The 57,671-nt window shown below is 45.5% G+C and carries 42 protein-coding genes and 2 tRNA genes (2 of these 44 cut by a window edge); 21 read left to right on the top strand and 23 right to left on the bottom strand.

Going from position 1 to position 57,671, the window contains the following annotated elements; genetic code table 11:
- A protein-coding gene (locus ESB13_RS04635) for a winged helix-turn-helix transcriptional regulator (protein ID WP_129001853.1) crosses the window boundary here: on the bottom strand, positions 1 to 347 show its 5' portion. 28 nt of this gene lie to the left of the window's left edge; 347 of the gene's 375 nt are visible here — the first part of the coding sequence; it begins with the start codon at positions 345 to 347; its stop codon lies beyond the left edge, outside the window.
- Between the two features lie 133 nt (positions 348 to 480).
- On the opposite strand from ESB13_RS04635, the gene ESB13_RS04640 reads away from it, so the two are divergent.
- Positions 481 to 1,263 carry an SDR family oxidoreductase gene (locus ESB13_RS04640; RefSeq protein ID WP_129001854.1) on the top strand — a complete coding sequence of 261 codons (783 nt, stop codon included), beginning with the start codon at positions 481 to 483 and terminating at the stop codon, positions 1,261 to 1,263.
- 333 nt (positions 1,264 to 1,596) lie between these two features.
- On the opposite strand, the gene ESB13_RS04645 is transcribed toward ESB13_RS04640, so the two are convergent.
- From ESB13_RS04645 to ESB13_RS04660, 4 genes are all read right to left on the bottom strand, one after another.
- Entirely contained in the window at positions 1,597 to 2,262 is a 666-nt protein-coding gene (locus ESB13_RS04645) for a hypothetical protein (protein WP_129001855.1), read from the bottom strand.
- Positions 2,263 to 2,587: 325 nt separating this feature from the next.
- The gene (locus ESB13_RS04650; protein ID WP_129001856.1) at positions 2,588 to 4,033 is read right to left on the bottom strand and encodes a family 43 glycosylhydrolase; all 1,446 of its coding nucleotides are present in this window, start codon (positions 4,031 to 4,033) and stop codon (positions 2,588 to 2,590) included.
- An 8-nt stretch (positions 4,034 to 4,041) separates the two neighbouring features.
- Positions 4,042 to 4,812 carry an acetylxylan esterase gene (locus ESB13_RS04655; RefSeq protein ID WP_129001857.1) on the bottom strand — a complete coding sequence of 257 codons (771 nt, stop codon included), beginning with the start codon at positions 4,810 to 4,812 and terminating at the stop codon, positions 4,042 to 4,044.
- A 489-nt stretch (positions 4,813 to 5,301) separates the two neighbouring features.
- A tRNA-Ser gene (locus ESB13_RS04660) sits at positions 5,302 to 5,386 on the bottom strand.
- 185 nt (positions 5,387 to 5,571) lie between these two features.
- Between ESB13_RS04660 and ESB13_RS04665 the strand changes: the two genes are divergently transcribed.
- Positions 5,572 to 7,392, top strand: a complete 1,821-nt coding sequence (locus tag ESB13_RS04665) for an ABC transporter ATP-binding protein (RefSeq protein ID WP_129001858.1) — start codon at positions 5,572 to 5,574, stop codon at positions 7,390 to 7,392.
- A 128-nt stretch (positions 7,393 to 7,520) separates the two neighbouring features.
- The gene (locus tag ESB13_RS04670) at positions 7,521 to 7,949 is read left to right on the top strand and encodes a DUF3276 family protein (protein ID WP_129001859.1); all 429 of its coding nucleotides are present in this window, start codon (positions 7,521 to 7,523) and stop codon (positions 7,947 to 7,949) included.
- A 79-nt stretch (positions 7,950 to 8,028) separates the two neighbouring features.
- Here ESB13_RS04670 and pgi read toward each other — a convergent pair whose 3' ends face one another.
- On the bottom strand, positions 8,029 to 9,681 hold the full coding sequence (pgi, locus tag ESB13_RS04675) for a glucose-6-phosphate isomerase (RefSeq protein WP_129001860.1): 1,653 nt from the start codon (positions 9,679 to 9,681) through the stop codon (positions 8,029 to 8,031).
- A 346-nt stretch (positions 9,682 to 10,027) separates the two neighbouring features.
- Between pgi and ESB13_RS04680 the strand changes: the two genes are divergently transcribed.
- The 4 genes from ESB13_RS04680 to ESB13_RS04695 all read left to right on the top strand — a co-directional run bounded on the left by ESB13_RS04680 (position 10,028) and on the right by ESB13_RS04695 (position 13,217).
- Positions 10,028 to 10,885, top strand: coding sequence for a sigma-70 family RNA polymerase sigma factor (locus tag ESB13_RS04680; protein ID WP_076380665.1), 858 nt, complete (start codon positions 10,028 to 10,030; stop codon positions 10,883 to 10,885).
- A gap of 101 nt (positions 10,886 to 10,986) precedes the next feature.
- Positions 10,987 to 11,940, top strand: coding sequence for a thioredoxin-disulfide reductase (gene trxB, locus ESB13_RS04685; RefSeq protein WP_129001861.1), 954 nt, complete (start codon positions 10,987 to 10,989; stop codon positions 11,938 to 11,940).
- Between the two features lie 100 nt (positions 11,941 to 12,040).
- Positions 12,041 to 12,403, top strand: coding sequence for a dihydroneopterin aldolase (folB, locus tag ESB13_RS04690; protein WP_129001862.1), 363 nt, complete (start codon positions 12,041 to 12,043; stop codon positions 12,401 to 12,403).
- 43 nt (positions 12,404 to 12,446) lie between these two features.
- Positions 12,447 to 13,217 (top strand): hypothetical protein, encoded by a 771-nt coding sequence (locus ESB13_RS04695; protein ID WP_129001863.1) that lies wholly within the window; start codon positions 12,447 to 12,449, stop codon positions 13,215 to 13,217.
- A 248-nt stretch (positions 13,218 to 13,465) separates the two neighbouring features.
- On the opposite strand, the gene ESB13_RS04700 is transcribed toward ESB13_RS04695, so the two are convergent.
- Together ESB13_RS04700 and ESB13_RS04705 are read right to left on the bottom strand one after the other, a co-directional pair.
- Entirely contained in the window at positions 13,466 to 16,135 is a 2,670-nt protein-coding gene (locus ESB13_RS04700; protein ID WP_129001864.1) for an outer membrane beta-barrel family protein, read from the bottom strand.
- Positions 16,136 to 16,457: 322 nt separating this feature from the next.
- Positions 16,458 to 16,531, bottom strand: a tRNA-His gene (locus ESB13_RS04705).
- 177 nt (positions 16,532 to 16,708) lie between these two features.
- On the opposite strand from ESB13_RS04705, the gene ESB13_RS04710 reads away from it, so the two are divergent.
- From ESB13_RS04710 to ESB13_RS04725, 4 genes are all read left to right on the top strand, one after another.
- Positions 16,709 to 18,862, top strand: coding sequence for a carboxy terminal-processing peptidase (locus tag ESB13_RS04710; protein ID WP_129001865.1), 2,154 nt, complete (start codon positions 16,709 to 16,711; stop codon positions 18,860 to 18,862).
- Between the two features lie 81 nt (positions 18,863 to 18,943).
- A complete protein-coding gene (locus ESB13_RS04715) occupies positions 18,944 to 19,462 on the top strand; it encodes a UpxY family transcription antiterminator (RefSeq protein ID WP_129001866.1) in 519 nt (172 codons plus the stop codon).
- 423 nt (positions 19,463 to 19,885) lie between these two features.
- Positions 19,886 to 22,486 (top strand): ATP-dependent chaperone ClpB, encoded by a 2,601-nt coding sequence (clpB, locus tag ESB13_RS04720; RefSeq protein ID WP_129001867.1) that lies wholly within the window; start codon positions 19,886 to 19,888, stop codon positions 22,484 to 22,486.
- Between the two features lie 21 nt (positions 22,487 to 22,507).
- On the top strand, positions 22,508 to 22,909 hold the full coding sequence (locus ESB13_RS04725) for a hypothetical protein (RefSeq protein ID WP_129001868.1): 402 nt from the start codon (positions 22,508 to 22,510) through the stop codon (positions 22,907 to 22,909).
- A gap of 129 nt (positions 22,910 to 23,038) precedes the next feature.
- On the opposite strand, the gene ESB13_RS04730 is transcribed toward ESB13_RS04725, so the two are convergent.
- Positions 23,039 to 24,232, bottom strand: coding sequence for a hypothetical protein (locus tag ESB13_RS04730; RefSeq protein ID WP_129001869.1), 1,194 nt, complete (start codon positions 24,230 to 24,232; stop codon positions 23,039 to 23,041).
- A 180-nt stretch (positions 24,233 to 24,412) separates the two neighbouring features.
- Here ESB13_RS04730 and ESB13_RS04735 point away from each other — a divergent pair, with 180 nt between their 5' ends.
- Both ESB13_RS04735 and ESB13_RS04740 read left to right on the top strand, forming a co-directional pair.
- On the top strand, positions 24,413 to 25,309 hold the full coding sequence (locus ESB13_RS04735) for a DUF4349 domain-containing protein (RefSeq protein WP_129001870.1): 897 nt from the start codon (positions 24,413 to 24,415) through the stop codon (positions 25,307 to 25,309).
- Positions 25,310 to 25,350: 41 nt separating this feature from the next.
- Positions 25,351 to 26,043 carry an SIR2 family NAD-dependent protein deacylase gene (locus ESB13_RS04740; protein ID WP_129001871.1) on the top strand — a complete coding sequence of 231 codons (693 nt, stop codon included), beginning with the start codon at positions 25,351 to 25,353 and terminating at the stop codon, positions 26,041 to 26,043.
- An 11-nt stretch (positions 26,044 to 26,054) separates the two neighbouring features.
- On the opposite strand, the gene ESB13_RS04745 is transcribed toward ESB13_RS04740, so the two are convergent.
- The gene (locus tag ESB13_RS04745) at positions 26,055 to 28,013 is read right to left on the bottom strand and encodes a RodZ family helix-turn-helix domain-containing protein (RefSeq protein WP_129001872.1); all 1,959 of its coding nucleotides are present in this window, start codon (positions 28,011 to 28,013) and stop codon (positions 26,055 to 26,057) included.
- A gap of 202 nt (positions 28,014 to 28,215) precedes the next feature.
- Here ESB13_RS04745 and gyrA point away from each other — a divergent pair, with 202 nt between their 5' ends.
- A complete protein-coding gene (gyrA, locus tag ESB13_RS04750; RefSeq protein WP_129001873.1) occupies positions 28,216 to 30,822 on the top strand; it encodes a DNA gyrase subunit A in 2,607 nt (868 codons plus the stop codon).
- A 25-nt stretch (positions 30,823 to 30,847) separates the two neighbouring features.
- Positions 30,848 to 32,137: a hypothetical protein gene (locus ESB13_RS04755; RefSeq protein ID WP_129001874.1), complete on the top strand. Its 1,290-nt coding sequence runs from the start codon at positions 30,848 to 30,850 to the stop codon at positions 32,135 to 32,137.
- A 61-nt stretch (positions 32,138 to 32,198) separates the two neighbouring features.
- Here the strand turns inward: ESB13_RS04755 and ESB13_RS04760 are convergent, their stop codons facing one another.
- The gene (locus tag ESB13_RS04760) at positions 32,199 to 32,876 is read right to left on the bottom strand and encodes an alpha/beta fold hydrolase (RefSeq protein WP_129001875.1); all 678 of its coding nucleotides are present in this window, start codon (positions 32,874 to 32,876) and stop codon (positions 32,199 to 32,201) included.
- 265 nt (positions 32,877 to 33,141) lie between these two features.
- Complete coding sequence (locus ESB13_RS04765) at positions 33,142 to 34,020, bottom strand: diacylglycerol/lipid kinase family protein (protein ID WP_129001876.1); 879 nt, start codon at positions 34,018 to 34,020, stop codon at positions 33,142 to 33,144.
- A gap of 114 nt (positions 34,021 to 34,134) precedes the next feature.
- Between ESB13_RS04765 and ESB13_RS04770 the strand changes: the two genes are divergently transcribed.
- Positions 34,135 to 35,145, top strand: a complete 1,011-nt coding sequence (locus ESB13_RS04770; protein ID WP_164974094.1) for an App1 family protein — start codon at positions 34,135 to 34,137, stop codon at positions 35,143 to 35,145.
- Positions 35,146 to 35,327: 182 nt separating this feature from the next.
- Here the strand turns inward: ESB13_RS04770 and ESB13_RS04775 are convergent, their stop codons facing one another.
- Positions 35,328 to 35,828 carry a DinB family protein gene (locus ESB13_RS04775; protein WP_129001878.1) on the bottom strand — a complete coding sequence of 167 codons (501 nt, stop codon included), beginning with the start codon at positions 35,826 to 35,828 and terminating at the stop codon, positions 35,328 to 35,330.
- Between the two features lie 78 nt (positions 35,829 to 35,906).
- On the opposite strand from ESB13_RS04775, the gene ESB13_RS04780 reads away from it, so the two are divergent.
- Genes ESB13_RS04780 through ESB13_RS04800 form a run of 5 tightly spaced genes read left to right on the top strand, consistent with a single transcriptional unit; the run spans position 35,907 to position 42,136 of the window.
- On the top strand, positions 35,907 to 37,361 hold the full coding sequence (locus ESB13_RS04780; RefSeq protein WP_129001879.1) for a mercuric reductase: 1,455 nt from the start codon (positions 35,907 to 35,909) through the stop codon (positions 37,359 to 37,361).
- On the top strand, positions 37,358 to 38,326 hold the full coding sequence (locus tag ESB13_RS04785) for an ABC transporter ATP-binding protein (RefSeq protein WP_129001880.1): 969 nt from the start codon (positions 37,358 to 37,360) through the stop codon (positions 38,324 to 38,326). Before ESB13_RS04780 ends, ESB13_RS04785 begins: the two co-directional genes overlap by 4 nt.
- A 59-nt stretch (positions 38,327 to 38,385) precedes the next feature.
- On the top strand, positions 38,386 to 39,966 hold the full coding sequence (locus ESB13_RS04790) for an ABC transporter permease/substrate-binding protein (RefSeq protein WP_129001881.1): 1,581 nt from the start codon (positions 38,386 to 38,388) through the stop codon (positions 39,964 to 39,966).
- A 9-nt stretch (positions 39,967 to 39,975) separates the two neighbouring features.
- Positions 39,976 to 41,127: an ergothioneine biosynthesis protein EgtB gene (gene egtB, locus ESB13_RS04795; protein ID WP_129001882.1), complete on the top strand. Its 1,152-nt coding sequence runs from the start codon at positions 39,976 to 39,978 to the stop codon at positions 41,125 to 41,127.
- A 16-nt stretch (positions 41,128 to 41,143) separates the two neighbouring features.
- On the top strand, positions 41,144 to 42,136 hold the full coding sequence (locus ESB13_RS04800; RefSeq protein ID WP_129001883.1) for an L-histidine N(alpha)-methyltransferase: 993 nt from the start codon (positions 41,144 to 41,146) through the stop codon (positions 42,134 to 42,136).
- A 1-nt stretch (position 42,137) separates the two neighbouring features.
- On the opposite strand, the gene eutC is transcribed toward ESB13_RS04800, so the two are convergent.
- From eutC to ESB13_RS04850, 10 genes are all read right to left on the bottom strand, one after another.
- Positions 42,138 to 42,917, bottom strand: coding sequence for an ethanolamine ammonia-lyase subunit EutC (gene eutC / locus ESB13_RS04805; protein WP_129001884.1), 780 nt, complete (start codon positions 42,915 to 42,917; stop codon positions 42,138 to 42,140).
- Between the two features lies 1 nt (position 42,918).
- Positions 42,919 to 44,301 (bottom strand): ethanolamine ammonia-lyase subunit EutB, encoded by a 1,383-nt coding sequence (locus ESB13_RS04810; protein ID WP_129001885.1) that lies wholly within the window; start codon positions 44,299 to 44,301, stop codon positions 42,919 to 42,921.
- A complete protein-coding gene (eat, locus tag ESB13_RS04815; RefSeq protein ID WP_246022438.1) occupies positions 44,298 to 45,581 on the bottom strand; it encodes an ethanolamine permease in 1,284 nt (427 codons plus the stop codon). Before eat ends, ESB13_RS04810 begins: the two co-directional genes overlap by 4 nt.
- A gap of 421 nt (positions 45,582 to 46,002) precedes the next feature.
- Entirely contained in the window at positions 46,003 to 46,332 is a 330-nt protein-coding gene (locus ESB13_RS04820; protein ID WP_220399548.1) for a transposase, read from the bottom strand.
- 345 nt (positions 46,333 to 46,677) lie between these two features.
- Positions 46,678 to 47,436, bottom strand: a complete 759-nt coding sequence (locus tag ESB13_RS04825; protein ID WP_129001887.1) for a hypothetical protein — start codon at positions 47,434 to 47,436, stop codon at positions 46,678 to 46,680.
- 1 nt (position 47,437) lies between these two features.
- A complete protein-coding gene (locus tag ESB13_RS04830; protein WP_129001888.1) occupies positions 47,438 to 49,255 on the bottom strand; it encodes an RHS repeat domain-containing protein in 1,818 nt (605 codons plus the stop codon).
- 363 nt (positions 49,256 to 49,618) lie between these two features.
- Positions 49,619 to 50,992: a VapE domain-containing protein gene (locus ESB13_RS04835; RefSeq protein WP_129001889.1), complete on the bottom strand. Its 1,374-nt coding sequence runs from the start codon at positions 50,990 to 50,992 to the stop codon at positions 49,619 to 49,621.
- A gap of 188 nt (positions 50,993 to 51,180) precedes the next feature.
- Positions 51,181 to 51,681 (bottom strand): hypothetical protein, encoded by a 501-nt coding sequence (locus ESB13_RS04840; RefSeq protein WP_129001890.1) that lies wholly within the window; start codon positions 51,679 to 51,681, stop codon positions 51,181 to 51,183.
- A 118-nt stretch (positions 51,682 to 51,799) separates the two neighbouring features.
- On the bottom strand, positions 51,800 to 52,189 hold the full coding sequence (locus ESB13_RS04845; protein ID WP_129001891.1) for a hypothetical protein: 390 nt from the start codon (positions 52,187 to 52,189) through the stop codon (positions 51,800 to 51,802).
- Positions 52,186 to 57,671: the 3' portion of a scabin-related ADP-ribosyltransferase gene (locus tag ESB13_RS04850; protein WP_129001892.1), read on the bottom strand. It continues 3,430 nt past the right edge of the window; only the last 5,486 of its 8,916 coding nucleotides appear in the window; its start codon lies beyond the right edge, outside the window — the gene reads right to left on this strand; the stop codon is at positions 52,186 to 52,188. Before ESB13_RS04850 ends, ESB13_RS04845 begins: the two co-directional genes overlap by 4 nt.

A 57,671-nucleotide genomic window follows, 5' to 3' on the forward strand; every position in this document is an offset into this window, starting at 1 on the left:
CTATTTAGAATAAGATCACGTAATCTGCTCTCGTTTTCATCGCCCCATTTACCTAAAGCCCCGATGATAGGAATTATTGTTTTTCCAAAAGGTGTCAATGAATATTCCACTTTTGGAGGAACCTCTGCGAAAATTTTCTTTTTAATCAAATCGTGAGCTTCGAGTTCATTTAACTGTACATTCAGAACCCTTCGTGAAGCATCCGGGATCTTTCTTTGTAATTCACTCGGACGTTTATGCCCTTCATTGATAAACCAAAGTAACCGGATCTTCCACTTGCCATACAAAACCTCGCCTATCAGGTCAAGGCCGCAATTCAGATTCAAAGGAATTTTTCTTTCACGCATCGCGTAAAATTAGCCTAATGTTCTTACAATACAGTATGGGATAAATTTATCCCTATGCAATTCCATTACCCGTAATTGTTTTAGCAGCTCATACGTCTGAAGTTTGCAGTATCAATTTAAAAAAGAAAACAGTATGAGTTACAACAATGAGTTAAATGGAAAAATTGCCCTGGTAACAGGAGGTACAAAAGGAGCAGGAAGAGCAATTGCAGAAAGGCTGCTACAAGCTGGCGCAACTGTTATTATTACCGCAAGAAACGCACCTGAAAGTTTAGCCCGGAACCAGTATTTTATTTCAGCAGATCTAAGTACAGAATCGGGAACACAAAAAGTAGTGGATCAAGTCTTGTCTAAGCACAAAAAACTCGACATACTCGTAAACAACCTGGGAGCTTCGGAAACGCCGGGCGGTGGCTTTGCAGTTTTAACCGATAAGCACTGGGAGAACACCCTGCAAACAAATTTGTTGGCGCCAGTAAGATTAGACCGTGGATTTTTACCGCAAATGCTTGAGCAGAAAAGCGGGGTGATCATTCACATTGCTTCTATTCAGGGGCGCCTTCCCTTATATGATGCTACGCTTCCATATGCAGCAGCTAAGGCTGGCCTGATCAATTACAGCAAAGGTTTATCGAAAGAGGTGACCTCCAAAGGAGTGCGGGTACTCACAGTTTCTCCGGGATGGATCAGGACAGAAAATGTCAAATATTTTTTAGAACGGATCGCCCTGAGTTCAAATACTTCTATCGAGGAAGCTCAACAAAGCGTTATAGATGCCTTGGGTGGAATACCTTTCGGAAGACCGGCAGAGCCCGAAGAAGTAGCGGAACTGGTTGGGTTCCTGGTTTCTCCGAGAGCCAACTATTTAACGGGGACAGAATTCGTCATCGATGGCGGCACTCTTCCAACAATTTAATAACTTATATAATAACAAATCATCAATTTACCAAAAGTAATAGCCGAATTAGTAACAGCACAAAGCCAATTCGACAGCCTGGCTTATGCAAACTGTTTTTCTTAAACAGCTGTTGTGTTTGACGAAGAAAAAACGCATACTGGCAGGAAGGCTATTCAGGAGTGGATCAACAAAAAAAGGGACAAATCATCGCTAAGATGTTTTGTCCCTTTCAGCGGGCTGCAAAGGACATTTTTTGAACCTTTTCGCCTTTCTGCCAATTGATAAGAAGGGGGCCTGGCAGAGTGCATGCAGACCTTATAGTGAGCTAAAAAATATAGTGCTTACAAAATACTAATCTTCCTTTGTCAATTTAATAGCGGTAAAATAAGCTAACGTTCCGGGACCAACCCAGAGACCAATGCTGCCACGGTGACTTTTGCCCTGCTTCAGATCATTTACTATCAAAGCAGGTTGCTGCGCATCATTTAAATAAAGTTTTGCAGTATCATTTCTAACTTCGATTTTTACCTTAATCCATTCAGCAGCAACCATATCAGCATAAGATTCATATTTCCCTGGAGATTCTTTTCTAAATTTTTCCCAGGGATAACCGGGTACAGAGATGTATTGAGTAGAATGATTCCTTCTTATCTGATCATCGGCACGTCCATTGGTAGGACGAATGTAAAACACTTCCATTTTAGAAACATCAGGAGATACGCGGAAAGCAATCCCCACAAACCCACGTGCATCTTCACTTGCATTGCCCGAAGGTTGGCCAGAGATCATTCCCTCTATGGTTCCATTATGAAAATCTATTTCTTTTAGTATGGCAAGCGTCTTTTCACTACTGCTTAACCCCTGTACCTTGAGCCCGCTTCTACCTTTGTAATGCGACTGTTCAACTGTAACCTCTGACAGATTGACGGAACCAGTATCCAATACCACTTTTTGCGCTGTAGAATATACAATGGTTAACCAACCTAGAATAAGCGTGAACACAATTCTTTTTAACATGCCCGTCGTTTAATTATTTGAGCCCCTAAGATAATAAAATGTCTAAAAGTTATGTTTGGTCTCCGGAACTATCACTTTGAATGAGGTAAGACTTTCCGGGGGTGCGTTTTTGTAGGATCCTCACTTTTAAACAAACTAAAGGGGCGATTTTATGCACGTCCACAACTTTTGTACCGACCCCGTCCCATGTACGATAGAACCCAATAAAAAAGCCCACATTGCTGTGAGCTTTCACCGGAGAACAGGTTACAACTTTCGACCTTTTTTGCTGCCGACTTCTTTGCCGGCATTCAGTCTGGAAGTTTAGCACAAAATCGTTGTCGAATTACTGCATCCTGAGATCCCATTTACAGTTATCACTCTTCATATCAAACTTAGCTAATGTCGGCGTACTGTCCCCAAGGGATACCAGTGCTAACTGCTCTTTCGAGTTGGGAACTGCTTTAGGCATGATACGGTATGTTCCATCGGTCAATTGATCTATCATCCATAATTGCTCAGGCCCGCCGGTAAATTCAGGCACTGTTATCACTTCTGCGTCTGCAGTAGCCGCTAATGCTCTGCCTGTTCCTGCTATCGTTATTCTATAATAAGGTCCCCCGAGGTAGCCGCCCGCGCCGGGAACGGCTGTAATGGCCCATTTCTGATGCGGGCGGAACATATAATCGCCTATTGTTACACCAATGTCCCCGGTTGGCCAATTCTTTATTACGTCCGCCAACTCCTGTGAGGCAATAGGTTTTACCGGCTCATCGTTGTTGCGGTTAAAGCCGCGTGCTACGTCTGCCATCCGGGTAAAATCAACGTCTATTTGTAAGGCATATCCCCGTCTTTCAGATGCTATTTCATAGGTTCCTTCTTTAACGTTATCGCCCGCAACCGGCCATCCGTTTTTCCACAGTAAGGGGCGGATGCCAAGCACACTTCGGCCACCCTGGTCCAGGTCGGCTTCATAATGGCAGGACATTTTTTCAGTTCCGTCTCCCAAAACCGTACGCCCGAAATGACCAGGGCCGATAAGTCTGTCGCCGGCCGCCACAACCAGTTTACCACCCCCCTTTAACATCTCCCTGCCGATGTTATCAACATAAGGGCCAGTCACTTTTTTGGAGCGCCCGACAACAATATTATACGTAGAGTTCGGCCCGTCACAGCAAGTACCATGTGTGCCTAACAGGTAGTACCATCCTTCGCGGTAGATCAGGTCTGTAGCTTCACAATCAATGGCGATATTCAAGACTTTATTGCCCTCTACCCGCTTACCTGTTTTGGGATCAAGTTCCACCAGGCGGATGTATCCAAAATAGGTACCGTAAGTTAACCATAGCTTTCCGGTGGCCGGGTCGAGAAGAAGGCTGGGGTCGATCGCATCATTATCTTCGATGCCATCGGATGAAGCAACTACTATAGGGTCCGAATATTTGAAATCGGGCGACTTCGGGTCAAGCGTTTTATTCCACATGGTCAATATCTTTCCATTATGCCCCCCGAACAGCCCGCCGCCGGTTGCACCATAAACAACAAGATAGCGGTCGCCAATTTTTAATATATCGGGTGCAGCCCCGCCGCCCGGTCGAACCGCGCCACCGTTCCATGTCCAGCCATCATCAGATATCAGCCCGCCACCGCCCGTACCAAAGGTGTAATATTTTCCATCCGATTGTGCGATGGTAGAAGGGTCATGTATAAATGGTTTGCCAATTTGTGCAACGGCTGCCCCGCCGGCATATATCGAAAGCGCAGCTATAACGCTTACTATTTTGATCTTCATACTTAATATTAATTTGTAATGATGGTAAGGTCCTTTACCGGCGCTCCATTCTCATCCAGGAAGCGAACGCAAAAGTCACTTAGTCCAGGGCCGTTGATCACCGCCCCGCGTAGTATATTTTTTCCCTTGTGAAGTGTCAGGCGCGCAGAAACGCCATCATCCATTACCATGCGCCTGTCGCCGTCAAGTATCACTGCCTGTTTTCCGTTTAGCCACCACATCGACCCTCCGTTGGATCCTGCCGCTAACCGCACATTTTTCATTTCGCGCGGGCTGTTCACTATGGTTACCACCCAAAACAATACCGAGTAGGTCTGCTTGTGAAGACCATAGGCGAAACGGAATAATTTCATATTGAAAGTCGGGCTTTCCAGGGCGTGCCATGCCAGTTCCTGCTCGCCCACCTTTACCTTTTCGCCATCTTTAGGGATAACGGTGAACTGGTCCGGGAAATAACTGGTGTCAAACGCCTTCTTCAGGTAGTTAACCGTAAATACAATATTGCTTCGTATCGACTTACTGATCGGCTCCAGTAACAACCAACGCTGGATAAAGCCGTCAGCATCGGGTGTTTTTTTTGCCGTCGTTGCCGGTTTAAAGAATGGCGCGATACTACGTATGCTATCGAGTTCTGTGATAGAATCTTTTCTCAGGCCACGCGGAGGCCCTGCAGGAGGGGCAAGAGGGACAGGAGGGGCAGTTTGCGCGTGTGCGCCGGATACCAACAAGATGATCATGCCGGTCGCCGTCAACCATATTTTAGGTTTAAATCTTATCATATGACAAACAGATTATAATTACTGTCTAAAATACAATTATTATTACAGATCCTTAAAAAAAGGAAACTGCTCTATAAACCTCCCGATACCAGGGAAAAAAAGTGCTTTCTTATTTTTTGCCACATCATAACCGGTGACATATAATTTACTTACATAGTATCCCACGGCCATTATGCAAATCCATAGCAATACGGGAAAGTGTATCCTTATCGTAAAATAGCTGTAAGTAAATACCTTGCTTCGTGGCAGGAATACCCAAAGAAATGAGGTGATACCATCACCGGTTATCTTCGCTGCATCCAGCAGATTATAGCCGGCAAAGAGACAGGAAAAGGTTTGAAAACATGTATAGAAGATTTGTGGTGAGTAAGCAATTAGTCTGTCAAAAAATACAAACTGAAGAGATTCCCCTAATTGCGCTTATCCTCAAGGCAGCTCGAGAGAAATAAAAAAGGGACAATCATCTTTTTGATAATTTGTCCCTCTTAGCGGAGAGAGAGGGATTCGAACCCCCGGACCTGTAACAGTCAACGGTTTTCAAGACCGCCGCATTCGACCGCTCTGCCATCTCTCCGGGTGCAAAATAAGGGCAGCGGAATTTAATCTCCAAAATTATTTCAAACTTTATTTCAATAATATTCAATTGGTTATAACACAAGCATTTCTAAATGCAGCCGGAGGCCGCGTCCTTATTGGATTTCAGGAAACTTAACGGAATCAATTTTCTTAACCCTAATTTTGCCCCAAACTCATTGGATCTTGAAGCATCTGGCAGCAGTCTATAAATATTTCTGGAAATATCGCTTTCGTTTTATCGCAGGTATCCTGCTTACAGCTACCTCTAACTACTTCGCGGTCATGACGCCCGAGATCACAGGCTACATCGTTGGCAAGCTCCAGCAAAGTCTCCCCGGCGCCAAACCAACCAGCTTCCGCAATGAGTACGATGCTCTCGTAACCTACTTCATCAAATGGGTCGATACTATGAGTTTCTCCCAGTTGGTAACCATATGTAGTCTTACCATCCTGTTGCTGGCCGTGCTCAGAGGCCTTTTCATGTTCTTTATGCGCCAAACCATCATCGTCATGAGCCGCCATATTGAATTCGACCAGAAAAACGAAGTCTACCAGCATTACCAGCGCCTCGATACCGGCTTCTACAAAACCCATAGCACCGGCGACCTCATGAACCGCATGGCCGAAGACGTCAGCCGCGTACGTATGTTCACCGGCCCCGCTATCATGTACCTCATCAACCTGCTGTCGCTTATCTCGCTGTCGGTTATCAATATGTTCCGTAAAGATGTGCACCTGTCGCTTATTGTGCTGGCGCCACTGCCGTTACTGGCGCTTACCATCTATATTGTGAACAACGTCATCCACAAGAAAAGCGAGAAAGTACAAGCCTCTCTTTCCAACCTCACCACCAACGCCCAGGAGGCCTACTCCGGCATCAGGGTCATCAAATCCTTCGTACAGGAAAACGCCATGATGCGCTTCTTTACTCAAAACAGTGAAGAATACCGCAAAAACGCAGTAGGACTAGCCAAGGTAGAAGCCATCTATTTCCCCAGCATGACGCTGATGGTAGGCTTAAGCACCCTCATCACTATTCTTATAGGCGGACAAATGGCCCTCGAAGATCCTTCCAAAGTAGGCCTCATCGTCGAATTTGTCATCTATATCAACATGCTCACCTTCCCGGTAAGTGCTATCGGTTCCGTGGCAAGTATGGTGCAGCGTGCCGCCGCTTCTCAAAAACGGCTGAACGAATTCCTGCAAACCGAACCCGTTATAAAAGACAAAAACAACGCTGTCCCCGCCAACCTTTCAGGCGACATTGTTTTCGATAACGTCTCATTCACCTACGCCAATACCGGCATCAAAGCCATAGAAAACTTCTCTCTTACTATAAAAGAAGGACAGAAGATCCTCATCATCGGCAAAACAGGCAGTGGAAAATCAACACTCGCTCAACTGCTCTTAAGATTCTACGACCCCGAAAAAGGCGCCGTAACAATAGGAGGTACACCCGTATCAAACTTTAAAGTCCGCGAACTGCGCGAACAGATCGCTTATGTTCCCCAGGATGTATTCCTGTTCAGCGATACCGTAGGTAATAATATCAGCTTCGGCCTGCCGCAAGTGGCCACAAAAGAAAACATGCAGCACGCCGCCCGCCTCGCCAGCGTAGACAACGAGATCAAAGGCCTCGAAAAAGGATACGAAACAATGGTAGGGGAGAGGGGTGTTACACTCAGCGGCGGACAAAAGCAAAGGGTCTCTATTGCCAGGGCGTTGATCAAAGACTCCCGCATGTTGTTGCTCGACGACTGCCTGAGCGCCGTTGACGCCAAAACAGAACATACCATCATTCAAAATCTTTATCAATACCTGGATAAGAAAACAGCTATCATCATTACACACCGCATCTTCAGTCACCTCAATTTCGACCAGGTGGTAGTAATGGAAAACGGGAGAATGCTGGAACAGGGAACGCATGAACAATTAATGTCATTGGATGGTTATTATGCCGAACTATATCGTCTTCAGGTCAGCAACGAGCAATCCGGCGAATAATGTCCCCGTATCAGTCCTATTTACCCCAAACTTTCATAGTTTCTTTACCAAAATTTTGGCAGTTTCAAAACAATGCTATATTTGTATAACTTATAAATGGAATTGTTAACCAAAACCTTTATTCTACTGTGGCGTACGAAAATAATGACAAGAAGCTTGAAAGCGTTTATAGTAAACGTATCCGTGCCGGCAAAAGAAGAACCTACTTCTTCGACGTTAGAGCAACTCGCGGTAACGATTACTACCTGACAATCACCGAAAGCAGGAAGCGTTTCAACGATGATGGGTATGACAGGCATAAGATTTTCCTGTATAAAGAGGACTTCAACAAGTTCATTAAAGCATTGGGTGAGGCGGTTGACTACGTGAAAACAGACCTCATGCCCGATTTCGACTTCGACGCCTACAATCACGAATACACAGAAACAGAAGAAGGTGCTGAAATCGTTGAAATGTCTGCCGGCAGCAACGATACCGAAGATGCAGCTCCCATAGTTGCTATTGCTACTCCCACCAGCCAGGTTGCTGCCGCTGATGAAGTAGTCGACAAATGGTAATCCATAAGTCTCTTCTCTTTTCCAAAAATAAAAAAGGCTCCGCGGTAATCCGGGAGCCTTTTTACTTATCAGTACTTTATTACTTCATTTGCTTATAAGCATTGATCAAACCATTGGTCGACGAATCATGGCTGGTCACAGCATCCGCATTCGTCAGCTCAGGCAGGATCTTATTCGCCAGCTGCTTGCCCAACTCAACACCCCACTGGTCAAAGCTGAAGATATTCCATAATATACCCTGCACAAATATCTTATGCTCATATAAAGCAATAAGACTTCCGAGTGTTTCCGGAGTTACCTGCTTCACCAGGATAGAGTTCGTGGGCCTGTTACCTTCAAAAACCTTGAATGGAACCAGTTTTTTGATCTCCTCATCGGTTTTGCCCGATTGCGCTAGCTCAGCTTTTGCCTCTTTCTCTGTTTTACCATTCATAAGCGCTTCCGTCTGCGCAAAGAAATTGCTCAGCAGCTTGGGATGATGATCCCCGATCGCATTATGACTAATAGCAGGGGCAATGAAATCGCAAGGAATCAATAAGGTCCCCTGGTGTATCAGCTGATAGAATGCATGTTGTCCGTTAGTACCAGGTTCGCCCCAGATCACAGGCCCCGTACCATAATGTACCTGGTTACCGTTCCTGTCCGTGCTTTTGCCGTTGCTTTCCATATTTCCCTGCTGGAAATAAGCCGCAAAACGGTGCATATACTGGTCGTAAGGTAAGATAGCCTCCGTTTGGGCGCCGCGGAAACTGGTGTACCACAAGCCAATTACAGCCATGATCACCGGTATATTCTTGTCGAATGCCGCCGTTTTAAAATGCTCATCAACAGCATAGGCGCCTTTAAGCAACAACTCAAAGTTGGAATAACCAATGGTAAGGGCAATAGACAAACCAATAGCGCTCCACAAAGAATAACGGCCACCTACCCAATCCCAGAATTCAAACATGTTCTTGGGATCGATACCAAACTTCACCACCTCTTTTTCATTCGTACTTAAAGCCGCAAAATGCTTGGCAACATGCGCCTCATCCCTGGCAGCAGCCAGGAACCATTCGCGGGCAGTATGTGCATTGGTCATCGTTTCCTGGGTAGTGAACGTTTTTGACGCCACCAGGAACAAGGTCTCCTCCGGTTTTACTTTTTTAAGCGTTTCCGCAATATGGGTGCCGTCTACGTTACTTACGAAGAAAGTTTGTATGTCTTTAACGGTATAAGGCTTTAATGCTTCCGTTACCATCACTGGTCCCAGATCACTGCCGCCGATGCCAATATTTACGATATACCTGATCTTTTTGCCGGTATACCCCTTCCATTTGCCGCTATGAACCTGTGTGCAAAAATCTTTCATCTGTGCCAGCACACGCTGTACTTCAGGCATCACATCTTTGCCATCGGTAACAACAGGCTGCCCCGAAAAATTGCGCAGCGCCGTATGTAATACCGCCCTGTTTTCTGTTTCGTTGATCTTTTCGCCTGAAAACATCTGCTCAATAGCCTCCTTTAACTTGCATTCCTCTGCCAGCTGAAGGAGCAGATGCATCGTCTTGGGCGTGATGATGTTTTTGGAATAATCGAATAAAATGTCCCCGAACTTGATGGAAAACTTCTGGAAACGATCCGCGTCCTGTGCAAAAAGGTCGCGCAGGTGAGCTCGCTGCATCTCATCTTCATGATGCCTTCTGAGCAGCAGCCAGGCCTGGGTGTTCGTAGGATTTACTTTTGGAAGCATGTGTATCAAAGTTTATAGATGATTAGACACTGTTTTTCAAGGAATTGGACTCCCGTTACCCCCTCGGTAACGCAGATAGCGAAGATAATGTGCAAACTCATTCACTTAGCCGTGATTTTTCCCTAACATCAGGGAAAAATCAGCTAATAATGCGTTAATATCTTCATTTTCAGCCAATTTTTTGTCAAAATGATGCGTTTTTTCAACAAAAGCTGGTATATTCCGTTGTTCTAACGTACCTTTGCAGGCGTTTTATTCATTTTTCAGAATAGTTTAACGTTATCTGCAGACTTACGAACAACAACCTTAAGTCCAATAAACGTTTTATAAACAAGAATTATCCATTATGAGGCAGCTTAAAATTGCCACCCAGATCACCAACCGTGACTCGCAAGCCGTAGAGAAGTATCTGCAGGAGATCTCAAAAATACCGATGATCACACCTGAAGAAGAAACAACTCTCGCCCAGCGTATCAAGATGGGCGATCAGCGGGCTTTAGACAAGTTGGTGCAGGCTAACCTAAGATTTGTGGTATCTGTAGCAAAACAGTATCAGCACCAGGGTCTTTCATTGAGTGACCTTATTAACGAGGGTAACCTCGGCTTAATTAAAGCGGCGCAACGCTTCGACGAAACCAAAGGTTTCAAATTCATTTCATACGCCGTATGGTGGATCCGCCAGTCCATTTTACAGGCGTTGGCAGAGCAGGGTAGATTAGTCCGCCTGCCTCAAAACAAAATTGGCACCTATAACAAAGCCAACAAGGCTTACATGGCTTTTGAACAGGAACACGAAAGAGAACCTTCAACAGAAGAACTCGCCGAAATCCTGGAAATGAGTGAAACAGAGATCAACAACATTTTCCAAAGCAACACACGTCACACCTCTCTCGATGCTCCGGTTCACGAAGCAGAAGACGTCGCCATGGGCGACCTCCTCGAAGGTAGCGACGATACCGATGACGACGTGATGAAAGACTCCCTCCGCGAAGAAATCCGCAGGGTTCTTAAATCGCTCAGCCCCCGTGAAGCGGAAATAGTCAATGCCTACTTCGGCCTCGATGGCGAAAACGGCGTTACGATCGAGCAAATTGGTCAGAAATACGATCTCACCAAAGAACGTATCCGCCAAATCAAGGAAAGGGCCATCAAACGTTTGCAAAAAGCACGTTATAGCAATGCTTTAAAGGCTTATCTCGGCTAATAACCAGTAAGTTCTTAACAAGCTCTTGAAAAATATACCCTTTGCAGTACTTGCAAAGGGTATATTTTTGTCCTGTAATTAAATTAACTTAATACACGATAATGGAACAAGGAACGGTAGAAAGAGTACACTGCTTAATCATTGGTTCAGGCCCCGCAGGTTATACTGCGGCTATCTACGCAGCCCGCGCCAACATGAAACCGGTTTTATATCAGGGCATCCAGCCCGGTGGTCAGTTAACCATCACCACCGAAGTCGAAAACTACCCCGGCTACCCCGAGGGCATCCAGGGCCCCGAAATGATGGTCAACTTCGAAAAACAAGCCGTACGCATGGGGGCCGATATCCGCTATGGCCTCGCTACCAAAGTTGATTTCTCAGGCCCCGTACATAAAGTATGGATCGACGACGAAAAACTCATCGAAGCAGATGCAGTGATCATTGCCACAGGAGCTTCAGCCAAATGGCTGGGCATCGAAAGCGAACAACGCCTCAACGGCTACGGCGTAAGCGCCTGTGCCGTATGCGACGGCTTCTTCTTTAAAGGTAAAGAAGTAGCGATCGTTGGCGCCGGCGACACCGCCTGCGAAGAAGCGATCTACCTCTCTAAATTAGCCAGCAACGTTCATATGATCGTTCGTAAAGGCGAAGACGGTATGAAAGCCTCCAAAGTAATGCAGGATCGCGTGAAAGCTACTGCCAACATCAAAGTTTACTACCACTCCGAAACAGTAGAAGTAGTAGGCGAAAAGAAAGTAGAAGCGGTTACTATCCGCAATAACCAGGATAATACAACCCAGACTGTCCCCGTCAGCGCCTTCTTCGTTGCCATAGGCCACCAGCCTAACAGCGATATCTTCAAAGGATGGCTTACCATGGACGATGCAGGTTACCTGATCACTGTACCCGGTACCTCTAAAACAAACGTGCCAGGTGTATTCGCCTCCGGCGATGTACAGGACAAGATCTACCGCCAGGCCGTAACCGCCTCCGGCAGCGGCTGTATGGCAGCGCTCGACGCAGAACGTTACCTCAGCGAACACGGAATAGTATAATCAGATGATAAATTGTAAAGGGTAGAACGGTAGAGTTGCTGATGTAAAGCTCGCCTTCTGCCCTTTATTTTTTGATAACAATAACAGCCACCTGCCCGCTATGCTTACAATACACCTCAACAAACTTCGCTTCTTCGCCTACCACGGCCTCTATGAAGAGGAAACGGTGGCAGGAGAGGAGTTTGAGCTGGATGTACACCTTCAGTATATCCCGGCAACACTGCCCATACATCATGTAAAGGAAACAGTAGATTACACCGGCGTCTACAAACTCATTAAAGAAAGAATGGCCAGGCCCGAATTGTTCCTCGAAACCCTGGCCTACCATATCGCAGAAGATATCTTCACCAACTTCCCCGCAGTGCTTTCTGTCGACATCACCGTCACTAAACTCAGACCTCCCGTTGTTAATTTTACCGGAAATATCTCCGTTCAATACGTAGTGAATCGCTCTGCTGTTTAAATTGCTGCAGACATCTGCTTTACTCAACTTATTCAACAGTACTATGATCAATCGGAAAAAATGGTTCCTGCTGTTCTCAGCTTGTCTTTGCATGAGCATATCCCAGTTAAAGGCACAGGACAAAAACACCTTACTCCAGGAAGCACAAAACCTCGAACGACAATTCAAAGACGGCGAAGCACTTGAGAAATACAAAACACTCGCCAATGCCGACACCACAAACATTCCCGTTCTGCTGAAAGCAGCAGAGCTAAGCTGCGCCGTAGGTGGCAGGATAGCCGATAAAAATGCCCGCAAACCTTATTATGACCAGGCGGCCGGCTTTGCAGCAAAAGCCATAGCAGCAGCCCCTCAGAATCCACAGGCAAACTATGTGATGGCGCTGGTAGCAGGGAGGATGACCGAAGTGGAAACAGAAAATAAAAAGATCATTGCCTACGTAAAGCAGATCAAAGAATATGGCGACAAGGCGATAAGTCTTAATCCTTCTTTTGGAAAAGCATATTATCTCGTAGGAAAATGGCACTCCGAAATGGTGAACCTGGCCTGGTTCAAAAAAGCCGCCATCAAAACCATCTATGGTGGCATGCCGGCAGCCAGTATAGATTCCGCCATTACCTACATGGAAAAATGCAGAACACTGGAACCGTATTATGTCTTAAACTACCTCGACCTGGCAAAAGCCTATAAAGCGGAGGACAAACCCGCCAAAGCCATCGAAGTTTTAAATAAACTGGTAAAACTGCCCACACGTACCGCCGATGATAATGCGTTTAAAGCGGAAGGCAAAAAAATGCTTGAAAGTATGCAGTAAGCAGGTTGGCCGGTAATGTCACCCAACCCTCTATTTAAAACGTAAATCGCTCCGGAGATAGCTTGACACTTTCCCCGGAGCGATACATTATAAAATAAAAATATAAAATAATTATTTAATCCAACATCAGGTGCTAAAAACTTTAGACAAAGCATCCTTAAAGCTTCTTTAAAGCATCCTAAGAGCTTCCTAAAGGCTCCCCAAAAACACCCCAAAAAGGCATCATCACCTCCCGATTTCTAAAAAAATTAGTTTCCCATCATATCCATACCGCCACCCTGGTCCGCTTTATTGTTCTTGCGCTTGAAAAGGCTGGCGTCAAACTTACCAAAACGGTAGCTGAAGTTCAGTTTCACCACCTGCGGATCACGACGACGCTGGCTGTCCTGGATCATAAATGCCGATTCAGAATGCACTTTGTATAATTCGGTTCTGAATATATCGTTCACACTCAGCGTTACAGACGCACTGTTGCCACCCTTCCAGGTCCAGTCTTTCTTCACAGCCATATCAAAACTGTAACGGGGTTTAATATAACCTTGTGCCGTACCGGCATTGATCTCACCAAAACCAGGACCACCTCCTCTGTTACCGCCACGACGCCCGCCACCATCCGCGTTGGGAGGCAATACTGTTTTAGCCTGGTAGTTGCCGGAAAACTGTATCGAATAGCCCTTAGGCAGTTTAAAGTTGTTGTTCATCTTCGCGAACCAGCTGAACTGTTCATTGCTGGTCCCCGCATCCTTAAGATTGCCGGTATTGATCTTGGCATTATAAAGGTTCAGGTTAAGCGACAGGTCCCAGATCTTCAGCACGGTATTCCGGTTGGTTAACTCCAGGCCGTAAGTACTGCTGTTGCTGGCATTCGCATAAGTATTGTAAACCGCGCTGTCACCCGTCTGCAGATTGATATCCTGGTACTGGTAACGCGTAATGAGATTGGAGGCATACCTGAAATAAGCCGATGCCAGGAAGTTGGCCCCTTTGGCATACGCATTATTATAGTTGAACTCCAGCACATCTGTAAACTCAGGCTTCAATCCCGCATTACCTACATTCAGGTTCTGTGGGTCATTATAATCAACAATAGGTGTTAACTGGAAGAAAGAAGGCCTGTTTACCTTACGGGTATAGTTTAACTGCAGATCCTGTGCATTGCTGAGCTTGTAAGTAACGAAAGCAGTAGGGAAGAGGTTGACCGGAAAGTCTACTTTGAAAGAAGTATCCCTGTCTAATAACTTACCGGTATAGTTCGAGCTCTCCGCCCTTATACCCAATTGATAGTTCCAGCGTGTGCCCAGTTTAAAACTATAGGTCAGGTAAGCGGCATATACCTGGTCATTAAAAGTATAACGGTTACTTGCCAACGCATTGAACACATAATCCCCCGCCGTTGTATCGAAACGATACTGCTGGTTGTTGCTGCCAAAATTTCGGATGGCGGCTCTTACCCCAGCCTCCAGTTTGCTGTTTTCTGTAATAGGGTTCTCGTAATCCGCCTGAACCGTCCAGAAACGGTTATAACCATCTCCATAGGTGTTCTGAAGCGCAGGTTGTTTCACCTGTGTCGAAGAACCCGGGAAATAAGTATAAGTATTAAGAACGGCATTGTTGCCGTTTGTGCTGGAGTTATAGTTCACATCGGCAGTGATGTTATGGCCATCCTTCTCAAAGTTGTGCCGGAAACCAAGCTGCCCGCCAAAATTATTGAAGTTGAAACTGCTAACTGAAGTGATCTGGTTGTAGTTGCTTAACACTCCGGCAAAAGAAGAATCTATACGTTGCGGCTGATCGTTATCGAAACGGCCATTGGCAATGCTGAAGTTGGCGCTTAGTGTATTACGGTTATCTATAAAGTAATCAAGCCCCGGCCTTATAAAATAAAATCTGCCTTTGCTCACACCATTGATCTCCTGGTGAATGAAAGCGCCGTCGGAACTGAGGTTCTGGCGATCGGTGAACGAAGTTGATTTCGACTTACGTCCCCCGTACATGCCCGCCAGGGTAAAGTTGATCTTGCCTTCCCGGTAGTTTAAATCACCACCGCCGTTAAGCCTGCCACGCGAGTCTATACCGGCACGTATACCACCATTATAACCCGCCTTCTTATTCTTCTTTAATATAATATTTAAGATCCCGCCGCCGCCGCTCGACGCGTCATACTTGGCCGATGGGTTGGTGATCAGCTCCACTTTTTCGATGATATCGGCAGGTATCTGATCTAATGTTAAGGTAGTAGGCCTGCCGTCTACAAACAGCTGCGGAGAAGCATTTCTCAATGTCACGTTCCCATCGATATCCACGTTCACCGATGGTATCTGCTTCATTACTTCTGTAGCAGTTTGCCCCGTACTCACAATGTTTTTATCTACATTGAAGATCTTACGGTCAACGCCCATCTCAAAAAACTGCTTGGCAGTAGAGGTTACAGTTACATTGGCAAGGTTGGTTTCACTGGGCTCCAGCTTAATATTACCCAGGTCTTTATCTACCATGCTCAGCATCTGCTGCATGCGTTGCGAAGGATCGCCGCCGCCATCTCCTTCAGCAGGACGCTTTAAGTTAAAACTTATAGGATTGGAATAATCTGTATAGTTGATTGCTGTAACACGCAAGGTGAACTTACCAAACACTGGTAAGTTTTCGAGGCTGAAATCACCGTTGCCCTGCGTTAATACCGTTGCCAACGCCACATCTTTGGCTTTACGGGTAACTGTATCAAACCGGCTGCCCAGCAACTGAACGGTCGCACCATCTATCCCTTTATTGGTCTTACTGTCAACAACCTTCCCGTAAAAATGGCCCATGTTCATCTGCTGACCACTACCGGGGCGTCCTCCCATACCAGCCGGACGTTGCGCGGCTATTGAACCAGATATAAATGCCGTAACAAGCAAGCACCAAACTCTTATTTTCATCTGATGGATTTTATTAAAACAGGAACCCCTTCATGAGATACCCACTTTTATTATTCTTAATTGATCATTTATCATTACAACGATAGCGCAAAGGACCTGAAGGTTTTTATACCCACATTATTTATTCGGCCGCCCCATAAAGAATTTAGGCAATTGAAAGATCCCTCGGAAACAATAATAGAACCTTATACCAAACAACAGGAATGATTCTCCACAAACGGCAATAAACCATCATTAAAATAAAGAAACGCTTTGTGCAAACGGCGATATACCTAAAACAAAAAACCTTGTAAGAAACAAATCTTACAAGGTTTGATCGGAGGGAGGATGATGGGTCTCGAACCCACGGCCTTCAGTGCCACAAACTGACGCTCTAACCAACTGAGCTACAACCTCCGTCTTGCGGGTTGCAAAAATAGAAAAAACATTTAACTCACCAAAAAAAGCAGAAAAAATCTTCGGAAATATTTGAAGTAATCCGCTGCAAACCTTTGTTAATCCGCATAATTTGAATGGCTTGCAACCTTTTTTCTCCTATTTTTGAGATGCATGACCCGTAAAATTTTAAGAACCATGATGAGCAGAAAAGTGCTTCCCCTGTTAGTGATAATTTTGTGTGGCGTTGGATTGTGGGCTTTTAAATACAGAGGAGAGGAGAATGATACCGCTTTGGCAAGACAACAGAAGTTGCTGGCAACGGTAGGTTTTATCCTCGAACAAAAGCACTATAGTCCAAAAGAGATCAATGACGCGTTCTCAAAAGACATCTTCAAAAAATACCTCGAGAATCTTGACCCGGAAAAAGACATCTTCCTGTCGTCCGACATAGATGCGCTGCGCAAGTTCGACACTACCATCGACGATGAGATCCATGGTGCCCCTATCGCTTTCTTCCCGGCTGTTAGCGTCATTTACAACAAACGCTTTAACGAAGCCACCGATATCTATAAAGCCGTTCTCGCAAAACCTTTCTCTTTCGATACCGATGAAAAGGTTCAGCTCGAAGCCGATTCACTCGACTTCCCCCTAAATGACGCCGCCCGCAAGGAAACATGGCGCAAAAGACTGAAGTTCCTGACACTCGAACGCTTTGTCGACCTCCAGGATCAACGCGCAAAGAGTAAGGCCGCAGATTCCATCCACAGCAAAACTGATGCACAGCTGGAATCAGAAGCACGTGATAAAGTGCTTAAGATGATGGACCGCAACTTCAATAGAATTAAAAACAGAATGAAGGAGGAAGACCAGTTCAACCTCTTCGTTAATACCATCACCGGTCATATGGATCCTCATACCAACTATATGCCTCCCATTGAAAAACGTGCGTTCGATGAAGAAATGAGCAATCGTTTTTACGGCATAGGCGCTCAGTTGCGTATGGAAGACAATGGCATTAAGATCATGAGCCTCGTCACCGGCAGCCCTGCCTGGAAAAGCGGCCAGATCAATGTTAACGACATCATTGTCAAAGTAGCGCAAGGCGCTGAGGAACCTATCGATATCACAGGTTACGACATCGATGATGCCGTAAAACTCATCAGGGGTAACAAAGGCACTGAAGTGCGCCTTACGTTGAAACGTACCGACGGAACCATTAAAGTGGTTTCCCTGGTTCGTGACGAAATAGTGCAGGACGAAGCATTCGCCCGCAGCGTTATCGTTAACAACGGTAACAAAAAGATAGGCTACATCTACCTGCCCGAATTCTATGCCGACTTTGAACGCCCTAACGGCTCCCGTTGCGCTGCCGATGTTGCTGCCGAGGTCCTGAAATTAAAAGCAGAACATATCGATGGTATCATCCTCGACCTGCGTACAAATGGTGGCGGCTCCCTTTACGAGGTCGTTCAAATGGTAGGCCTGTTCATTAAAGGCGGCCCTGTTGTTCAGGTAAAAGACCGTGACGGCAAACCATCTGTACTTAGCGACGATGATAGCAACCACAACCTGTACGATGGTCCGCTGGCTGTTATGGTAAATGAATTGAGCGCATCAGCCTCCGAGATCTTCGCAGCTGCAATACAGGACTATAACCGTGGCATCATCGTAGGCAGCTCGTCTACTTTCGGTAAAGGCACGGTGCAAAAAAGCCTGCCCCTCGGTAAACCTATCGACATGTTCAGCGGCAGAACGGAATACGGTGCGCTGAAACTTACATTCGAGAAATTCTACCGCGTTAACGGCGGTTCCACACAGCTAAAAGGTGTAACACCCGATATTGTAATTCCAGATGCATACGAATACATCAAGTTCCGCGAAAAAGACAATAACTCCGCACTGGAATGGGATCAGATCGCTAAACTGAATTACAATACCTGGGAAGACTCAACAGGTAACGCATACGTGAAAGAACGTGCAGAAGAACGTATTAAAAACAACAAAGCATTTAACTCCATCCGCACCAATACCGAATGGCAGAATAAAAACGTAGCCAGGGAATACAGCCTTAATATTAAAGCTTTCCGCGAAAACCAGAAACGTATCCGCGAAGTAAGCAAAGCTGTTGATACCGTTATGAAACTGCCTAAAGACAACGAATTGAAAGTTCAGGTGCTGGCAGTCGACAAAGAGAAATTTTATAACAACGCTGATAAAGCAAAAGGCGAACGTTACCAGGACTGGCTTAAACGTGTTAAATCGGATATTTATATAGATGAAACCGCGCGCATCGTAGCTGATATGGTCCATGCATCAAATCAGAAGAAAATATTGTCAGCACAAAAATAAAAACCGCATTTTTGCGCCCCTGTTGATCCCAACGCCCCCTTCAACAGGAGGATAATATTGAGGGACTTTTTAACAAATACCATGAGTACTACGGTAAATGAGAAAAAGTGGTTTGCGCTATATACCAAGCCACGTTGGGAGAAAAAGATATTTTCTGTTCTGGAGCGCAAGGGTATAGAAACCTGGTGCCCCTTACAGCGAATTCAAAGGCAATGGAGCGACCGTAAAAAAATCGTTGAAGAGCCTTTGTTCAAGTCCTATGTATTTGTGCGTATCAGCGACCAGGAAAGGTTAAGTGTACTTCAGACAGACGGAGTGCTGAACTTTGTATATTATCTCAGCAAGCCTGCGGTTATAAGAGAAGAGGAAATAGAAATGATCAAATCATACCTCCTTCAGCGGGACGCTATCATTTCTATCGAGTCAGCCGAAGCGTTCGACAAAGACACACGCATCAAGATCAAACAAGGCCTGTTTATGGATCAGGTCGGCACTATTACTCGTCCCGCCGGTAAGAAAAAGGTCTATGTAAGCCTTGAAAGCCTGGGCCAGGTCATGATCGTAGAATTTCCTATTGACTACCTCGAACTTATCGATTGAAGTAACAGATAAAGTAATTTCTCTATAAACAGAGGCTGTATCAAAGTCCGATACAGCCTCGTTTTATTCGTATCCCTCCTGATGGAGCCTGGTATCCATTTAAGCGATTATCGACGCTATTTTTATTTATGAGCCATTCTCTGTTTTATCATTTGCGCCCGTGCCAGACGTAAACCGTAGGGTGCAGGTCCCGGACATACCGAACGCCGCTCAGCAAATGTTTTCTTCCATTTCCCAACCTACCTTTCACCCGCCCGCCATGCTGCATTCAATACTGCTATTTTGCCTGTAATAAACACAACCTCCTGCCTTTCAGGCAGTAATGCAAACCTATACCTGACATATTTACTTAAATAAAACCTTGGATTGGGTTTTGCGGTTATTTTATTCATTAAACAAGATCATTAAACCTATAAATACATTATGAATCTGAATAATTATACAATCAAGGCCCAGGAGAGCATCCAGGCTGCTCAGCAGGCTGCCTTCAACAATAGTAACCCGGTGATTGAAACCAATCACCTGTTGAAGGTATTGCTGGAAGATGAGGATAGCCCGGTTGAATATTTGTTGAAGAAAAACAATGTCAATATACAGTACGCCGAAAGCAAACTGAATGAAAGTATTGGCAAACTGCCCAGAACCACAGGCGGCGACCCTGCACAGAATATCAGCCGCGACCTCAATAATGCACTACTGCGCGCTAACGCATCGCTGAAACAATTCGGAGATGAGTTTGTAAGTGTAGAACATCTGCTGCTCGGTTTACTGCACAATAACGATGAAACAGCTAAGCTGCTGAAAGATGGCGGCCTCACAGAAAAAGGCCTTGTTGCCGCAATTAAAGACCTGCGGAAAGGCGCTACCGTAAACTCGCAAACAGCATCCGGACAATACAACACATTACAGAAATATGCCCGCAACCTCAATGAAATGGCGGCTGGCGGTAAACTCGACCCAGTTATCGGCCGCGATGAAGAGATCAGGAGAACCCTGCATATCCTGTCGCGCCGCAGCAAGAACAACCCTATTTTGGTAGGGGAGCCCGGTGTAGGTAAAACAGCTATCGCCGAAGGACTTGCCATGCGTATCGTAAACGGTGACGTACCGGAGAACCTCAAATCAAAAGTCATTTTTGCGCTCGATATGGGTCAGCTTATCGCCGGCGCCAAATACAAAGGGGAATTCGAAGAACGTCTGAAAGGCGTGATCAAAGAAGTCGCGGAAAGCGATGGGGAAATTATACTCTTCATCGATGAAATTCATACGCTGGTGGGCGCAGGGGGAGGAGAAGGCGCCATGGACGCTGCCAACATCCTGAAACCCGCCCTGGCAAGAGGCGAACTCAGAGCCATAGGCGCCACCACGCTGAACGAATACCAGAAATACTTCGAAAAAGATAAAGCACTGGAACGCCGTTTCCAGAAGGTACTGGTCGACGAGCCTTCTGTAGAAGATGCAGTCAGTATCCTCAGAGGTATTAAAGACCGGTACGAAACACACCACCATGTGCGTATCAAAGACGAAGCGATCATTGCAGCAGTAGAACTGTCTCACAGGTATATCACCGACCGTTTCCTTCCCGATAAAGCCATTGACCTGATCGACGAAAGCGCGGCTAAACTAAGGCTGGAAATGAACAGCATGCCCGAAGAGCTCGATGAACTCGAAAGGAAGATCCGCCAGCTGGAAATTGAACGCGAAGCCATCAAAAGGGAAAATGATGAAGACAAACTGAAAGAACTCAGTACGGAGATCTCCAACCTTATGGTGGAACGCGACACCTTCAAAGCCAAATGGCAGGAAGAGAAAGATCTTGTCGAAAAAGTACAGAATGCAAAAGCCGCTATCGAAAATCTTAAATTCGAAGCCGAACAGGCCGAACGTAATGGCGACTTCGGCAAGGTGGCAGAGATCCGCTATGGCAAGATTAAAGAACAGGAACAGGTAGTAGCCGATATATCCTCCGAGCTCGCCACCATCAATGCCAGCAAACGACTCATGAAAGAAGAGGTTGACGCGGAAGATATAGCCGATGCCATTGCAAAAGCTACCGGGATACCCGTTAGCAAAATGCTGCAAAGCGAAAGGGAAAAGCTGCTTCACCTTGAAGAAGAATTGCACAAAAGGGTGATAGGGCAGAATGAAGCCATAGAAGCCGTATCGGATGCTATCCGGAGAAGCCGTGCAGGCCTTCATGATCCCCGCAAACCCATCGGTTCCTTCATCTTCCTTGGTACCACCGGTGTTGGTAAAACAGAACTTGCCAAAGCACTGGCCGAATACCTGTTCGATGATGAGAACATGATCACGCGGATCGACATGAGCGAATACCAGGAAAAACATACCGTAAGCCGCCTTGTTGGCGCGCCTCCCGGTTATGTTGGCTACGACGAAGGCGGACAATTAACCGAAGCCGTACGCCGCAAACCTTATAGCGTGGTGCTGCTCGATGAGATCGAAAAAGCACACCCCGATGTATTCAACGTATTACTGCAGGTACTTGACGATGGCCGGCTTACCGATAACAAAGGCCGTGTGGTGAACTTCAAGAACACCATCATTATCATGACCAGTAACATGGGTAGCAGCATTATCCAGGAGGCATTCGAAGATATCGACACCAGGGATATAGATGAAGTACTGGACAAAACAAAAGAAGAGGTAATGGTATTACTTCGCCAAACGATCCGCCCCGAATTCCTGAACAGGATCGATGAGGTGATCTTATTCCACCCGCTCCTGAAAAAAGAGATCAAAGGTATCATCAATATCCAGCTGAATAACCTCAAGAAACTGGTAGCGAAAAATGGGATCGAACTGTCGTATAGCGACTACCTGTTAGACTACCTCTCCGAAAACGGTTATGATGTTCAGTTTGGCGCGAGACCGTTAAAACGGCTTATTCAAAAAGAGATCATCAACCCGCTGAGTAAGAAGATCCTGGCAGGCGATATTGATAAAAACCACCCGGTGCTGGTCGACGTGTTCGATAAAGTGTTAGTGTTCAGGAATGATATATAAGCTGTACTTTTGCGATACTATATGAAGTATTCACAATTGATAGGGTTTATAGCAGCACTCGCAGTAATAGGAACTTGTTTTATGCCCTGGGCTTATATAGCCAGCCTGCAAACGGAGATCACCGGCTTTAAAACCATGGGCACCAACTTTGGCCGCCCCGGTTTACTGAACACTGTTTTTGCAGGTATCGCAGCAATACTCTTTTTGATCCCAAGAATATGGTCCAAGCGGGTAAATGTGATTATAGGCGCCATAGGCTTAGCCTGGTCTATACGCAATTACCTGCTTGTTGGAACCTGCGCTATGGGTGAATGCCCTGAAAAAAGGCCCGGTCTTCACCTGCTTCTTTTTCTTAGCATAGGCGTTCTGTTAATGACTTTCCTGCCACGTATTCCCGTAAAGAACGACAATAAGCCGTCTTAAGTTCATCGTCATACCGCCCTTGGCTATTCAACGCTGTTTCGTTCGCTTCCGGTATAGATCGCTGTTTCGTTCGCTTCCGGCTAGATCACCGGAACATCGCCTGTTTCGTTCGTTTCACACATACAGCGTTTATACAAAGTAAGCCATACTGCCGCCAACCCAGGTTTCATTGCTGTTAAAGCCAACGCCTATCATTTTACCTTTACTTAATCTTGCCAGGTTGTGTACGGCAACGGGTCTGGCCCAGCCATCCTTCCAGAAATAAAACAAACGCACCTCCACTTTAGCAGGCGTATCCGGGGTATAGATCACCGGGGCATAAGCTACCTTCTTTTGCAGGATCCAGTTATGAGGATCTTCTATCTGTGCAATAGCCTCGCGGGTAACATCTATCATCACGCCTTTGCCGGCAAAGGAAAAGAGAGGTTTCACTACATAAGCACTTAAATCGTCCGGCAATGTCTGCACTTCATGAAGGAACTGCGTTTCCGGAACATACCGGTGCCTGATGAATGGCAGCGTGTATTTACTGATACGGTAAAACCAGTCAGGATGCGTTACCCATTCTACCGCTTCAGCTTCCTGTAAAAACCTTAACCTAATCCGGATCTCTTCGGGTTGCTGCATCAGCTCATCAAAGATCAGGCGGTTGAAGATCCTGCGTACACGCACTTTATGCCCATCTCGCCGGTAATACAAATAACGCCCCTCTTTCTCCAGTTCTGTTATACAAACCGGCTTTATACCCAGGTAGTCTTCCGTTAAATAAAAATCGATCCTGGTCTTCTGTTCATGTGGCTTCAACTCAAGCAGGATCACTTCCGCTCTATCTGCCTCACCTATGATGATCTCCTTTAGCAGGCTGGTATAACTTCCGGCGGTAAAACCATTCAGGTAAGAAGAGGCACTGTCAGGTATCTGGTAAACCCGCCGGGCGGTTTCCGACATATGACGCTGAAACGCAAACAGGGTAGGAAAGCCCTGCATTTCTACCAGCTGCGGTTCCGGTAAGCCGTCTGCACCCTCACATACACCAAAATCAAACACCATAAAATGCGGCTTTCCTGTATCACCTGGTATCCGGAAGGCATGCGGTATTGCCGGTGCCGTTTGCGCTATAAATTCCGGCTGAAGAATATAGTCTGCAATATGCTCACAGGCATTCAGCATCTTATCACGGAATAAGCTGTCGATAAACACCGGCGTTTCCGCTACTCTGAACGATATGGCTCCGGGATGTACTGCATCCAGTTCAGCCAAATACCTCCGGTATAACGCTTCAGAAAACTGCCCGTTGAATCTGTTCCTGTATGCTGCTACCATTTGCTGTTTGTTGGGCGATGAAATTAGCTAATTATTTATGGTAAAAACAGCTAACCTGCCCATCATCATTGTTTTAATTTTCTTTAACAGCTATTGCCGGTTACAATTCAACGATTGCAGCTATTAATACTTGCAGGCCTGCATCTAAAAATTCCTTCATCAAGTATCAAAACCAAAATTATGAAACCATCCTTCCGGGGCATGGCATGTATCATCGCCATGTCTTTGCTTTCCTGCGGCAAAAATTCGGGTCATGAAAATAAAGAAGTAAGCGACATTGTAGAAACTACCACGCCGGTACAAAACGATCTGCAAACGCAAGCGGCAGATACCTCCACTATCTTACAGGCCGGAATGCCCGCTAATGCCGACTGGGACAAAAAGATCATTAAAACAGCTGACATCACATTACAACTAACCGACTACGCTTCTTTCAATAATAATATTCATAAAAATATCAGGGCATATGGCGCTTATATCGCTTCGGAGAAACAGGTGCATTCTGAATTCGAACTTAAAAACATCATTACAGTAAAGGTTCCGGTCGACCAGTTTGAGCAACTGGCAAACAGCTTCTCCGATTCATCTGTAAAAATCATTGAAAAGAATATTTCCACGCAGGATGTATCGTCTGAGATCGTTGATATTAAAGCAAGAATGGAGGCTAAAAAACAGGTAAGGGAACGCTACCTGGAGCTGCTGAAACAAGCAAAGAATATGAAGGATATTCTTACGGTACAGCAGGAAATAAACGCGATACAGGAAGATATTGAATCTGCCGGCGGGAGAGCCGGCTATCTGTCGCATCAGGCAGCCTACAGCACTATCAATCTTACCTATTACCAGCTACTCAAAGGACCTTGTGAAGTGAGTGAACCTGGCTTCTTTAGCCGCCTGGGCGAAGCTTTTATCAAAAGCCTTAATAGTTTGGAAGATTTTATAGTTTTCCTGTTTTATCTCTGGCCGTTATGGATTGCTTTATTGATTGGCTACCAGTTCTTCCGTAAAAGAAGACGTATAGCGGTCTCCAAACAAAATAAAACTGTTCAGCACAGTAGTGCTGCCGGATCGATTTAAGATCGTAGCTTTAAGGTATCTGCAAAGAACAATCGAGAATAATGGAGAAGAAAAAACTGGTTGTGCTTACCGGCGCTGGTATCAGCGCCGAAAGCGGCCTTAGAACGTTCCGCGACAGCGATGGTTTATGGGAAGGATACGATATTGAAGATGTAGCGACACCGCGGGCCTGGAAGCGCAATCCCCAGCTCGTACTGGAGTTCTATAATTACAGGAGGAGAGAAGTTGCGCAGGCGCAACCAAATGCTGCGCATATAGGTCTGGCAGACCTGCAGGATCAATTCGATGTTCAGATCATCACGCAGAATATTGATGACCTTCATGAAAGGGGCGGGAGCCGCAAAGTACTTCATCTTCACGGCGAGATCTTTAAAATGCGAAGTGAACGAAAGGATTATCCTACATATCCTGTTACCGGAGACATCCGGCTCGGAGATAAATGTCCGCAAGGAACACAACTCCGGCCTTTCATCGTTTGGTTTGAAGAGCCGGTTCCTATGATAGAAGAAGCTGTAAGATTAACACGACAAGCCGATATCTTTGTTGTGATAGGAACATCGTTGGCCGTGTATCCTGCAGCAGGTTTACTGCATGAAACACCTCCGGGAATTCCCTTGTTTATCGTTGATAAAAACATTCCGCACACCGGAAACCCTGATATAACGGCTATAGAAGCGCCGGCAACACAGGGTATCACGCTGTTGAAACAATACCTGGCAGCCTTGCAGAAGTAATCGTTTCCCGGTTACTCCGCAATCAGATAAACGCCGTTTTTTTCTATACTAAGCAGGGAAACCTTATAGTCTATTCGCTGTGCATTCTTTACAGCAGGCGCCATTAATGCAACTGCATCATTGGCGGAAAGGTGATTCACATAAAGCGTTTCTCCTTTTTTAAACTTGCCGTTACCATCATAGTATTGCAGATCCAGCACTACCAGGTCTACCGGTATATCTGTTATGTTTTTAACATGCAGTTTCATTTCCTTGCCGTTAGCCACCTGGCGTAATTCTTCCTGTACGGAAACATAATCGGTGATCTGTTTTTTTGATAAGCTCACTGCCGGTGAAGTCTTCGCCGCCTGTGGTATGGCCTGCTGAGGTTGTCCTTCAGAACGTGTACTGCCATTGGCAGCCACCTGCGAAGTCTTTGCCTGGCCATCTTTTCCGGTAGTTTTATCTGCGGAGGGCTGAGCTGCTGTTTGCCCGGCAGCCTGCTGTATGGTTTTACCTGGTGTTCCGGCGGCTACTTCCGTAGCTCCCTGTACTTTTAACCCGGCTATAGTTGTGTGCTGTCCGGCTCCGGCCTGGGGTATTGCAACGCCTTTGCCGCCAGCAACCTGATTTTGATTGGTTACCGGTTTAGCACCAGCAATTGAATTGACTGCCGGCCTGGCCGCTGCCGGTACATTGGGCTGCGATGCGCCGGCCGGAGCACCGTTTTTTGGCACCGGATTTCCTGCTGATACAACCTGGTGCGATCCGGGCGTTGCTGCAGCAGCATTAGCTGCTGCCTGATCAGCCGTATTTTGTTCTGAAGTATTTCCTGTTGGTACACCGGTAGTTTGCGCCTCTTCAACATTATGCGCATTGGCATCAACGGCTTCAGCAGGCGCAGGAGCTGTTTCCTCAGCACGGCCTGCATCATCTGCCATCACCGATTGCAAACTCGCGGCCTGTGGCTGTTGCCCCTGACTTTGCGCGTTGTCAGCTACAGCAGCCTGAACCTTGGGCTGTTTATCTCTCGTCCATCCGCTGCCTATCCACATGCCAATGCATAACACAGGCACCAGTAATAACAACAGGCCGGTACGGGAGGTCAGCGCCGGCCGTTTTCTTTGGAGAACGGTTTCATTATAACGTTGTTTAATATCTTCCAGCGATTCCGAATACTTGATATGGGATTCAGCTTTTTCTTCTTTTAAGCCGGTGGCGGGTCCCGTAGTTACCCTTACAAACGTATCATCAGGCTTTGTTTCATTTACATGGCGCTGCGGCATTGTTTCAGACGTGCCGGCAGCAGGATGCCCCGCTTTGCTGTCCCACGGTTTGTTGAATGAAGTTCTATCATCCTTTTGGGATGAGATCTTATCATCGCTGGCAGGCACCGCGCCTGCATCGCGTACAGGTAAATTGCCTGGAATCGAAGTACTGGTTTCTGCATGAACAGGGGAGGCTTGGGCCTCTTCAACCTTGCGCCAGTCGGCACGAACCCTTATACGCGGTTTAGGTGTATGTAAATGCGAATCGCCCCGGGCGGCATCGTTGCTTGCAGCGTTACCGGCAGTACTATCCTGTGCAATGCCGCTTATCGAAGACCGTGCTGCCTCCTTTTGTGCAAAACCCTTTATTGGAGAGAGCGCCTCACTTTTTTGTGTAATGCCGCTCATCGAAGAGGATACTTCACTATTTAAAGAGGATACTTCATTATTTTCTGAAGTGCCTTTCATCGAAGACGAGGCTTCATTTTCTTTGGCTGATGCGCTTTGATATTTGGACGCAGGCGGTTTCCAGAGGATAGTAGCCAGGTCCTCCGCTTCAGGCGCATATGGCTTCAATTCTGCTATTTCGCAGGGGTAACGCCAGGCGGCGCTTTTACCATCAACCCATACCAGGTCGTAGGCTTTTAAACCCATGGCTATCAGTTCCTCAGCACTGTAAGGTCCCGTTTCCTTGTTGTTTCGGAGCAAACGATATGGTTTCATAAAATGCAGCTTTGTCTATATAATGCGATAGTCATGCCTTTTATTGTGAAAGATTCGTTAACGGCCGCATAAAAACCGGCATTATTTGTGGATAAATGCGCCTTCAAAGCCCTGATGGCCACGGTAAAAAACTTATCTTCGCCATTCGTCCATATGGGCTTTTTTTCAGATTAAACCATATTTTTCAGGAACAAAACAGTTAATGGAAGAAAATCTTTTGCCACAGGAAACGAGCGACAATGACCGTATCATCCAGGTAAATATTGAGGAGCAGATGAAAACTGCGTATATCGACTATTCAATGTCGGTTATCGTAGGCAGGGCCTTACCGGATGTACGTGATGGCTTTAAACCGGTTCACCGCCGCGTTTTATTCGCCATGAATGAATTAGGCAATAACAGCAATAAACCTTACAAAAAATCCGCACGTATCGTGGGTGAGGTAATGGGTAAGTATCACCCGCACGGTGATAGCGCCATTTACGACACCCTGGTAAGAATGGCCCAGGAATGGAGCTTACGCTATACGCTTGTTGACGGTCAGGGTAACTTTGGCAACCAGGACGGCGACGATGCGGCGGCCATGCGTTATACAGAGGCCCGTTTACAGAAACTGGCCGAAAGCATGCTCCAGGATATTGAAAAAGAAACTGTTGACTTCCAGCCCAACTTTGACGACTCTCTTGAAGAACCCAGCGTTCTCCCCACACGTATCCCGCAGTTGCTCGTAAACGGCAGTAGCGGTATCGCCGTAGGTATGGCCACCAATATGATGCCCCATAATCTTAGCGAAGTGGTAGATGGCTGTATAGCTTATATCGACAACAGGGATATTACCATTGACGACCTCATGCAGTATGTGAAAGCCCCCGATTTCCCAACGGGTGGTATTATCTTCGGCATGGAAGGTATCAAACAGGGTTTCCATACCGGTCGCGGCAGGGTAGTATTACGTGGCAAATGCACCGTAGAAACCAAAAACAGCGGCAGGGAACAAATCATCATCAACGAAGTACCTTACCAGGTAAACAGGGATGCACTTACCAACCGCATCGGTCAACTGGTCAATGACAAAGTGATTGAAGGCATCGCACATGTGAACAACGAAAGTAACATGCGCGAAGGCACCCGTATTGTGGTTACCCTGAAAAGGGAAGCCGTATCACAAGTGGTGATCAACCAACTGTTCAAATACACTGAACTGCAGACAAGCTACGGTATCAACAACGTAGCTATCGTAAAAGGCCGTCCCAGGATCCTTAACCTGAAAGATCTTATCTCCGAATTTATCGAGTTCAGAATGGAAGTCGTTATCCGACGTGCCAAATATGAACTGCGTAAAGCAAGGGAAAGAGCACATATTTTACAGGGTTACCTGATTGCACTTGATCACCTGGATGAGGTGATCAGCCTGATCCGGAACTCTTCGACACCTGAAGCCGCGAAAGACGGTCTGATCAATGCAGGCTGGGGGATCGATGAAATTCAGGCCAAAGCCATCCTGGAATTACGTCTCCAGCGCCTTACCGGTATGGAGAGAGACAAGATCAAGGAAGAATTTGATCAGCTCATGATATTGATCAATCGTCTTGAAGAATTGCTTGGTAATGAAGGTTTAAGGTACGATCTCATCAAGACAGAATTACTGGAAGTAAAAGAGAAATTCGGTGACAAACGTAAAACCGAGATCCAGTACATGGCCGATGAAATGAGCATCGAAGACCTTATTGAACAGGAAGATGTGGTGATCACCATTTCTCACCTGGGTTATATAAAACGTACTTCTGCAACAGAATACCGTCAGCAACGCCGTGGTGGCCGTGGCGCTATTGGCAGCAAAACCAGGCAGGAAGACTTCGTAGAACACCTGTTTGTAGCATCTACGCACGACACCATGATGTTCTTTACTGAAAAAGGACGTTGTTACTGGCTTAAAGTATATGAGATCCCTGAGGGTGAAAAGCAAGCCAAAGGCCGCGCTATTCAGAACCTGATCCAGCTGCCACAGGACGATAAGGTGAGAACCATTATCGACGTGAAAAAGCTAAGCGATAAAGAATTCGTTGAAAGCCATTATATTATCCTTTGTACCAAAAAGGGTATCATCAAAAAGACCTTGCTCGAAGAATTCAGCAGGCCACGTGCTAATGGTGTAAACGCTATTACCATCGTGGAAGGAGACGAGCTTCTTGAAGCGAAAATGACCGATGGCAACAGCGAGATCATGCTGGCTATTAAGAGCGGCCGTGCCATCCGTTTCCCCGAAGAAAAAGTACGCGCTACAGGTCGTGGCGCCATAGGTGTAACAGGTATCGAATTGGAAGAGGAAAAAGACGAAGTGATTGGCATGATATGTGTCAACAGGGAGGATACTACAAAAACAGTGCTTGTAGTAAGTGAAAAAGGCTTCGGAAAACGGACACCTGTAGATGAATACCGCATCACCAACCGCGGTGGTAAAGGCGTAAAAACGATCAATGTTACCGAAAAAACAGGTCAACTGGTCGGTATCATGGATGTTCAGGAGAAAGAAGACCTTATTATTACTTGTAAATCTGGTATTACCTTACGTACAGCCGTTTCCAGTATCAAGGAATCAGGTCGTGCCACACAGGGCGTTACGCTTATCAAGTTAGACAACAGCGACGAGATAGCAGCTATTTCTAAAATAGAAGAAAAAGAAGAGGTAGAAGAAGAAACAGCGGAAATGGCAGAAGGTGACGAAACAGCAACAGGCGAAGAAAATGCAGGTCCTGATGCCGCCGGAGATACAACAGACACAACAGAGGAACCAACAGAAAACAACTAACCAATATTTTAAAATCTATTTGACGATGAAAAAGCTACTAATAGCAGCATCACTTCTCGTAGCAAGTCAGGCAGTAAACGCTCAGAAGCTCGACGGCGTAAATAAATTCTTCCTGCTGAATAAATATGACGAAGCAAAAACGGAAATCGACAAAGTTTGGGCTGATCCCAAAGCAGAAGAGAATCCCAAGGCTTTACTTTTAAAAACAAAAGTATACGCTGAGTTATATCTCGATTCTGCTATGAAGGTGAAATACCCCGACGCAGGTAAGGTTGCATACGAAACCTTCGTAAAATATATAGCGAAAGATACCGCCCTTAAAGAACTGAAGGAGGATAACGGTATGCGCGCCGTGAGCATCATTTACTCCAACAACTTTAACGAAGGCCGTAAAGCTTTCAGCGATAGCAAATGGAACGATGCACTTGGCCATTTTACTATAGCAGAGGAAATGGGTGACCTGATCTCCAAAAAGAACCTGGGTAATAACAAGCAAAACATCGACACATTTACCGTGGTTTATGCCGGTTATGCCGCTCAGAATGCTAAAAACACCGAGCGTGCGCTGTATTACTACAAAAAGTTCGCTGCTGAAAAGATCGGTGGAAAGGACTTCGTAGAAATCTACCGTTTTATCCTGAACGACGCGCTCGAGCATAAAAAAGAAGAGGATTTCAAAAAATACCTGGCCCTGGCGAAAGAATTATATCCTTCAGAAGCAACGCTTTGGAGCGCATATGAAATGGAATACCTGACCAAAAATGCGAGCGTTAAAGAAATGCTGGAGAAATATAAAAAAGAAGATGCTGCAGGTAGCTTAACCGGCAAGCAATACGCCAGCTATGGTGAAATGTTCGCAAACGCTTCTAAAGAAGAGTTCGACAGCACTGAACTGTTCAATGTTAAGTCATCTGCTTCTGAAGCTTTTGCAAAAGCATTCAAAACAGAACAAAACGGCGTTTATGCATTCAACGCGGGCGTAATCCTGTATCAGCAGTTCAACCTCCTGGAAGATAAATTCTATGCTTTACGTGGTGCTGATGCCGGTTTAAAAGCAAAACGCGACGAAGTTGAAAAACAGGAAAAAGCACTGGCTGATTCTGCTATCGGTCACATGGAAGCGGCCTACACACTGCTTAAAGCAAAAACTGATCGCGACAAAGTAGAAACATCCTGCTTATCCAAGAGCGTAGACTTCCTGGCCAACCTTTACCAATGGAAAAGGGACAAAGCCCGTGGTAAAAACGTTCAGGATTATGACAAGTTTGATGCGAAATTCAAACAATACGACGCAGAACACGGTCAGTACAAATAAATTAAACCTGGCTACATTCAGGCTGAAAAGCCGCTCCATATTTCCGGAGCGGCTTTTTTATTTACTTTATAAGGTAAGCTATCAACGAAGGATTTACCTGTTCCATTGGATGAGGAGTGTTGGGCAACACCGCCAGGCGTGCATCAGGCAGCTTTTTATAAGTGGCAATCGTTTCATCGAATGTCACCATCTTGTCTCTGTCGCCTTGCATCAGGAGGCATGGAAGCTTTATATTTTGGAAATCGGCAGGTGTCAGGAGATTATCCCGTCCCATATTCAACAGCATATCTGCCGTATTATGCAATACTTGCTTCCAGTCGTTAGGGGCATGCATAGTCTTTAATGCAGCGGCAAATGCAGGTACTTTTTCGGCAATGACGGCAGGATCCAACATTTTAACTTCTCTGGCGGCAGAAGTTTCATTCCAATGGAACTTTGTGCCAAGCGTAACGATCCGGCTTAGTAATTCCGGATGTCGGCTAGCAAGATACATAGCCACATAACCACCCATGCTATATCCAAAAACCATAGGCTGTACCAGGTTGTGATCCTGTATATAATTCCTTGCGGCATCTGCAAAAAGAGGTATTGAAAAAGATTCAGCAGGCAGGGCTTCGCCACCATGACCAGGAAAATCCAGCAGGTGCACATCGTAGCGTTCAGATAATTCGCCGGCAATCGCTTTTAGCTGGCAGGAGGCACCTATAGCTCCATGCAGCATTAGTAAAGATGTTTTCATGTATGAATATAGCAGTTATTCGTAGCAGGTACCTAAAAACTATTCGTCGGGGTAATGGATTTCGTAAACATGTTTTCCTTGAACGAATGGACAGACAAGAAGGGAGGATGAAATCCTTATATAATACTTAACATAATATTAATTATGAGTAACATTATTATATTTATAAACAGCCCTGTGGAAACGAGATCAATCATCTGGAGACAAATATTCCATATCCAGTAACGGATATACAACTGGAATAGTGAAAGGTCTAATTTTAAAATTAACCGAGTTGACTAACAATCTGTAGCGCAGCTGGGTAAATGGCTGCTTTTACATGGTCTGCTGTTCCCAGATATTCGCCATCGACCTGAAACGGACTGGCCGGGCGCGCCTTCATATCCAGCTGGCGGCATCTGATAATTTCTATGTTATAGCGGTTAAACGGTTTCCGTGTAACCATCATTTTAAACAGCTCGGCAATTGCCAGGCGTCTTATAATTACCAGCTCCATCCAGCCGTCGTTGATACGGCCATCGGGATTAATGACGGCTCCGGTACCGTAGCGTGTGGCGTTTGCAATTACGGCCATGATAGCATGCCGCCTTAAGTGAACTCCGTCCGTAATTAAGTGCAAATTCAAGCGTGGATATTTTCTGTCGAGCAGTAAACGCCAGAATGCCCGCAGATAGCCTAACATACCCCTTTGCGGAATTTGTTCAAAATGGCGTAACAGGGACGCATTCAGGCCCATATCGCTCAGGTGAATACACCATTCTTCATTGATCTTAATGAGATCGATGGCATGTGATTTTCCTTTGACTGCGATTTCGAGTGCTGTGGTCTCGTCCTGCGGAATGTTCAGTTCTGCCGCCATGCCGTTGGCAGAGCCGCCGGGAATAATTCCCATCGATATGTGTGAATCGATCAATAATCCGGCAACGAGTTTCAATGTTCCGTCGCCGCCAATGGCAATCACCCTGTCGGGCGCACATTCCTTTATTTTTACAGCCAGCAACTGGTGGCAGTTTGGTACATTTTCCTGAATATGAAAGTAATGTGAATCACCCATCCGATTGCTTATCAGCCAGTTATCGACAATTGACTGCCAGTCTTTCTGACGACGGCCAGCTTTTGAATTGATTACGAATAATAATCTCATAGAGGTGATTAATAATCTGATGGATGCGTTTTGCGAATGCGGTATGGTTTTAGACCGAACATCGTACCAGAATTACCCTTAACCGCCTCTGGCGATCAAGATCACTTCATAATTATGCGTAAAATTTTATTGAACTGGCTGGGAGTAATGGATGGAACTTATGTGAAAGTGTACCGAGGTTTTGGTCATGCACACCGGATGCAGATCTACGGGCATGTTCTTTCAACACATACCATCCGGAAGCCGTACAGGAAAAGCAGTATCTTACGTAATATCAGGATGTTATTGGGGCTTTTTTTTGTGAAACCAGTAGCAAGACGGCAGGTACAGCTAAAATGGGGCAAACAGCTTGTTACCACTACCACTGAAACAGATGGTTTTTTCCGGCTTGAATGGTCTTCAGAAAGCAGCGTACCTGCCGGAGAGCATAAGGTTCTTATAACATGCGCCTGTGAAAAAGCCGGTTTTATTCAAAATGAAGGGATCGTAGTTGTACCACATATTACCCAGTTGGCGATGATCTCGGACATTGACGACACCTTCCTGGTCTCTTATTCGGCTACCAGGCTCCGCCGCCTTATCACTTTGTTCCGGCACAATGCACGTACACGCAAGGCTTTTGCCGATGTAGCGACGCATTACCAGCTCCTTCGTTTTGCGCAAACACATGATAACAATCCCAACCCGTTTTTCTATGTCTCCAGCAGCGAGTGGAACTTATATGATTACCTGGAGGAATTTCTGAACGCGCGGCAGATACCTACAGGAATACTGCTGCTAAACCAGCTCAAAAGCTGGCGGCAATTGTTAAAAACCGGGAAAACCCATCACCAGGGTAAGTTTGCGCGTATCGTTCGTATTATGGAAGCCTTTCCTGAACAAACATTCATCCTTCTTGGAGACAATTCACAGCAGGATCCTGCCATTTATGCATCTGTTGCAGTGCATTTTCCCGGCCGCATTCACGCCGTTTATATCCGTCTTGTAGTTGACAAAAATGAAGCACTAACCCGAGCCATCCTGCAGCCTGTCATCGATGCCGGAACCCCCTGTTGTTTATTCAGAGAAAGCAAAACCGCAATACTTCACTCTGAAGATATTGGCTTGATTTCCAATGTAGAATGACCCATTAAGTACAATATAGTTTCAGGCAAACTATTATAATCGCAATTCCAAATGCCACGTATTACAACACCTGAACTAACATTAATCCCGATGGCCGTCAGCAAGGGCTGGACGGAACTGGTGATCATATGATGTCTGGCGGCCGGCACAATACAAACTAAAAACTAAGCACTATCCAGGATTTAATCCCAGGCGCCGAGCATTCTACGCAGTAAAATGATTTCACCGGTATGATACGAGGTGTGATCAACGATAAGAATGGCTTCACGGAGTAAATTCTGGCCGTCGCCGTGTGAAAACGGAGTGTACAGATCTGCGTCGGGAGACTCCAGCAGGGCTATAAATGCTTTGGTGTCGGAGGCGATATCATTGAGTGTGCGTTTCCATGCGGTTTCGTCGGATGGAGCGGTTTCTGTTGGCCAATATTCATCGGGCCAGGCGGGAGATTTATGGGCCGGATCGCGGGAGAATTCAAGGATATCCCATTGTGTAATGCGGATATGTTCGACAAGTTGCCAGATGCTATAGGGTAAACCTTCGGGCACCACTCCTCTTAGTGCTGCAGGCAATTTATCGACTGCCTGCTCAAAAGTTACGTGTGCGTGTCCGCCTTTCAACATTTCTTTAAGAACAGAAACCAGATTTTTTTGTTGAAGCTGTGAGGTATCCGTATGCTTTGTCATAATGTTGCTTTTTACCTGTAGACAGGTAAAAATGATGCCGGACTAACAAGTATGTAACCTGAATCACACATTCATCTTATGCAAAAGTTTGACGCCCTGGTCATCGGAGCCGGACAAGCAGGTATTCCATTGGCCAAAAGACTTGCAAAAGCCGGATTATCGACAGCTATCATAGAAAAAAGGGTCGTTGGCGGCACCTGTATCAATGATGGCTGCACACCAACAAAGTTAATGGTAGGCCATGCCGCTGTGGCACATATAGTACGGAACAGCAGTACCTGGGGAATTTCTGTTGCAAGCCCTCCTACCGTAGATTTCAAGACCATACACGAACATAAACAGCAGATTGTCAATTCATTCAGAGGGTCTGCGCAACGAGGAATTGAAGAAACGGAACACTTGGTTCTAATTGAAGGAGAAGCCTCTTTTACCGGGGACAAAATACTTGAGATACGGTTAAAAGATGGCAATACGGAACAATATACCGCACCATTGATCTTTATAAATGCCGGCTGCAGTATGGCTATTCCACCCATCCCGGGACTGGATCAGGTAACCTATTACACATCGACCTCACTGCTTGACCTGGAAAGTTTACCGGAAACACTGGTGATCATTGGAGGGAGCTATATAGCGCTTGAACTGGGACAGTTGTATCACCGGCTTGGCAGCAAGGTTACTGTTATTGAACAGGCGCCAAATCTGCTTCCAAAAGAAGATAATGATGTGTCGGCCTGTATCAAAGATTTTCTTGAGAAAGAAGGAATCCAGGTGTTTACCAATGCCCGGGTAGACCTGGTTGAGCAGGAAAAGAGCAGCATCCGGGTCAGGTTTACGGAGCAGGCACAAGGGGGTGATGCGAAGAAGAACAACAGTTTTGCCGATACAACTTCCGGAAGTGCGCAAACGGAAGTCACTGGTTCTCATTTACTCATTGCAACGGGCAGGAAACCGCAGTCGGTGGCTTTACAACTGGAAAAAGCAGGTGTAGAAGTTGATAAAAATAATTATATAAAAGTAGATAAATACCTGCAAACCAATGTAAAAGGAATTTATGCTTTGGGAGATATCAAAGGGGGGCCTGCTTTTACACATGTGGCGTATAACGACTATGTAGTTATTCTTAAGAATATAATTGAAAAGCAGGACTGGTCGATCGAAGGCCGGCTGATCCCCTATTGTATGTTCACGGATCCGCAATTAGGCAGGGTTGGCTTATCTGAAAAGCAGGCAAAGGAGCAAGGGATACCTTTTGTGACCTATACCCTTTCTATGGAGCGTGTGGCCCGGGCGCTGGAGACGGGACATACTACCGGAATGATGAAGGCAATAGTACACCGTGACACGGATAAGATACTAGGTGCGGCCATTATTGGAGAACAAGGCGGAGAAGTGATGACAGTTTTGCAAATGGCGATCCAGGCGGGGCTGACCTGTGATGCTATCCGCTGGGGCATGTTTGCGCATCCGCTTTATGCAGAATCATTGAATAACCTGTTTATGGAACAAGGCAAACCTTCTACATCGTCATGATCCAATTATCCGGCGTTACCAAACATTATGGAGACCACAAAGCGGTTGATGCGCTCTCTGTTCTAATAAGGGAGTCGGAAACCTTTGTATTGCTTGGCACCAGCGGATGTGGCAAAACAACCACCCTCCGGATGATCAACAGGCTCATTACGGCCGATGAAGGCAGTATTGAAATCAACGGGGCACCTATTGACAGTACCCCGCCGGAGCAATTGCGCAGGACCATCGGTTATGTGATGCAACAAAACGGACTTTTCCCTCATTATACCGTTGTTGAGAATATTGCGGTGGTGCCAACACTGCTGGGATGGCCTAAAGACCAGATTCGCAAGCGGGCCTTGTCGTTAATGGAACAGTTACACCTGCCGGCAAACAGCTTTGCCCACAGGTATCCGCACCAGCTGAGTGGGGGGCAGCAGCAGCGCGTTGGCGTTGCCAGGGCGCTTGCGGGGAACGCTCCTATCCTGCTGATGGATGAGCCTTTTGGAGCCCTCGATCCGGTTACCCGTTCACTTATACGAAAAGAATTCATGGAGTTGGAGGAGATCAGCAAGAAGACCATTGTACTGGTAACACATGACATACCGGAGGCGTTTGAGATGGCGGACAGGATATGCCTGATGAATAAAGGACGGGCCGAACAAACCGGCACGCCTTCGGAATTGCTGTTTTCGCCTGCCAGCGCTTTTGTACGTTCTTTTTTTGATGCAGACCGCGAGCTGCTGGAGCTGAACATTGTTACGATGAGAGATCTGTGGCCGCATTTAGGGGAACCCGTATCATCTTCAGATCTACCTGACTCCATCCGGCAATTTCCTGCGGCCACCAGCTGCTGGCAGATACTAAACTGGCTTACGGGCGAACAGGCTGCCGCCAGCGTTAGTTACCAGCATGATATAAAAATGGTTAGCCGTGCGAACCTGTTACAGGCGCTTGGCGATTATAAAACCTCACAATATGGTTAATGATGTTGCTTAAAGCTTCGCGATATCATTTAAATACGAAGACTGTATAATAACTGCTAATGGAAACCAAACAAACCTTTATCGACTTTCTGCGGGAGCAATCCGGAAAAATACTGGAGCAGACCCTTGTACACCTGGGTTTGACCTTTTCGGCATTACTCCTGGCATTGGTGATAGGATTAAGTCTTGGTATCCTTATCAGCTTTCAGCGGCGGCTTGCAGCGTTGGTACTGGGGATAGCAGGCATTCTGCAAACGATACCCAGTATTGCACTTCTGGGCTTTATGATCCCATTATTAGGCATTGGCGCTCAACCGGCTATTGCAGCGCTTTTATTATATGCCTTGCTGCCTATTATCCGCAACACCTATACCGGGATCACCCAGATAGACCCGGCGATAACAGAGGCGGCGCTGGCATTGGGTATGAATCCGCGGCAGGTGCTGATGAAGGTGCAGCTTCCGCTGGCGATGCCGGTGATACTTGCCGGGATCCGCATTGCAGCGGTGATTACCGTGGGAGTGGCTACGCTGGCAGCCTATATAGCCGCCGGCGGATTAGGGGAATTTATTTTTGGGGGTATTGCGCTGAATAATACCCATATGATACTGGCAGGCGCCATTCCGGCGGCTGTACTCGCCTTGTTGTGCGACGGGTTGCTATCGCTGATCCAGAAGTTAAGTGCACGGCGGCTGCGTCATATGAGCTGGCTGTTACCCTGCTGTCTTATCGTATTGTCTTCTGCATTATTAGCGCCGGCAACCTTTGACCGGAAAATGCTGGCTGGGTTTACCCCGGAATTTATGGGAAGGCAAGATGGCTTCCTGGGTTTACAAAAGGTTTACGGATTAACACTGCGTACTGTTGTCATTAACGACATGATCATGTATAAGGCTATTGCCGGGAAAAAACTGGATCTCATTTCAGGCAGTACTACAGATGGAAGGGTAAAGGCTTATGACCTGCTGGCGCTTGAAGATGATAAACATATTTTTCCTCCCTATTATGCAGCTCCCCTGGTTCATCATAAAACGCTGGAAAAATACCCGCAACTGACACCGGTTTTAAATATGCTGGCAGGCAGGATCGATGATTCTACCATGACGGCACTTAATTACCAGGTAGATTATTTAAAGCAGTCACCTGAGCAGGTTGCACTGGATTTCCTTAAACAAAACAACCTGTACCGGCCTCCCTCTCCTTCAAAAACAGGTGACAACATTATTATAGGCAGCAAACTATTTGGTGATGGTTATATTCTCGCTGCCATGTATAAAATACTGGTTGAAGGATATACTTCGCTGAATGTTACTACCAAAACAGGACTAGGCGGCACCCAGATCTGTTTTGAAGCATTGGCGAACGGGCAAATAGATCTTTATCCTGAGTACACCGGTACTGGCTTGATGGTGATCTTAAAGACCCCGAAAGCTGTTACCGATACCCTGCTGACGAATCCCGGCAAGGTATATGCATATGTAAAAGAAGCATTTCATAAACAATATGGATTAGACTGGATGCTACCGATTGGTTTCAATAACACGTATGCAGTAATGATGCGTCGTTCACAAGCCGATTCCCTGGGTATTCATAGCTTATCCGCATTAAAAAGCTGGCTTAATAAGAATCCTACTTTATAAAACACCTTTATGGAACTATTACAGGAGTACAAAAAAATAAGGACGCGTACCAAAGAAATCTGCCATCCCCTTAAAACAGAAGACTATGTAGTTCAGCCCATTGCTGATGTTAGTCCCCCTAAATGGCATCTGGGTCATACCACCTGGTTCTTCGAAACATTTCTGCTTCAGCCCAATCGGCCTGACTACGAAGTGTTTGACACGGATTATAATTTTGTTTTCAACAGTTATTATGAATCGGTAGGCAAGCGGGTAATACGCACACATCGTGGCAACCTCAGCCGTCCCTCAGTTGAAGACATTTATAAGTACCGGGACTATGTGGATGCTGCTATGGAAACATTTCTTGCACAGCCGTTGTCACTGGAATTGCAGCAACTGGTGATGTTGGGGCTTAATCATGAAGAACAGCACCAGGAACTGTTGTATACTGATATCAAATATATTCTTGGCCATAATCCCTTGTTGCCTGCTTATGGCTCCTCTCCTTTTACGGCTGCTACTGCCGCCAATAACCAGCCAGCGTCGATACCTATCAAGGCGGGTATTTATGAAATAGGTCATGAGGGAGACGGTTTCTGTTTCGATAATGAATGCAGCCGTCATAAAGTTTATTTAAACGACTATACCATAGAATCTGCCCCGGAGACCAATGCGGGTTTTCTTTCCTTTATCGAAAGCGGCGGTTACCGTGATTTTCGTTACTGGCATGCGGAGGGATGGGATTGGGTTCAGCAGCATCATGTAGGCGCTCCTCTTTACTGGCACCTGGTAGACGGGCAATGGTTTTATTATACCTGGGAGGGGCTAAAGCCGCTGGACCTGGCTACTCCTGTAGCGCATATCAGTTATTACGAAGCGGCAGCTTATGCAGCCTGGAAGGGCATGCGGTTACCCACCGAATTCGAGTGGGAGGTTGCAGCACGCCAGTTCAAATGGGGACAGCGCTGGGAATGGACCGAAAGCGCTTATCTACCTTACCCGGGTTTCAAAAAAGCGCCGGGGGCTATCGGCGAGTATAATGGCAAATTCATGGTTAGCCAAATGGTGTTACGCGGCGCTTCGGAAGTAACGCCACCCGGGCATAGCCGCATTACCTATAGAAATTTCTTTCACCCGCATCTGCGCTGGCAATTCACCGGACTGCGCCTTGCCAGATAATTTAATCCGTACCACTATGCACACAACAACGCTTTCTACTGCGGCTAACGGCGCTATTATCACCGATCATCGTCACCAGTTCCTTACAGATGTAATTGAAGGATTAAGCAGTAGCCCCAAATGCCTGCATTCAAAATATTTTTATGATGAGCAGGGCGACAAACTTTTCCAACAGATCATGCAATGCCCGGAGTATTATCCTACACGTTGTGAAATGGAGATCATACGGCAGCAAAGAGAAGAGATCATTGGATCCGTATTAAAATATCTGCCCCAGTTTGATGTGGTAGAACTTGGCGCTGGTGATGCTTCAAAGTCGATACACCTGCTTCAGACCGTATGCAACACCTTACCTGATTTCACTTATTACCCTATCGATATTTCCTGGAATATAATACAAGACCTCGAGAAACGTCTTCCGGAAGCATTACCCGGTCTCAGGATACATGGCCTGCATGGAGAGTATCTTGAGATGCTGCAACAGACCACCGAATTATCGCATCGCAATAAACTGGTTTTGTTCATGGGCGGCAACATCGGCAATTTTGATGCACGGACGGCTGTGAATTTCTGCCGCGAGTTACGCAGGACGATGCGTCCTGGTGATCTTCTGCTCATTGGCTTTGATCTGAAGAAACATCCACAGGTGATCCTTGATGCCTATAACGACAAACAAGGTCTTACCCGCGATTTTAATATCAACCTGTTACACAGGATCAACCGGGAACTGGATGCGGATTTTGATCCTATGTTGTTTCACCACTACCCTACCTATGATCCGGCTACCGGCGCCTGCAAGAGCTACCTGGTGAGCCTGGAGAAACAGAAAGTATGTATAGGAAAGGAGGCCACTATTACGTTTGAAAAAGACGAATGCATATTTATGGAGGTTGCGCAGAAATATTCTCCCGAGGAAATCCAGCGACTGGCTTTCACGGCAGGTTTTTCGCCTGTTGGAAGCTTTGTGGATGCCAGCGGATGTTTTGCCGATTGTTTATGGCGGGGGTAGGTCAACTGCCGCTTTCCGGCAATTGCTGCGTGTCTTTGAGCGCCACTCCTGAGATCTGTTTGCGAAAAGCCTCTTTCACCAGATGCAGGAGCCTGGAAGCGGCATCTTCATAAGACAGGCCCCGGGGGCGAATATTGGAGACACAATTCCGGTTGTCATCGGTAAGACCGGGCTTGGGCGCGTAGGTAAGATAAGCTCCGAGACTGTCTGCCGCGGTAAGGCCTGGCCGCTCTCCCACCAATAATAAAGACAACCGGGCTTTCAGCAATGCAGCCACCTGGTCGCCGATTGCTACACGTCCCTGCCTGACCAATACCAATGGCAACATTGAAAACCCCTCGGCTTTTAACGCGGGCACCAGCAGCCGGAGCAGTGGCGCAGCATGATGTTGCACCGCGGTAGCAGATAGCCCGTCAGCTATTACCAAAACAATATCGCCTGCAGGCAGATTTGCATTTTCCAGTAAAGCGGCAGAAGACGAATGCAATAACCTTCCCTTATCGGGTCGCTGCAGGTATTGGAAACGGTCACTGGCCTGGCTGTTCACTACCCATACAGGATATCCGGATAAAGGTTCCAGTTCTTTGATCATAACATCTGTATCCCATGCTGTATGCACCGCATCCCGGGCATGTGCATGGGCCAATCGGAATGCCAGCACTTCGCGCAAGGGAACGGCCACCCCGGTGCGACCTAATGCAATACGTGCAGCGGTAAGGCTCTTTAAACCAATCCAGGGATCTTCGCGGATCAGTGGCGTTGGAATTACTGGTTTATCCATTTCACCATTGTTTTATTTGTTCCAATAACCGGGTTGCTATCGCCGGCTGCTGTAACCGGCCTTGCTGATCGATAATACCCTGGCGCAACAGCCATTCTTCAAACTCAGGAGCAGGACGCAGTCCAAGCATCTTCCGGAGGTATAAGGCATCGTGAAAAGAAGTAGACTGATAATTTAACATGATATCATCTGCCCCGGGAACTCCCATGATATAATTACATCCGGCAACCCCCAACAACGTGAGCAGGTTATCCATGTCGTCCTGGTCGGCCTCGGCATGATTGGTATAACAAATATCAACGCCCATAGGCAATCCTGCCAGCTTACCGCAGCAATGATCTTCCAGTGCAGCCCGTATGATCTGTTTGCCATCGAAAAGATATTCCGGGCCGATAAAGCCCACTACTGTATTTACGAGGTGGGGATTGAAATGCCGTGCTACTGCATAAGCCCTTACTTCACAAGTCTGCTGATCGACACCTTCATGTGCATTAGCCGATAAGGCACTTCCCTGACCAGTTTCAAAATACATGAGGTTATTGCCGATTGTTCCCCTGCGCAAAGACAATGCTGCCTCATAGGCTTCCTGCAGTATAGACAAGCTTACACCAAAGCTGCTATTGTTTTTTTCTGTTCCGCCTATAGACTGGAAGACCAGGTCTACAGGCTCCTTTCTTTCAATCAGGCCCAGGGTGGTGGTAACATGCGATAGAACACAGCTTTGCATGGGAATATCGAACTGTTGCCGAAGCTGGTCGAGCAAGCGGAGCAGCAGAGCAGCGGTATCGGGATTATCTGTTGCGGGGTTGATGCCAATCACTGCATCGCCGCTGCCGTATAACAACCCATCAATGACAGAAGCGGCTATCGCCCGCGGATCGTCGGTAGGACTATTGGGCTGTAACCTAACGGACAAACGGCCTTTCAAACCAATAGTATTCCGGAACCTGGTGACCACTTCACATTTGGCGGCCACCTGTATCAGATCCTGGTTACGCATTAGTTTACTTACTGCAGCGATCATTTCGGGGGTGATACCCGGCACCAGCCGTTGCAACACATGTGCATCAACATCATCGCTCAGCAGCCAGTCACGCCACTGCCCTACTGTAAAACTACTTACCGGCGCAAAGGCCAGGGGGTCATGTGAATCTATAATGAGCCTGGTAACTTCGTCCGTTTCATAGGGAATGACCATTTCCTGAAGGAAATCCTTCAGCGGCACATCGGCAAGCGCAAGCTGGGCGGCCACCCGTTCTTCGTAGCTTTCTGCCGTTAGTTGTGCCAGCGCATCGCCGGAGCGGAATGGGGATGCTTTTGCCAGTAACGTTTTTAGCGTTTGAAAGCGATAATTGTGGTTTCCTATGGAATAATGGTAACTCATGATACGGGTATTGGCCGGTGACGGCCTATATAAAAAATGATACCTATCAGCGCGAGCCCTATAAAGAACAGCAGGCTCAGCCAGGGATAAAATACGATAATAGTAACACAGGCAAGCACAGAAAGTAACAAAGCTATTAATGGCATCCAGGGGTAGAATGGCGCCTTAAAAGGCCGCTCCAATTCCGGCGCTTTTTTACGGAGCACAAAAAGACTGATCATACTTATGATATACATTACTACAGCGCCCATTGTTGAAATCACCACCAATTTACTGGTATCAAGCAGCAGCAAAGCGAGAATTCCTGCTGCGCCACCTGCCAGCAGCGCCCAGTGCGGCGTTTGAAAGCGGCTATTTACCTGCGACAAGATACCAGGGAGATAGTTGCTGCGGCCCAACGCAAATAACTGGCGGGAATAACTAATAATAATACTATGGAATGAAGCAATAAGACCAAACAAACCTATTCCGGCAAACAGCCGGGTTATGCTGTTCTCTTTTCCGAGAACAATACCTATCGATTCGGGTAAGGGATAGTCGATATTGGCAAGCAGGCGCCAGTCGGTAATGCCGCCTGTACAGATCATGACGGCCAGTGCGAGGATCAGCAAGGTTAATATACCGGAGATATATCCCCTTGGAATATCCTTTTTTATATCCCTCACTTCTTCCGCCACCATCGCAACTCCTTCGATGCAAACGTACAACCAGATTGCGAAAGGAAGGGCTGCAAATAAACCAGACCATTTAAGCGGAAAAGCATTATTCATAAAATTGGTGACAGAGAATGCAGGCGCCACAATGCCGAGATACACCAGCAGTTCTGTTACCGCCAACAATGTAACTATGAGCGTAAAAAAAGCAGACTCCTTTATACCCAGCAGATTGAGGCCGGTGAAAAGAAAATAACTTCCAATCGCCGTATAAATAACGGGAACAGATGGATATAGAAAATGAATGTAGCTACCAAGCGCAAACGCAATAGCCGGTGCTGCAAAAAGGAATTCAATAACCGAAGCATAGCCTGCTATTAGTCCACCCCAGGGGCCAAGTGCTTTATAAGCGTATGCAAAGGGGCCGCCTGCATCTGGAATGGCGGTGGTGAGCTCGGTAAAGCTGAAGATAAAGCAGATATACATGACAGTAACAACGAGGGCCGCGATGAGGAAGCCGACAGTACCTGCCGCCCCCCAGCCATAGTTCCAGCCGAAATATTCACCTGATATCACAAGGCCAACGGCAATAGCCCAGATATGAACAGGCTTAAGGACCTTTCTCAAAGAAGCAGTATTTCCCATACAAACGATGAAGATAGGTATGTAATATACTTATATTTTCATGTATGTGAAAGGGGGAATGGAAAACGGCATGTACACCAATCATGCCCGTTTTCCACAAAATCCTTGGTCATTCTGGGCGGCATATCGCATATATGCCCCACACTGGTAGTAGAAACCCGATAACACAAACAGAGATTTGGCAAGTTCAAACATATTGACCATTCTACCCGATTTTGACCAGCAATAGAAGCTGAATTGTGTTTTCAATTACTTTCAAACTTAAAGCTCACATAAGAACAACCGGACAAAGTATTCAATTGATCTAGCTGTTCACTATCAATATAGCTATCCATGTTATTTAAATAAGTTAGTTACCCGTTCGCTAGTCAAAGCCTCCCCATTTTTATAGAAAATTGTATTCTCAAACAGTCTTTTCACTCATTATTTGATATGACACTTCTATGCCTTCTACCATACTTTCCCTCTTAGGAACTATCATGGGGTTAAAACTGGCGTCACGATCTCGGGGAATGCGGATTTCTGACTCCCTGTAACTGGTTTTGATCTTCTTTTTGCCATAGCCATTACGGGTATTGATGTTCTCAGGCTGCTCGTGCTTATCATAGCCCAGATGGCCATCCAGCTCACCCTCAAGCATTTTTTCTATGCCGCGTTTCTGGAGCTGGCTTAAATCTTGTCTGGTCTTAAACTGCTTTAAAAAATCGTCGATTAAAAAGTCTTCTGGTCGCATAAACTGTATATCGGTTTAAAAATAAAAAATCAGGATTGAAACCCCGATTTTTCATTTACACAGTTTATGAGATAGTGTCATTGATTTTAATTTTAAGCAACCCTACAATTAATCAATCATCTGAAACCAAATTAGATTTGAACCACACTCCATAAATCTCCAACTTAACCTAATCGCTTTTTCCTTTACAATTAACAATAGTTGAAACCCTTTTAATATTTTTAATCAGTGGATCAAATCAGTACAGAACAACAGAGTGTAATCTATCCATTTCTGTCCTATATATACCTATCTGCCCTCCTGTAAGAAGTAACTAATCTATATCCTTTCGCGGCTATAGAAGAATCAAAACCTCAACAGAATTTCACTCTTGTCCAAAGAATTACGTGATAATTTTATCTCCTCGTCACTAAGCTGCCAGATGTATATATCAGGATTTATCGAGAACACCCGCCCCCAGTCTTCGTTTTCTATATGCCACTCTAGAGGCCTCCCATCAATCAGAAAGGACAAATGAGCCTTCGACAATAAATTTATATCAAAAACACCTCTAATATACCCTTTTTGTATCAGCTCAGACTTTGTTTGCCAAGCTTTCAAAGCATTTACTGAGGTGTCAGCTAGTTCCTTATCTTTTACATGCTCAAATGCACCATCTGCATATGCTGTAGCCCATTTAACATTTTCAGTCAAATATGCAAACCCATATATCACTTTAAAATGAACATACAATGCATTAACAAAATCGACCAACTTGAAATTCTCATACGATTTTGTAAGTACTATGGTTATCTGATTCGGTTTACAAATTTCAAATTGAATACTCAGCCCCTGCTTTTCCTTCCTAGCATCGCCATCCTCAAAAGTTAAATTGACAATCTCATTCCAATTATGCCTTTTAATCTTTTCCTGAACGCTTTCGAAAGTACCATATATTAGATTATAGTTTTCACTATAAAAACCTAAATATTTAAATACGTTACCTAAACTACTATCAAAGTAATCAAGAATGAATTGGTAAAGCTGCCCCGTTTTACTCCGATCAAATTCGGAGAAATACAAAACATAGCATCTAACGTCCTTATTTTTCTTTTTAAAAAACATTCTATCTATATAATAAATGAAACAAAATAGGTTTCACGACCTTAACGTCTCCCATTATAGAGTTACGCCTCATAAACCGAAGATTCCTTAACTTAAGCAATTCCTCAACATCAGTTTTAGACATAACTTCGAAAACCCTTACACTACCATCTTTGAAAAGTACTCCGACATCCGGCCTAGGCCCCCACTTAAAATTACCTCCACCTAAAAGCTTTTTATATCCTAGATCAAAAGTAACCCTTTCTACTCTAGGATCCAGCGCATATCGAAATCCAATAAGCCTAGAAGTAAATGCGTGGGCAAAAGTACTTGTAGACTGAGCAGATCCTAATGTTTTCGCTAAGGCGACTTTTGCTAAACCTTTCACAACAGCGCCCACCAATAAAAGATCTTCTGCATTTACAGCCGATGCGCTAGTATAACCACTGACATAAAAATTTCTGGAAAATGCGTAATTCTTAGTGGCGATCGCCAAATTAGTGGCAGCGCCTTCTGAAAGCCCGTCGCCAACAAAGCGTCCTAACTTACTAAAACCAACGGCCTCTTTATCTTCTTTACTCCAATTATATCCAGCCATGCTTGAATACATTCCATTGTAACCCGCTAAGTCCGCTGCTATAGGAGTTAGTACCTTCTGATAATCTTCAGCATTATACCAGCCAGCTTTTGTATTATAATCTTTAGAACCAGCATGCCAGAACCAATCTATTTTTGTTGTCTTAGGCGCATTATGCAAACTGGCATAAGTAGTTTCAGAAGTGGTTTGTTGTTCTCCTTCTTTCGTTCCATCTGCCTTGGGCTTATCTGGAGTATCACCATCTGGATCGTTCAGGATTAATGGGCTGTTGTTAAAAACAGCATATGGGCTTTCATCAACCTTGATAACAGGATCAACATTCCATCTCCGGCCTACTCGTGCATCATATTGCCAAAATTCAGCTGTATAACCTTCATCATAAATTTCGTTGGTCCTCTCTTGCCCATTAAACCCATATCTATACATTCCTACATTATAACTCCGCCCCGGCTGTAGCATCCCAAACGGATAATAATCCTGCGCACTCACAACATCAGCGCTATAATACTCTACACTGCCCCCACTTCCCACCTGTACCTTTCTATCCGACACCGTCGCCAGCACGTTCCCTAAATGGTTGGTTAACTCAAAGAACTTATATCCTCTCGTAAATATATAGCTATTTCCTGTACTCAACAGGGGCATTGAAACGGGCGGCGCGCTTGTTGCAGTTCCATTTACCGCGTCAAGGGTCGCTTTGATAATTCCGAGACGGCTGCTTCCGTACATGTGCAGCTCCGTCTGGGTAAGGTTGCCGTTGTTAAGCGCGGTGTTCCCGGCCTCGTAAACGCTCATGACATTACCCTGGGCATCGCGGACATAACAGGTTGTGTGAGAACCTATGGTTTTACGGATACGGTTACCGGAAGCGTCGTAAGCATAGTCGATAGTGGTGTTATCAGATTTTACGATGCGGCTGATTTTGCCGTACACGTTCCATTGGATATCGGTTATCCCGGACTTTATGTCCCTGGTCATGTTGCCGATGGCATCGTAAGTGTAGTTGTTCATGGATTGCGCATCGATGTCTTCGGTGTAATTATTCTCCGGAACTGTGTCGTGGATGTAGTTGAGCTGGTTATTGCCTGGATTGTAATAGTAGGCCAGCCGATCCATTTCCTGCGGTTTGCCGGCGGAGGTGGAGCCGTTGCGCAAATAGGAAGAGATATTGCCGTTGGCATCGTAGGAAATGGATTCCTTGTAGTCGAGTTGTTTTTCGAGGCAATCGAAATTATTCTTCAATCTAATTTACCAACTGAAAGGTGCTGTTAAAGATGCAGTATGATTCAATCTAATCCCTATTGGCAAAGGAATCCAGGCGAAATGCCCTGATAAACACAGGGAAACAGTCCACTAGTCATTTATGAACTCACTCTAGTACATCCTCGTTTTACTAGCACTCTTATATTGTCGGTAGTCAATGGAATTACCATTTAAAAGAAAAAGGAGCCACTATAACAGTAACTCCTTCTGTCTTTAATATCACTTTCAGATTTAATAATAGATCACACTTTTGTTTCAGCCATTGCTATGCCTGGTTGTTTTAAAAATGCCCTTTCTGCTCTCCCTTTTACCATCACAGGGAGGGCTAGGGAGGGTTTATTTTTATTCTTCTTTCAGTAATACTACATCATAAACTGGTCGGCCATTGCTTTTCCTCTGACGGAAGCCGTTTTGTTTGAGCAGTACTCCTATTTTTTGTACCAGGTTTCTGGAAAATTTTAAAGGACTATGTTCACAGATGTGTTCAGTAATTTCTGTAGCCGATAACGCTATTTTATTGGCGTTATCATCAGTTGCATTCCCTACATACTTCGACAAATACTCTTGTTCAAGATCTACTGCTGCATGATCTGCATTTAACTCATTCAGCTCTGCAATATCGGCTCCGCTCAGATAAAACTTTTCGTCCTGTCTTAGTAGGTAGAAGGCTTGAGCATAAACCATATCCAGGTGCTCGTATGGCTCTGAATTAATTTCAGTTGCTTCTGCCACAAAAAAGCGTCTGGTGCCTGTACTGTCATTTAAAAAGTTAGTTCGGTTGGTAGTACCTGCAAATGAAGCGATGCGTGATTTGTTTTCCGAGTATCCAGCATATGCCTTTTTAACGTTCACTATCTCGCTGCTAACAGCGCTTTTAAAAGCATCCATTTGTCGGTCAGTTTTGATATCAAACTCATCCAGGATAATTAAAATACGCTCTGCCAAAAGCTGCTCCTGTTCTTTTTTGGCAGGATTGAAAGTACCTTCATAGCAATATTGCTTTAATTCTGCTGGAACTAAACTGCGAAGCCATCTTGTTTTACCAATACCCTGCCTGCCTTTTAAAAGCAGTACCAGATGATTGGTGGCCTCCGGTAGCCAACAACTTGCTACTACAGCAAGCATCCATTTCTTAAAAAACTTATTGAATACTGCCTGGTTTGTAGTTTTTACCCGTTCTGCAAATTCACTAATATAGTCTGTGTGCCCATCCCATTCTGATAGGCCTTGAATGTAATCATGTATGGGATTGTAGGCAGAAACAAAGTCTGATCTAAGCATTGCACCTACAACTTCGCGCTTGACGTTTATTCTCGCCATATGAAGTTCAAAATAAAGTGAGTTTAGTGCATGGTCATCAAGAATCCGCCATGTGTGTTCGTCTAGTGATCTAAATTCAAGACAGCTATTAATATCATTGCGTCGGAAATCGTATTTATTCTGCCAATACTCTTTTGTGGCTGCAATTGAATCTATTTCCTTCGGTTTTTCAACGCGAATGGCTTGATCGTTTAATTCCTGAACTGCTTTTGGTGGTTTTAATGCGTAGGTTGTTTTCGTGGTCGGAGCCTCCTCTCTTTTTCCGACTATAACAGATTTTTTTTCATTTTGACCGACTTCTACCATTTTTACTGTTAGCGCCTTGGCGTGCTTTTTGCCGAATTCAGAGTCAAATGCGGGATCGAAAGGGTTAAATTCAATTTTATTCTCAAACATAAAAGTTTGTTTTTGAAAATTAATAATATTGTAAACTTTGGCGCCTTCCGTTTACAATACAAAGATGCGGCAGCTTGAATAGTCGGTTCTGTCATTAATAGTCCTAAGACTAATTTTATTGTCTGGACATAAAAAAAGGGAATGCAGGTCTCCCTACACTCCCTTAGATCAGTTACATTAAATGATGCCTATTCTTTTGTTTTCGCCTTAATAGCTTTTATGTCCACTTTGTTTCTCTTGGCTTGCTTGTCGGATGATAAATATCTATTAACTGAGGACCTTTCAAAAGGATTTCCGCTTTCATCGACAAATGCTTCACATATAAAATCTTCGATCTCTTTTGCGGTAGCATTTATCATTGTATTACCAGCACTATTTTTTTCAGAGGTACGCAATTCATTGAACAAAGTACCTAATACAGCCACTCCACCAGTCCAAACCAATGGTTTTATAGTTCCTCTACCCATTGCACTGACAGAATCACTATATCGAGCCAATATATTAACTCTTATGGCCTCTAAGCGTTCAGCAATTACCGGGAATGGCTTTAACCAATCATGATGCACATATGTTTTCTTCAAATGCTCAATTTCATTAACCGCCAGGGATAGGATTCGATCAACCGTCTTGGGATTATTTATAAAAGCATCTGATAGGTATTGATTCAGCGCAACTTCATCTTTATACACACCTTGTTCGATGGCAAATTTTAAAGTCAGGCTTCAGTGAAATCATAATAGGAGCCTAACATATCTTCCCCAATAACGCGGTTCAAGTGTTCAATAATCCCTTTTAATATTAACGTTGTTACAGACCTATACTCTTCAACCATTCTTCATGATATAACTCTTGCTCCTGAACTGAAGACAAAAGCGTCCTATTAGTGCATTCGTCAAAGATATCTACTAGATCATCTAAAGAGGCCTGCTTTCCTAAGCTATTAACATAAGCCATAGAACTCACTAAAGTCATACCAGATGGATATACATCTCTTCTACTACCATTTACCAGCACAATAATGCCTTTTTTTTCCAGCTCCAGTCTTAACCACTTTAATAAGGCAAATGGAGGAGCTTTTTTTTCTATAAGAAACGAATCATCTTCACTTATCAGATGGATAAAATCTTCGGCCATTTCTATTTTGCCAGAGCTTATCAAATTATTATTTAGTAATTTAATATATCTTGAGTTTCTCATTTGTTAGGTTTTACATTAATTATATCTGCTGCATCTATCCTTCCTGGAACTGCGATTTCTAATTCATGGCCGTATGGAGTTCTCGACCCTAGTGCCTCATTTACATTAACCCCCGCCTCTTGCCACTTTATTTTATATATAAATCCTGACTTCCCTTGAAACATTTTCATTACTGCTGATTCTTCCAAAGAGGTCGAGACATAAGCACTTTCATAACTACCGGTAGCATGCGCTGCTATGTCGAGGTCATCGCCCCATGCCTTAAATCCGCCTGCGGCTTTGATTTCTTCCAAACTTCTAGTATCGAACCTATAAAGAAATCTTGCAGTATTAGCTTCTGCGCTAACTAAAGATAGTCCCATTTCTGCAAATCCCACAACGGCTGCCGTAATCTCGGCCCCCTTAGCCACACCTCCCCAAAGATCATAGTTACTTTTTGCAGGTTTAAATACCTTATTATAATTGTACCAATTTCCTGAAGAATAAAAATCACTCGTAGGATTTGCAAGCCTCTGATCCAATAATTTTTTATACTCAGGAAATGCGTCATAATACTTACCAAGAGTATGTACATCCTTATCATTCCTGGTTAAAAGCCCCATAGAAAAAGGTATCGGTGTCGTAGTCAAACCGCTCCTGCTTGATTCTACAAATGGATGAAACTCCTTTATCTTTTCAGAATGCATTCCATTAGCAAAGACAAAATGTTTATGATGAAAAAACCTATCAGGCCCATTCGTCTTCACAATCTGAACAGCAGCAGTGGTTGTAGTTCTATAAAAAGTAGAACAAGCGGGCGTCCCTGCGCCCAAAGTAAACCCTGTAATTTTTGTTAAAAAATGAAAATGTATATCATCATTTCCATCAGGATCAATCTTATTAGGAAAATTATTTTGTACAAAATTGTATGGGCTTAAATGGGGTTTTTCCTTGGCATCGGTTGAAAACCATCTGACTACCCTTGGGTCATACATCCTTGCATCAAAGTTGTAACTGTTCCCCTCGCCTTTGATTTCATTATCCTTCTCCTTTCCTGCAAAGCCATATTTGTAACCAACTCCATTAGAATAAATTCTTCCTAACATTTGCATGCCGCCAGGATAATAGTCCTGTGCAGATACAATATCAGCATTATAGTAGTCAATACTAGTACCATTTGAACTTACGGGTATCTTCCTATCCGACACCGTCGCCAGCACATTACCTAAATGATTGCTTAACTCAAAGAACTTATATCCTCTCGTAAATATATAGCTATTTCCTGTACTTAACAGGGGCATTGAAACGGGCGGCGCGCTTGTTGCAGTTCCATTTACCGCGTCAAGGGTCGCTTTGATAATTCCGAGACGGCTGCTTCCGTACATGTGCAGCTCCGTCTGGGTAAGGTTGCCGTTGTTAAGCGCGGTGTTCCCGGCCTCGTAAACGCTCATGACATTACCCTGTGCATCGCGGACATAACAGGTTGTGTGAGAACCAACTGTCTTTCGGATACGGTTACCGGAAGCGTCGTAAGCATAGTCGATAGTGGTGTTATCGGATTTTACGATGTGGCTGATTTTGCCGTACACATTCCATTGGATATCGGTTATCCCGGACTTTATGTCCCTGGTCATGTTGCCGATGGCATCGTAAGTGTAGTTGTTCATGGATTGCGCATCGATGTCTTCGGTGTAATTATTCTCCGGAACTGTGTCGTGGATGTAGTTGAGCTGGTTATTGCCTGGATTGTAATAGTAGGCCAGCCGATCCATTTCCTGCGGTTTGCCGGCGGAGGTGGAGCCGTTGCGCAAATAGGAAGAGATATTGCCGTTGGCATCGTAGGAAATGGATTCCTTGTAGTCGAGTTGTTTTTCGAGGCTTGTCCAGAGGTCGCTGGACGATTTCCAGGCGTCCATGGATACCAGGCGGTTTAACTGGTCGTAACGGTAGTTATACCAATAGGACTGGCCCAGCTTACCTATGGTTACACCCATGCCGGCGATATTGCCATTGTATAACGGACGATAATCTGCGCCTAACAAGCCTGGCACCAAGGCATCCGGAGCGCCTGCGTTGATGGGCTTGAAGTCGGCAGCATTGTAATGTAAAACGTAGCTGAATGCATCTTTGGCTACGGGATTGCCCGGAGTGCCATCCGGCAATAGTGAAGATGACGGCGCATTACATAAAGGCAGGCCGCTATCGAGGTTGGTTTCGAATTCATCGGTATCGTTGCTGGTAAAGCCATTGTCAAAATTTATACTCTGCCGTGCTGTGTACACTGCAGGGCCAGCAGCGGGACGATAGTTTAATACCAGGTCGTCGACAGCAGTGGTTGAAGCGCAGCCTGTTCCTGTGCCGTTAGCGCCGCCGCTGAGCAATTGGCCGGAATTGACAGCTTTCAGCCAGCCTTGGAGGGTGTAGGCATAGTCAAGACCCTGTACCTGGTTATGACCGAGTACTGTACGTGCCAGCGGGCCGTGTTTATAATAACTGTACCACGCTTCATTCTCCCAGTAGACGCTGTCGCGGCTGGTTTCTAAGGTTACCAGCCTGTTTTCGGCATCGTAGAGATAACGATGATAGAAGGCATCGCGCTGGCCGGGCTGATAAGCCACATGGTTTACTTTGCCGCTGATAAGGTCGTAACGATACACCATTTTTTTCCAGGTGTTGCTGCCATTGCTGGTTTTCATGATGCCCTCGTTGTAATACTGTACCAGGGTATCTACGTTACCATGTATGTCGTAACTGTAAAGCGTTGCCGTGGCAAAGCCATTGGTGGCCCCTGCTGCTGCGGCATCGTTAAACAAGGCGGTGTAAGAAACCCTGTTGCGCAAATTTGCAGCATCAAGCACCGCGCCTGCCAGGCCTTCATAACGTATGTCGTATACCGTTTGGGTGATCTGGGTACGGCTGGAAGAGGCAGCAGTAAGCCAATCCTGCAAAGTACCGGCGTCCCTTGACTTGATGCTCGTCATAGGGTCGGCACTTGTAAGCTGCCCTACTTCGGTAATACGGCCCAACTGGTCGTATAACGTATAGCTGTATTGGCTGGCGTTCTTTTGCCTGGCATTCTGTGATACCGCAAGCCGTCCAAGCCTGTCGTACCAGAATGCAGACTGGCCGCCATCGGGCGAAATCTGTCCTGTTACCTGGCCCAGGCTGTTATAGGTATATACAGTAGCCATGGAATGCGCAGGAACAAGCTGGGTATTATTGTTGGCGGCCCTGGCTGCTTTTACCTGTGCCAGCCAGGAGGCGTCCCTGTTAGGGTTTACGCCGGCAGGCGGGATCGTTTTGGTGAGATTGCCAGCCTGATCGTAGTAATATAATGTGTAGTGGTATTCGCTTAGCGTACGTTCTACGGTGAAGGATTCTATCCTGTAAGCACCAAGGCATTTTTCGTGGTACAGGCGTTCAAAATCATTTTTAAGGGAATCCTGGTAAACTTTGAATATTTCAGTTGCTTTACTGTGAATAAGAAAACTGGTATCGGAGCAATTATTGACTTCCTCCGTTACTGGACTGAAATCAAATTCATTACCATCGCATAACATAGGAGCATTCTCTGGATCCAATTGATCCATGCACTGACCGGTATGACAAATGGTTTCAGTAGTCAAAGCAATACCCCAGGCATCGCCCTCGGCCCCCAGGAAGTCGGAATAATCGGATACCTGGTTGAACAGCGCTCCATATCTATAGTATTGAACTGAATAGGCCATGCCGTCTGTCGCCTCATCAGAACAATTCAATTCTCCATTTAGCGGGATCTCTGCCAGCAGTGGATTATAGCCCTGTTTACCGATAGCGAGATAATTGTTACTGCCAGGTGTAAAACTATTATAACGTACATCTTTTTCGAAATGCCTTCCCCATTCCACGTCACCTTTCGGATTGATCCTGAATACATAACAATTTTCTTCCGGCGCATCGGCATACCAATAATCAAGATCGTAGTCATAATTATAAACAGGTGCTATACCGGTATTTGTTTTTATAGAGTAAAGCAGTCCTCCGTCCTTGTCAGGCCACATTTTCGAGGTCATGTAATCTGCCCTGAATTCGCTGGACAAAGCTTTCATATCTACAACAGAAAGATCGGAATTGAATTGCGCAAAGCCTGTCATATCTGTTTCCAGTCCTAATATATAGGCATCGGTGTTGTAGAGTTTAACTTTAAACCCTTCTCCGGAAGGATAAATTTCTCCAAAACGGTTACCGATGCCATCGATATCATATGAATAGCCATCCTGGAAGCTGCCATCATCCAGAGACAGGCGAACTATCAGCGCATTACTCATGGTGTAGTCGGGATACTCCCCCTTTTCCGGATCAACGATCTTATCCGACTCAGCATAACCAGTAACAACCAGTTCATTGTTTTGTACAACTAAGCCCAGCGCCTCGTCGTTACCATCATTGTTATATTGTTTGCACCATACCAAATCGCCGTTGGGATCGAATTTACCTACGAGCCAGTCCATATCGGAGGCATCAGCGGTGTTCGTGTTACCGGCAAAAGCCACACCACCATCGGGCGTTTCAATTATATCGGAAAAATACACATCGGTAAATGCAGCTTTTGTCCATAGCCAGTTACCGTTTTTATCCAGTTTCATCACAAATGCGCGGGAACCATCCCACCAGTCAATACCACCGGTTCCATTGAAATCGGCAACAGCGTTCCCTATTGCAATTAAATGGCCTGTAGACAATTCTTTAATCTTATTTATTTGTATAAATGACTGCTCAGCCTTGCTATAAGGCTCAATCATGTAGCTATGTGCCCAAAGAAGGTTTCCTGCCGCATCTTTTTTGGCTATGGCCGCTGTATTGAAATGATAGCCGCCATCGTTATACATGGCGCCTGCCAATAAAGTTCCGCCGTCACGGGTTTTCTTTATATCATTGAACTTAAAGTTTTCAGCAATCTGATCTACCTTTCCGCCATTTTCACATGAACATTGTCCGATAAAGCTGAGGTATTCGAACGCTTGTTTCGACAACCCCAGTCTGTTATTCATGAAATTGGCGAACAACCGGTTCTGAAGTTGCTGGTCTACAGTTGTCTCCAGTTCAGCAGGCACAATGTCGGGATATTCGATCTGAAAGCGACCATACAAACTGTTGACAGTACTACAGGGCACACATGGCTGCGCTGTATGGCACTGGAATATGACCGGCAATGATACCGGTGTTGAAAGATATTGACAAGTCGTGTTTGTGCTATTACAAAGATTTCTAAGTACTGTAAGAGAAGCCTCGTTAATGGAGACCATTTTTGTTCTCTTAAGATAATCGGAAAAGCTTTCACCGTCTTTATGGTTCTGCGTAAACTCGTTGTAATAGCCGCTGATACGGCTACACTCACAGTCCGAAGGTTTGCTGTATACAGGAGTATTGACATATGCGGGCTGCAAATCGTACCGCTGCGGGCTTGTGATCATTTCAGGGTTGCAGTCGAAGGTAACCGCAATGTCATGTGTGGCATTATAGT

Source organism: Filimonas effusa (assembly GCF_004118675.1).
Classification (GTDB): domain Bacteria; phylum Bacteroidota; class Bacteroidia; order Chitinophagales; family Chitinophagaceae; genus Filimonas; species Filimonas effusa.

What these genes read in the sequence shown, in the direction of transcription:
- ESB13_RS04640 (WP_129001854.1), top strand. Translation starts at nt 481, where the DNA reads ATGAGTTACAACAATGAGTTAAATGGAAAAATTGCCCTGGTAACAGGA.
- ESB13_RS04645 (WP_129001855.1), bottom strand. Translation starts at nt 2,262, where the DNA reads ATGTTAAAAAGAATTGTGTTCACGCTTATTCTAGGTTGGTTAACCATT.
- ESB13_RS04650 (WP_129001856.1), bottom strand. Translation starts at nt 4,033, where the DNA reads ATGAAGATCAAAATAGTAAGCGTTATAGCTGCGCTTTCGATATATGCC.
- ESB13_RS04655 (WP_129001857.1), bottom strand. Translation starts at nt 4,812, where the DNA reads ATGATAAGATTTAAACCTAAAATATGGTTGACGGCGACCGGCATGATC.
- pgi (WP_129001860.1), bottom strand. Translation starts at nt 9,681, where the DNA reads ATGCTTCCAAAAGTAAATCCTACGAACACCCAGGCCTGGCTGCTGCTC.
- ESB13_RS04680 (WP_076380665.1), top strand. Translation starts at nt 10,028, where the DNA reads ATGAGGCAGCTTAAAATTGCCACCCAGATCACCAACCGTGACTCGCAA.
- trxB (WP_129001861.1), top strand. Translation starts at nt 10,987, where the DNA reads ATGGAACAAGGAACGGTAGAAAGAGTACACTGCTTAATCATTGGTTCA.
- folB (WP_129001862.1), top strand. Translation starts at nt 12,041, where the DNA reads ATGCTTACAATACACCTCAACAAACTTCGCTTCTTCGCCTACCACGGC.
- ESB13_RS04695 (WP_129001863.1), top strand. Translation starts at nt 12,447, where the DNA reads ATGATCAATCGGAAAAAATGGTTCCTGCTGTTCTCAGCTTGTCTTTGC.
- ESB13_RS04700 (WP_129001864.1), bottom strand. Translation starts at nt 16,135, where the DNA reads ATGAAAATAAGAGTTTGGTGCTTGCTTGTTACGGCATTTATATCTGGT.
- ESB13_RS04710 (WP_129001865.1), top strand. Translation starts at nt 16,709, where the DNA reads ATGATGAGCAGAAAAGTGCTTCCCCTGTTAGTGATAATTTTGTGTGGC.
- ESB13_RS04715 (WP_129001866.1), top strand. Translation starts at nt 18,944, where the DNA reads ATGAGTACTACGGTAAATGAGAAAAAGTGGTTTGCGCTATATACCAAG.
- clpB (WP_129001867.1), top strand. Translation starts at nt 19,886, where the DNA reads ATGAATCTGAATAATTATACAATCAAGGCCCAGGAGAGCATCCAGGCT.
- ESB13_RS04725 (WP_129001868.1), top strand. Translation starts at nt 22,508, where the DNA reads ATGAAGTATTCACAATTGATAGGGTTTATAGCAGCACTCGCAGTAATA.
- ESB13_RS04730 (WP_129001869.1), bottom strand. Translation starts at nt 24,232, where the DNA reads ATGGTAGCAGCATACAGGAACAGATTCAACGGGCAGTTTTCTGAAGCG.
- ESB13_RS04735 (WP_129001870.1), top strand. Translation starts at nt 24,413, where the DNA reads ATGAAACCATCCTTCCGGGGCATGGCATGTATCATCGCCATGTCTTTG.
- ESB13_RS04740 (WP_129001871.1), top strand. Translation starts at nt 25,351, where the DNA reads ATGGAGAAGAAAAAACTGGTTGTGCTTACCGGCGCTGGTATCAGCGCC.
- ESB13_RS04745 (WP_129001872.1), bottom strand. Translation starts at nt 28,013, where the DNA reads ATGAAACCATATCGTTTGCTCCGAAACAACAAGGAAACGGGACCTTAC.
- gyrA (WP_129001873.1), top strand. Translation starts at nt 28,216, where the DNA reads ATGGAAGAAAATCTTTTGCCACAGGAAACGAGCGACAATGACCGTATC.
- ESB13_RS04755 (WP_129001874.1), top strand. Translation starts at nt 30,848, where the DNA reads ATGAAAAAGCTACTAATAGCAGCATCACTTCTCGTAGCAAGTCAGGCA.
- ESB13_RS04760 (WP_129001875.1), bottom strand. Translation starts at nt 32,876, where the DNA reads ATGAAAACATCTTTACTAATGCTGCATGGAGCTATAGGTGCCTCCTGC.
- ESB13_RS04765 (WP_129001876.1), bottom strand. Translation starts at nt 34,020, where the DNA reads ATGAGATTATTATTCGTAATCAATTCAAAAGCTGGCCGTCGTCAGAAA.
- ESB13_RS04770 (WP_164974094.1), top strand. Translation starts at nt 34,135, where the DNA reads ATGCGTAAAATTTTATTGAACTGGCTGGGAGTAATGGATGGAACTTAT.
- ESB13_RS04775 (WP_129001878.1), bottom strand. Translation starts at nt 35,828, where the DNA reads ATGACAAAGCATACGGATACCTCACAGCTTCAACAAAAAAATCTGGTT.
- ESB13_RS04780 (WP_129001879.1), top strand. Translation starts at nt 35,907, where the DNA reads ATGCAAAAGTTTGACGCCCTGGTCATCGGAGCCGGACAAGCAGGTATT.
- ESB13_RS04785 (WP_129001880.1), top strand. Translation starts at nt 37,358, where the DNA reads ATGATCCAATTATCCGGCGTTACCAAACATTATGGAGACCACAAAGCG.
- ESB13_RS04790 (WP_129001881.1), top strand. Translation starts at nt 38,386, where the DNA reads ATGGAAACCAAACAAACCTTTATCGACTTTCTGCGGGAGCAATCCGGA.
- egtB (WP_129001882.1), top strand. Translation starts at nt 39,976, where the DNA reads ATGGAACTATTACAGGAGTACAAAAAAATAAGGACGCGTACCAAAGAA.
- ESB13_RS04800 (WP_129001883.1), top strand. Translation starts at nt 41,144, where the DNA reads ATGCACACAACAACGCTTTCTACTGCGGCTAACGGCGCTATTATCACC.
- eutC (WP_129001884.1), bottom strand. Translation starts at nt 42,917, where the DNA reads ATGGATAAACCAGTAATTCCAACGCCACTGATCCGCGAAGATCCCTGG.
- ESB13_RS04810 (WP_129001885.1), bottom strand. Translation starts at nt 44,301, where the DNA reads ATGAGTTACCATTATTCCATAGGAAACCACAATTATCGCTTTCAAACG.
- ESB13_RS04820 (WP_220399548.1), bottom strand. Translation starts at nt 46,332, where the DNA reads ATGCGACCAGAAGACTTTTTAATCGACGATTTTTTAAAGCAGTTTAAG.
- ESB13_RS04825 (WP_129001887.1), bottom strand. Translation starts at nt 47,436, where the DNA reads ATGTTTTTTAAAAAGAAAAATAAGGACGTTAGATGCTATGTTTTGTAT.
- ESB13_RS04835 (WP_129001889.1), bottom strand. Translation starts at nt 50,992, where the DNA reads ATGTTTGAGAATAAAATTGAATTTAACCCTTTCGATCCCGCATTTGAC.
- ESB13_RS04845 (WP_129001891.1), bottom strand. Translation starts at nt 52,189, where the DNA reads ATGAGAAACTCAAGATATATTAAATTACTAAATAATAATTTGATAAGC.